55 protein-coding genes, 1 tRNA gene and 2 other annotated features (1 of these 58 running past the window's edge) are annotated in these 57,521 nt (G+C 51.6%); of the genes, 41 read left to right on the top strand and 15 right to left on the bottom strand.

All coding sequences use genetic code 11. From position 1 onward, the window contains the following. A protein-coding gene (locus tag BN3772_RS10940; protein WP_042199397.1) for a hypothetical protein crosses the window boundary here: on the top strand, positions 1–433 show its 3' end. 851 nt of this gene lie to the left of the window's left edge; the window shows 433 of its 1,284 coding nt (coding positions 852–1,284); its start codon lies off the left edge, out of view; its stop codon occupies positions 431–433. A gap of 24 nt (positions 434–457) precedes the next feature. Further along, a complete protein-coding gene (locus BN3772_RS10935) occupies positions 458–1,210 on the top strand; it encodes a hypothetical protein (RefSeq protein WP_042199395.1) in 753 nt (250 codons plus the stop codon). Between the two features lie 116 nt (positions 1,211–1,326). On the opposite strand, the gene BN3772_RS10930 is transcribed toward BN3772_RS10935, so the two are convergent. The 4 genes from BN3772_RS10930 to BN3772_RS10915 form a co-directional block, all read right to left on the bottom strand. After that, the gene (locus tag BN3772_RS10930) at positions 1,327–1,998 is read right to left on the bottom strand and encodes a DUF1796 family putative cysteine peptidase (protein ID WP_042199393.1); all 672 of its coding nucleotides are present in this window, start codon (positions 1,996–1,998) and stop codon (positions 1,327–1,329) included. A gap of 278 nt (positions 1,999–2,276) precedes the next feature. After that, complete coding sequence (locus BN3772_RS10925) at positions 2,277–2,507, bottom strand: YuzF family protein (RefSeq protein ID WP_244444719.1); 231 nt, start codon at positions 2,505–2,507, stop codon at positions 2,277–2,279. A 201-nt stretch (positions 2,508–2,708) separates the two neighbouring features. Then, positions 2,709–2,993, bottom strand: a complete 285-nt coding sequence (locus BN3772_RS10920; RefSeq protein WP_042199391.1) for a hypothetical protein — start codon at positions 2,991–2,993, stop codon at positions 2,709–2,711. A 254-nt stretch (positions 2,994–3,247) separates the two neighbouring features. Next, a tRNA-Val gene (locus tag BN3772_RS10915) sits at positions 3,248–3,319 on the bottom strand. Positions 3,320–3,628: 309 nt separating this feature from the next. On the opposite strand from BN3772_RS10915, the gene BN3772_RS10910 reads away from it, so the two are divergent. Further along, positions 3,629–4,063: an NUDIX hydrolase gene (locus BN3772_RS10910; RefSeq protein ID WP_042199390.1), complete on the top strand. Its 435-nt coding sequence runs from the start codon at positions 3,629–3,631 to the stop codon at positions 4,061–4,063. Positions 4,064–4,112: 49 nt separating this feature from the next. Here the strand turns inward: BN3772_RS10910 and metG are convergent, their stop codons facing one another. Further along, on the bottom strand, positions 4,113–5,774 hold the full coding sequence (metG, locus tag BN3772_RS10905; protein ID WP_042199388.1) for a methionine--tRNA ligase: 1,662 nt from the start codon (positions 5,772–5,774) through the stop codon (positions 4,113–4,115). A gap of 62 nt (positions 5,775–5,836) precedes the next feature. Further along, positions 5,837–6,101, bottom strand: a binding site (T-box leader). A gap of 117 nt (positions 6,102–6,218) precedes the next feature. Here metG and BN3772_RS10900 point away from each other — a divergent pair. The 7 genes from BN3772_RS10900 to BN3772_RS10870 all read left to right on the top strand — a co-directional run bounded on the left by BN3772_RS10900 (position 6,219) and on the right by BN3772_RS10870 (position 11,556). Beyond that, entirely contained in the window at positions 6,219–6,437 is a 219-nt protein-coding gene (locus BN3772_RS10900) for a hypothetical protein (RefSeq protein WP_042199387.1), read from the top strand. A gap of 107 nt (positions 6,438–6,544) precedes the next feature. Beyond that, complete coding sequence (locus tag BN3772_RS10895; protein ID WP_042199386.1) at positions 6,545–6,988, top strand: GNAT family N-acetyltransferase; 444 nt, start codon at positions 6,545–6,547, stop codon at positions 6,986–6,988. Positions 6,989–7,074: 86 nt separating this feature from the next. Further along, positions 7,075–7,311, top strand: a complete 237-nt coding sequence (locus BN3772_RS10890; RefSeq protein ID WP_042199384.1) for a DUF3892 domain-containing protein — start codon at positions 7,075–7,077, stop codon at positions 7,309–7,311. Between the two features lie 193 nt (positions 7,312–7,504). Beyond that, complete coding sequence (locus BN3772_RS10885; RefSeq protein ID WP_244444715.1) at positions 7,505–9,061, top strand: spore germination protein; 1,557 nt, start codon at positions 7,505–7,507, stop codon at positions 9,059–9,061. Positions 9,062–9,072: 11 nt separating this feature from the next. Continuing rightward, positions 9,073–10,209, top strand: coding sequence for a Ger(x)C family spore germination protein (locus BN3772_RS10880; RefSeq protein ID WP_157643577.1), 1,137 nt, complete (start codon positions 9,073–9,075; stop codon positions 10,207–10,209). A 29-nt stretch (positions 10,210–10,238) separates the two neighbouring features. Beyond that, complete coding sequence (locus BN3772_RS10875; protein WP_042199380.1) at positions 10,239–10,436, top strand: hypothetical protein; 198 nt, start codon at positions 10,239–10,241, stop codon at positions 10,434–10,436. Positions 10,437–10,455: 19 nt separating this feature from the next. Continuing rightward, positions 10,456–11,556: a GerAB/ArcD/ProY family transporter gene (locus BN3772_RS10870; RefSeq protein WP_042199379.1), complete on the top strand. Its 1,101-nt coding sequence runs from the start codon at positions 10,456–10,458 to the stop codon at positions 11,554–11,556. 3 nt (positions 11,557–11,559) lie between these two features. On the opposite strand, the gene BN3772_RS10865 is transcribed toward BN3772_RS10870, so the two are convergent. Then, positions 11,560–12,294: an MBL fold metallo-hydrolase gene (locus tag BN3772_RS10865; RefSeq protein WP_042199378.1), complete on the bottom strand. Its 735-nt coding sequence runs from the start codon at positions 12,292–12,294 to the stop codon at positions 11,560–11,562. 131 nt (positions 12,295–12,425) lie between these two features. Between BN3772_RS10865 and BN3772_RS10860 the strand changes: the two genes are divergently transcribed. After that, positions 12,426–12,980 (top strand): copper amine oxidase, encoded by a 555-nt coding sequence (locus BN3772_RS10860; RefSeq protein ID WP_042175808.1) that lies wholly within the window; start codon positions 12,426–12,428, stop codon positions 12,978–12,980. 83 nt (positions 12,981–13,063) lie between these two features. Continuing rightward, positions 13,064–13,387: a DUF1292 domain-containing protein gene (locus BN3772_RS10855; protein ID WP_039872519.1), complete on the top strand. Its 324-nt coding sequence runs from the start codon at positions 13,064–13,066 to the stop codon at positions 13,385–13,387. A gap of 113 nt (positions 13,388–13,500) precedes the next feature. On the opposite strand, the gene BN3772_RS10850 is transcribed toward BN3772_RS10855, so the two are convergent. Next, entirely contained in the window at positions 13,501–14,976 is a 1,476-nt protein-coding gene (locus tag BN3772_RS10850) for an aminotransferase class I/II-fold pyridoxal phosphate-dependent enzyme (RefSeq protein ID WP_042175810.1), read from the bottom strand. A gap of 92 nt (positions 14,977–15,068) precedes the next feature. On the opposite strand from BN3772_RS10850, the gene BN3772_RS10845 reads away from it, so the two are divergent. From BN3772_RS10845 to BN3772_RS10830, 4 genes are all read left to right on the top strand, one after another. After that, positions 15,069–16,355, top strand: a complete 1,287-nt coding sequence (locus BN3772_RS10845; protein WP_042199377.1) for an MFS transporter — start codon at positions 15,069–15,071, stop codon at positions 16,353–16,355. 206 nt (positions 16,356–16,561) lie between these two features. Further along, positions 16,562–17,158: a hypothetical protein gene (locus tag BN3772_RS10840; protein ID WP_042199376.1), complete on the top strand. Its 597-nt coding sequence runs from the start codon at positions 16,562–16,564 to the stop codon at positions 17,156–17,158. A 318-nt stretch (positions 17,159–17,476) separates the two neighbouring features. After that, entirely contained in the window at positions 17,477–18,889 is a 1,413-nt protein-coding gene (gndA, locus tag BN3772_RS10835; RefSeq protein ID WP_042199373.1) for an NADP-dependent phosphogluconate dehydrogenase, read from the top strand. A gap of 165 nt (positions 18,890–19,054) precedes the next feature. Then, entirely contained in the window at positions 19,055–19,600 is a 546-nt protein-coding gene (locus BN3772_RS10830) for a shikimate kinase (RefSeq protein WP_042199372.1), read from the top strand. Positions 19,601–19,627: 27 nt separating this feature from the next. Here the strand turns inward: BN3772_RS10830 and BN3772_RS10825 are convergent, their stop codons facing one another. Next, positions 19,628–19,936, bottom strand: coding sequence for a rhodanese-like domain-containing protein (locus tag BN3772_RS10825; RefSeq protein ID WP_042199371.1), 309 nt, complete (start codon positions 19,934–19,936; stop codon positions 19,628–19,630). A 115-nt stretch (positions 19,937–20,051) separates the two neighbouring features. On the opposite strand from BN3772_RS10825, the gene aroA reads away from it, so the two are divergent. The 8 genes from aroA (at position 20,052) to BN3772_RS10785 (ending at position 30,963) form a co-directional block, all read left to right on the top strand. Further along, positions 20,052–21,344 carry a 3-phosphoshikimate 1-carboxyvinyltransferase gene (aroA, locus tag BN3772_RS10820; RefSeq protein WP_042199370.1) on the top strand — a complete coding sequence of 431 codons (1,293 nt, stop codon included), beginning with the start codon at positions 20,052–20,054 and terminating at the stop codon, positions 21,342–21,344. A 115-nt stretch (positions 21,345–21,459) separates the two neighbouring features. After that, positions 21,460–21,897 (top strand): CoA-binding protein, encoded by a 438-nt coding sequence (locus BN3772_RS10815; protein ID WP_042199369.1) that lies wholly within the window; start codon positions 21,460–21,462, stop codon positions 21,895–21,897. Between the two features lie 140 nt (positions 21,898–22,037). Further along, on the top strand, positions 22,038–22,682 hold the full coding sequence (locus BN3772_RS10810) for a hypothetical protein (RefSeq protein WP_341872567.1): 645 nt from the start codon (positions 22,038–22,040) through the stop codon (positions 22,680–22,682). 415 nt (positions 22,683–23,097) lie between these two features. Continuing rightward, entirely contained in the window at positions 23,098–24,981 is a 1,884-nt protein-coding gene (locus BN3772_RS10805; protein WP_042175841.1) for a glucose PTS transporter subunit IIA, read from the top strand. Further along, on the top strand, positions 24,978–26,747 hold the full coding sequence (gene ptsP, locus BN3772_RS10800; RefSeq protein ID WP_042199368.1) for a phosphoenolpyruvate--protein phosphotransferase: 1,770 nt from the start codon (positions 24,978–24,980) through the stop codon (positions 26,745–26,747). The genes BN3772_RS10805 and ptsP overlap by 4 nt, the downstream gene beginning before the upstream one ends. A 130-nt stretch (positions 26,748–26,877) precedes the next feature. Continuing rightward, positions 26,878–28,848, top strand: a complete 1,971-nt coding sequence (locus tag BN3772_RS10795; RefSeq protein WP_086074510.1) for an RNA polymerase sigma factor — start codon at positions 26,878–26,880, stop codon at positions 28,846–28,848. A gap of 185 nt (positions 28,849–29,033) precedes the next feature. Then, the gene (locus tag BN3772_RS10790) at positions 29,034–29,570 is read left to right on the top strand and encodes a sigma-70 family RNA polymerase sigma factor (RefSeq protein WP_042199367.1); all 537 of its coding nucleotides are present in this window, start codon (positions 29,034–29,036) and stop codon (positions 29,568–29,570) included. Beyond that, positions 29,557–30,963 (top strand): DUF4179 domain-containing protein, encoded by a 1,407-nt coding sequence (locus BN3772_RS10785; protein ID WP_042199365.1) that lies wholly within the window; start codon positions 29,557–29,559, stop codon positions 30,961–30,963. Before BN3772_RS10790 ends, BN3772_RS10785 begins: the two co-directional genes overlap by 14 nt. A gap of 86 nt (positions 30,964–31,049) precedes the next feature. On the opposite strand, the gene BN3772_RS10780 is transcribed toward BN3772_RS10785, so the two are convergent. Further along, positions 31,050–31,574 (bottom strand): type 1 glutamine amidotransferase domain-containing protein, encoded by a 525-nt coding sequence (locus BN3772_RS10780; RefSeq protein WP_042175846.1) that lies wholly within the window; start codon positions 31,572–31,574, stop codon positions 31,050–31,052. A gap of 208 nt (positions 31,575–31,782) precedes the next feature. On the opposite strand from BN3772_RS10780, the gene BN3772_RS10775 reads away from it, so the two are divergent. The 3 genes from BN3772_RS10775 to BN3772_RS10765 all read left to right on the top strand — a co-directional run bounded on the left by BN3772_RS10775 (position 31,783) and on the right by BN3772_RS10765 (position 34,293). Then, positions 31,783–32,235 carry a hypothetical protein gene (locus BN3772_RS10775; RefSeq protein WP_042199363.1) on the top strand — a complete coding sequence of 151 codons (453 nt, stop codon included), beginning with the start codon at positions 31,783–31,785 and terminating at the stop codon, positions 32,233–32,235. Positions 32,236–32,511: 276 nt separating this feature from the next. Next, complete coding sequence (ccpA, locus tag BN3772_RS10770; protein WP_042175851.1) at positions 32,512–33,522, top strand: catabolite control protein A; 1,011 nt, start codon at positions 32,512–32,514, stop codon at positions 33,520–33,522. Positions 33,523–33,597: 75 nt separating this feature from the next. Further along, the gene (locus tag BN3772_RS10765; RefSeq protein WP_209443639.1) at positions 33,598–34,293 is read left to right on the top strand and encodes a 5'-methylthioadenosine/adenosylhomocysteine nucleosidase; all 696 of its coding nucleotides are present in this window, start codon (positions 33,598–33,600) and stop codon (positions 34,291–34,293) included. Positions 34,294–34,310: 17 nt separating this feature from the next. Here BN3772_RS10765 and BN3772_RS10760 read toward each other — a convergent pair whose 3' ends face one another. Next, the gene (locus BN3772_RS10760) at positions 34,311–34,943 is read right to left on the bottom strand and encodes a GNAT family N-acetyltransferase (RefSeq protein ID WP_042199359.1); all 633 of its coding nucleotides are present in this window, start codon (positions 34,941–34,943) and stop codon (positions 34,311–34,313) included. Between the two features lie 160 nt (positions 34,944–35,103). Between BN3772_RS10760 and acsA the strand changes: the two genes are divergently transcribed. After that, positions 35,104–36,828, top strand: coding sequence for an acetate--CoA ligase (gene acsA / locus BN3772_RS10755; RefSeq protein WP_042199357.1), 1,725 nt, complete (start codon positions 35,104–35,106; stop codon positions 36,826–36,828). 81 nt (positions 36,829–36,909) lie between these two features. On the opposite strand, the gene BN3772_RS10750 is transcribed toward acsA, so the two are convergent. Further along, positions 36,910–39,813: a transglycosylase domain-containing protein gene (locus tag BN3772_RS10750; protein WP_086074509.1), complete on the bottom strand. Its 2,904-nt coding sequence runs from the start codon at positions 39,811–39,813 to the stop codon at positions 36,910–36,912. A 137-nt stretch (positions 39,814–39,950) separates the two neighbouring features. Further along, positions 39,951–40,207 (top strand) — a binding site (T-box leader). A 60-nt stretch (positions 40,208–40,267) separates the two neighbouring features. On the opposite strand from BN3772_RS10750, the gene tyrS reads away from it, so the two are divergent. Continuing rightward, positions 40,268–41,521, top strand: a complete 1,254-nt coding sequence (gene tyrS / locus BN3772_RS10745; RefSeq protein ID WP_042199355.1) for a tyrosine--tRNA ligase — start codon at positions 40,268–40,270, stop codon at positions 41,519–41,521. Between the two features lie 78 nt (positions 41,522–41,599). On the opposite strand, the gene rpsD is transcribed toward tyrS, so the two are convergent. Then, a complete protein-coding gene (gene rpsD, locus BN3772_RS10740; protein WP_042199353.1) occupies positions 41,600–42,199 on the bottom strand; it encodes a 30S ribosomal protein S4 in 600 nt (199 codons plus the stop codon). A 395-nt stretch (positions 42,200–42,594) separates the two neighbouring features. Between rpsD and BN3772_RS10735 the strand changes: the two genes are divergently transcribed. From BN3772_RS10735 to BN3772_RS10715, 5 genes are all read left to right on the top strand, one after another. Then, positions 42,595–44,598, top strand: a complete 2,004-nt coding sequence (locus tag BN3772_RS10735) for a sensor domain-containing diguanylate cyclase (RefSeq protein WP_086074508.1) — start codon at positions 42,595–42,597, stop codon at positions 44,596–44,598. 115 nt (positions 44,599–44,713) lie between these two features. Continuing rightward, positions 44,714–45,553 (top strand): hypothetical protein, encoded by an 840-nt coding sequence (locus BN3772_RS10730; protein ID WP_042199352.1) that lies wholly within the window; start codon positions 44,714–44,716, stop codon positions 45,551–45,553. A gap of 102 nt (positions 45,554–45,655) precedes the next feature. After that, positions 45,656–46,771 (top strand): aminopeptidase, encoded by a 1,116-nt coding sequence (locus BN3772_RS10725; protein WP_042175868.1) that lies wholly within the window; start codon positions 45,656–45,658, stop codon positions 46,769–46,771. A 114-nt stretch (positions 46,772–46,885) separates the two neighbouring features. Next, entirely contained in the window at positions 46,886–47,131 is a 246-nt protein-coding gene (locus tag BN3772_RS10720) for an HPr family phosphocarrier protein (RefSeq protein WP_042175870.1), read from the top strand. A gap of 149 nt (positions 47,132–47,280) precedes the next feature. Beyond that, the gene (locus tag BN3772_RS10715) at positions 47,281–47,583 is read left to right on the top strand and encodes an Fpa/YlaN family protein (RefSeq protein WP_042199350.1); all 303 of its coding nucleotides are present in this window, start codon (positions 47,281–47,283) and stop codon (positions 47,581–47,583) included. Between the two features lie 93 nt (positions 47,584–47,676). Here the strand turns inward: BN3772_RS10715 and cax are convergent, their stop codons facing one another. Further along, complete coding sequence (gene cax, locus BN3772_RS10710; protein ID WP_042199348.1) at positions 47,677–48,747, bottom strand: calcium/proton exchanger; 1,071 nt, start codon at positions 48,745–48,747, stop codon at positions 47,677–47,679. A gap of 152 nt (positions 48,748–48,899) precedes the next feature. On the opposite strand from cax, the gene BN3772_RS10705 reads away from it, so the two are divergent. After that, entirely contained in the window at positions 48,900–49,265 is a 366-nt protein-coding gene (locus tag BN3772_RS10705) for an Asp23/Gls24 family envelope stress response protein (protein ID WP_019911482.1), read from the top strand. Positions 49,266–49,335: 70 nt separating this feature from the next. Here the strand turns inward: BN3772_RS10705 and ftsW are convergent, their stop codons facing one another. Next, positions 49,336–50,583, bottom strand: coding sequence for a putative lipid II flippase FtsW (gene ftsW / locus BN3772_RS10700; RefSeq protein WP_086074507.1), 1,248 nt, complete (start codon positions 50,581–50,583; stop codon positions 49,336–49,338). Further along, a complete protein-coding gene (locus BN3772_RS10695) occupies positions 50,580–50,927 on the bottom strand; it encodes a YugN family protein (protein WP_042175880.1) in 348 nt (115 codons plus the stop codon). Before BN3772_RS10695 ends, ftsW begins: the two co-directional genes overlap by 4 nt. Before the next feature lie 176 nt (positions 50,928–51,103). On the opposite strand from BN3772_RS10695, the gene BN3772_RS10690 reads away from it, so the two are divergent. From BN3772_RS10690 to BN3772_RS10665, 6 genes are all read left to right on the top strand, one after another. Next, complete coding sequence (locus BN3772_RS10690) at positions 51,104–52,273, top strand: amidohydrolase (RefSeq protein ID WP_042199346.1); 1,170 nt, start codon at positions 51,104–51,106, stop codon at positions 52,271–52,273. 76 nt (positions 52,274–52,349) lie between these two features. Beyond that, on the top strand, positions 52,350–52,781 hold the full coding sequence (locus tag BN3772_RS10685) for a CBS domain-containing protein (protein WP_042199345.1): 432 nt from the start codon (positions 52,350–52,352) through the stop codon (positions 52,779–52,781). A gap of 123 nt (positions 52,782–52,904) precedes the next feature. Continuing rightward, entirely contained in the window at positions 52,905–54,602 is a 1,698-nt protein-coding gene (locus tag BN3772_RS10680) for a DNA repair helicase XPB (protein ID WP_042199343.1), read from the top strand. Continuing rightward, positions 54,602–56,518, top strand: coding sequence for a helicase-associated domain-containing protein (locus tag BN3772_RS10675; protein ID WP_042199342.1), 1,917 nt, complete (start codon positions 54,602–54,604; stop codon positions 56,516–56,518). The genes BN3772_RS10680 and BN3772_RS10675 overlap by 1 nt, the downstream gene beginning before the upstream one ends. 73 nt (positions 56,519–56,591) lie before the next feature. Further along, positions 56,592–57,029, top strand: coding sequence for a YlbF/YmcA family competence regulator (locus tag BN3772_RS10670; RefSeq protein WP_042175891.1), 438 nt, complete (start codon positions 56,592–56,594; stop codon positions 57,027–57,029). Between the two features lie 42 nt (positions 57,030–57,071). Beyond that, on the top strand, positions 57,072–57,335 hold the full coding sequence (locus tag BN3772_RS10665) for a YlbG family protein (RefSeq protein ID WP_039872590.1): 264 nt from the start codon (positions 57,072–57,074) through the stop codon (positions 57,333–57,335). Positions 57,336–57,521 lie beyond the last annotated feature (186 nt).

Genomic DNA, 57,521 nt, shown 5'->3' with positions numbered 1-57,521 from the left:
GAACAGTATGTCTGCGATTTGGGGCACTACTTTTCCTGAATTCAAAGACGGGCTTAATTCATATTTAAGCAATTATAATCATAGTCCTTACTTAGCGTCGCAATTGAGAAGTGATAACACCAATCTCGGTACTCCTACAACGACTTCTAATACATTGGTATGGGAAAATATCAAAACAGGCATCAACGGGAATAAACCGGTTGCTGTCCTCGCCGGCAAAAAAACGTCCACAGGCAGCACCACCTATCCTGATACGGGAAGTACCTCCAGCATGGTGTTTCACTGGTTTACAGCATTAGGCTACATTCAGGACAGTAATGCTAATATGTACATGAAGATAAGCAGCTGGGGCAATATCTATTATGTCAGCTACAATGCTTTATGCTATTGGAGAGATACGCTGGGTTCGGTGTATATCTATGCCAGCTATTAGAATCAGCTAACGGGGAGGGTTAACGTGGGTGTAGTATTAGTGCTCGTAGCTTCTATACTGTATCCGGCTCTACTATACAGGATATTCCGGCTCATCCATGACAAAAGCCGTCTGCGGTTGTATTGGATAATTGTGCCTTTATGCCTCATTATCAGCTTGTCCGTCCCGTTTCTGTATTCCTATATTATTAAGGATTCATCCGTCTTATTGTCGCTGGAAACCATGGTTGATTATTCGCTAAAATCGGGACTGCTCACTTTTCTGGTCATCCCTTCCGTTACAGCGGGCTTAATCTGTACATTGTATGGTTACCTGAGAATCAGCAGAGTGTCCGCCGCCCTTATGTCTGCAGTATGTATTGCAGGTGTGGCAGGGGTCGCGTTGGGAGGGAGCATGGCGGACCGACTGCTTAATGAACCGGCTATCCGCTGGGAGCAGCTTGGGACGAATGAAGTTAGCGGGGCTGAATTTTGGATTTTTGGTGACGGGCAAAATACGGAGAACCGTTACATAAAGCTGAATGAACAGGAGACGGATCGGGTTAGAACGATGCTTAACGCGATTCCGGAGTCTGCGATTAGCGAAATTCCATATGCTGAACGCACATTGGCTGCGGAAATTGGACTCAGCCTGAAAAAGAATGATCAGCGATCGATCCGGATTCAATATGACAAACATGAAATGTACGCTGCAATAACGGATAAGCGGAGTCAAAAGTATTTCTCAGTCCAATCCGGCGAGCTAAATGCCTTCTTTGATCAAAAGCTGCTGGAGTAAGGGCAAGCAGACGTAGAAAAGCCACTGTCAGTTATTTGCGGCAGTGGCTTTTTTTGTCCGCCGAAAGATTTATAAGGGTAACAAGGCAAGCCGGCAATGGCTTAACGGAGTACCGTTTACCTCAGGCGTATCCCGCTCAATACATAATCCCAGTTCGCATAATCATTCATATCATTTGGAACCTCCAGCGCACAGACCTGCTCCAAGCCCCAGGGCAGTTCCCGGCTGACAGTCAGATGCTCCGCAGGGTTGAGGATCAGGATGGTGAAGCCTCTTCCGCCAAGCAGTGCAGATATAATAGCCCGCAGCTCATACACCTGCTCGTAGCTGGCAGACCACCTGATGAACAAAGAGCTGCTGCTGGCCATGAGACTTGACCAGAAGCGGGTAAGCCGCCGCTCAAGCTTTTGCCGGTAGGCCGGATAGAAGGCACGCCAATCTACATTCGGAATGACCGGGAAATCATGGGCGGAAATGATATTGTACATAGAATCCCTGATAAAATAGGACTGTGATAAGCTGCCCCGGGCAGGATCGTCATACACCGGATTCCCGTCATTGAGAAAAAAGTGGGTCTCCTCCAGCCTGCTAAGATTCTCAAGTTCCATAAAACGGTAGAAACGGCTGCTGAGCAGCCGGTTCACATCACCCAGTGAGGATGAAACCATCCAATCCAGGGGCATGGCGAACCTGCGCAGGCCGTATCGTCTCATATTAATGGCAGGTGAGCAGGAAGAGCCCAGGCTGATAATCAAATCGTATTCTTTTTGAATTTCCTGAAGGTTCATGTAATGCCTCACCTGCTTCTGTCCGGAATCATTCCATTAATAAAGTGTATACGCTGACAGATGGAATGGATTGGACTAAGCGGCGGATATTGGTAATTGCGGCAGTTTAGTTTCTCCTGAAATGGCGAGAGCTAAGGTTCTTGCAAGCACGTGCCGGAATTGTGCATTGGCTCCGGCCGGGCGCTGTTACTTGAGAGATACAAGGCAGCTGCGGGGCAGATGGAATTTAGCTTATAGGATAAATAAAAAGAGCTGCTTTCGCAGCTCATGGAACAAATCTATTCCGGCATGATCCAAACAATTTCACAGATGCGGACGAAGAATTTCCGGCCTCTTGTATCCAGTACAACGTGGTCTGGCTTAACGTCCATCACACAGCCACTAATTCCTCCGCGAGTGGTTTCAATGACCACCTGTTTGCCCTTTACAGACATTAAGGTTTCTACGACATACGGATCAATTGGATAGACCATGATTGCTTGCGGCATTTGGTGATGCATTGGATACATTTGATTGTTCAGCACTTTGTTACCTCCCAAATGGTTATGCAACATCCTATGCAGGTGCCTAATTATTGAGCTGGGCAGCAGCCCATTTAAGGTAGATGGTGAGTGTTATGACACAGATACGTCACATGAATAATTCTAGGGAGGGAACAGACATGAAGCACATCGTCTGCTACAGTGTCCTGCGGTTTTAAATTAATAAGATCAAATGAAAAATGGAAGCAAATACAAAGCTGTAATAGCCCCAAATGGTATTCGTCTAGGATAAAATCGGCGGCGTGGATAAAAGCCCGGATAATAACCAAATTGTCTGTACGTAGCTGCATTTGCAGGCATTCCGTTCATCATTTCGTTCGATGGAATTGCAAGCGTAACGTAATCCTGATCAACATGAGCAATAAACCCGTCATGAGTCTGACCGTCATTTGTAGTCATGCCAACATATTTATTCACATTGTTCCAGGCGAGCGATTGATAATTTGTTTCCATGATTAGCCTCCTCAAATAATATCTTGACAACAGTCTATGGACTACAACCTATATCAATCACGGCATATGCCCATAACTAAAAATTTTCATGATAAAAAATGGTTAGAGGGATGAAAAAAGCTGGTACCATCTTCGGCACCAGCTCTTACTTTTCTTGAGTAAAGGGCACCAAATAGGCACCAATTTTGTTTTTGGACGATGCATGAGTACCAGGTAAAAGAAAAGAAGCCTTATAAAATAAGGCTTCTTACGTATAGGACGGATGGGGTTCGAACCCATGACCCCTACCCTGTCAAGATAGTGCTCTCCCGCTGAGCTACCGTCCTGCAACGAAATTTATAATACCATAGGATGTGAGATAATAGCAACCATTATTTTTCCGTGAATACTTGGATAAGAATCAGACGGTATTTATTCAATGTAACCGCTATGAACTAAGTTGCAGATCAGGTAAAATATAGGAGTCTGTATAAATGAAAAGGAGTGAGCACATGGCAACCATTTTCAATATTGCAAACACTGCTTTTACGCAAAAACAGTCTCCTATACCCGAGTTCGCCTGGCATACCAGTGAGTGAAGATACCACCAGAGAGAAGTGGGAGCAATTATATAGTAGAGATAGAGGGGATAACCGGTGAAAGTAACTATACATACTGATGCTGTAGAAGAAGTAGTTTCATTAGAATATGTAGTCATTGCTGTCAGGCAGGATGATCAGTGGGTCTTGGCCAGGCACAAGGAGCGGAGTACATGGGAGTTCGCAGGAGGACATATTGATTCTGGTGAATCGGCAGATGCTGCTGCGGCCAGGGAGCTGTACGAAGAGACCGGTGCAGAGGAATTCTCGATAATGCCAGTCTGTATCTATTCAGTAGCCATTGGGGGGGTGCCCGAGAGTTACGGCAAATTCTATCTTGCAGATGTAATCAGGTTCGGGCAGATCCCCCAATATGAGATGGCTGAGATAAGGAGGTTTACGGATTTACCGGAGGAGCTGACCTATCCCCTGATTGTCCCGGTACTATGGGCAGAAGCTAAAGCTTTTATGCTGCAAGCCTGGCGGTCGTAGCGGCCAGAGTACTCTTCTTCATATAACAGGTATTCTCTGGCCTAGGAGCCTACCTTAAATTCGAATTCAGCCGCTCCGTCTCTTCCTCAATCTGCTTCAGGTCGATCCGCTCAAACAGCAGGGTCAGACCTTGAATAACCTGGCCTTCTGGTACGGAGATGCTGTGCCAGCCGGGCTGCCCGAGTGACAGGACGGAGCGTATCCGGTCACAGGAAAAAGGAATAAACGGGTTCAGCAGGTTAGCAAGGTTGGCAATAATCTGAACACAGTTATAAAGGGTGTTGGCGCAGGCAGCAGGGTTGTCCTTCAGCTCTATCCAGGGCTTTTGTTCGTCAAAATATTTGTTAGCCCGGCGGATGCCGGAAAAGATTAGCTCCAGCGTATCTTTAAACCGGCCTGCTTCAATCAGCTTTCCGGCATCCCCATACAAAATGTTAATATTATCGGCCCATAACGGATCGGTTTCTCCACCCGGAACCTTACCGCCGAATGCTTTATTGATAAAAGCCAGGCTGCGGTTGACGAAATTACCGAAGGCGCCAAGCAGCTCACCGTTATGGCTGTGGATAAATTCACGCCAGGAGAAATCTGTATCCCGCTTTTCAGGGCCGTTCGCTACCAGGAAATAGCGGACCGAGTCCGGCTGATAGCGGCTGAGAATATCCGGCACCCAAACGGCCCAGTTGCGGCTGGTGGAGAACTTCTGCCCCTCCAGCGTCATATATTCACAGGCGAGCAGCCGGTCCGGCAGGTGCAGCCCGCCGGCGCCTGTCAGGATGGCAGGCCAGATGAGGCTGTGGAAGGGCACATTGTCTTTGCCGTGCACATAATAAGCACAGATATCCGTCTGCTCCCCGGAGCTGTCTTCACGGCCCGCCAGCCAGAAGTCCTCCCAGCTTCCGCCGCTCTCCAGAGCCCATTGTTTACTCGCGGATAGATAACCGCTGACCGCCTCGATCCACACATAGATTTTTTTGCCGGTGAAGCCGCCGGCAGGTACATCCACACCCCAGTCAAGGTCCCGTGTTGCTGCGCGGTCCTGCAGCCCCTCCTGCAGATAACGCCGGGTTAGCCGCACGGCGTTATCCCTCCAGCCATGCTCCGCCTCCGCATAAGCGGTCAGCTCCTCCTGCAGCTTCGATAGCGCAAGGTAATAATGCTCCGTTGGCCGCAGTACAGGCGGGGTTCCGCAGATTTTACAGACCCGCTCCAGCAGGTCGGATGGATCAAGCAGCGCTGAGCAGTAATCGCACTGGTCACCTCTGGCCGGCTGTCCGCAATGAGGACAGATGCCCTCTACATAACGGTCCGGCAGAAAACGCTGATCCTGCTCGCAATAGCACTGTAAAGTTGACTTTTTGTACAGATAGCCGTGATTCAGCAGCTGCACAAAAAGCTCCTGAACTACCTTGTGATGCTGCGGCTGATCCGTGCGTGTGTACAGATCATAGGTGAAGCCCAGCCTCCTGAAGTATTCTGTGAATTCCTGATGGTACCTGCCGGCAAAAGCTCCCGGAGTTACACCCTCCTTGGCAGCCTGAACAGCCACCGGTGTCCCGTGACAGTCACTGCCCGATACATACAGCACCCGGTCGCCTTTGGCACGGTGGTAGCGGGCAAGAATGTCTCCCGGCAGAATGCTTGCCAGTCTGCCCAAATGCAGCGAGCCGTTGGCATAAGGCCAGGCTCCGCCGATAAAAATATTTGTCATTAATCATACGCCTCCCGTTGCTTCTATTGTCTGTCTGAACAACAAAAAAGACTCCTGTCCCCAAAAGGGACGGGAGCCTGTGCTCACGTGTTACCACCCAACTTCATCAATGCCTCGCAGCATTCATCTCTTCAGGTACGCCGCAGGTTAAGCGGTTATACCCTAGCATGTTAACGGATGCGGGTTCCGGCGCAGCCTACAGCCCGGTAAGGGATTCGGTGCACAGCTCAGAGACCATATTCCCTTGGGTTTTCCCTGCTCCTTTTCAGCGGACGGAGCTCTCTGTGAGAGAATTGCCAAAGTACTCTTTCTCTTCTTAGCTTTTGTTGTATCCTAATTACTGGATATCTTACGGCTGGATGCGGCTTAAGTCAAGTGGAAGTTTAAGTTTTGCCTAAGCCGTCAAAGCTGAAAGCAGCAGAAGAGATTAGGAGGAACTGTACCATGCGCAAGCTATGTGCTATTACAACTGCAGGCATTTTTCTTCTTCTGTCTGCAGGACTGACCGGCTGTACTGCGGAGTATAAGGCGCCCGAAGCAGTGGAAATCCGTCCGATGACAGAGCTGAACAGCAGACAGGACAGCATGTACGGTCCGGTCTCACCGGTAATGAAGGATGTATATGACCGATCCATATCCGCAGAAGTATATTCAACCGATTAAGCGATAAGCGCTCAGTCTCCTGCAGTATGCCTCCCTGTACAGAACATCAAAAATTCTGTATAATAATTCAACTATTGCTTTGAGATGAAGAGGAGTGGGCAGGAACCATGGCAGCGGAAATTGTACACGTAACGACAGCGGAGCAGCTTCAGATGGGGCTGGATATCCGCAAAAAAGTATTTGTGGAAGAGCAGCAGGTACCGGTTGAAGAGGAAATTGATGAATATGATGTGATCGGCGATCAGGTGCATCATTTGCTAGTTATGGATGACGGGCTGCCGGTAGCCGCCGGCAGGCTGATCTATTATAAGGCAGGCTCTGCCAAAATGCAGCGGATTGCGGTGCACAAGGAATACCGCAGCAAAGGCTATGGCCGTGTCCTGTTAATGGCGCTTGAAGAGCGGGCCAAGGAGCTGGGGCTTATATTCTCGGTGCTGGATGCACAGTGCCAGGCTGAAGACTTTTATGCCAAGCAAGGCTATGAGGTCATTTCAGATGAGCCTTTTTATGACGCCGGAATTCTGCATGTGAGAATGCAGAAGAAGCTCTAGGCTTGCAGGATACATACTTTTTCGCGGACCGGGGACTCTAGTAGTATGCCATAGGGCGAATCCATACGCGAAGGAGCGGAATCTGAATGATTAACAATGAGCGCGAACGATTTATAGCAGCACAGAGGAACGGGGACGGCGACCTGCTGATGTTCCAGACCTCTTCCGGCCGTATCCTTGATTACCAGCAGGCACTGCAGGAGGTACAGGCAGGAAGCATTGCCGGAGTGAATGTTTTTAAGGGAAAAGACGGTGAAATGTACATCCGCGGAGACGCCGACGGAGACCCGACGAATAATCTGGATCAGCTGCCGCAGTTTTAGCACCTTTCATTGCATAGCAAGACCGGACAAGCGTTATTTAACGCATATGTCCGGTCTTTTTTATGCTTGGGTGACTGCAGCATCCCTGAGTAACTACCGAAGCCAAAGCCCTTTAAGGGTTATTTTGCCGTATAGTTCAGTGGAAAATGGCGGATAATGTGGTTACCAAGATTAGACTGGCGGAGGGATGCAGATGTTCTCATTATTCCGTAAACCTAAAGCGAACATCGGCAAGGCCGCGAAAACTGCTGAAAGTACGGTACAGCCGGCTCCGGGAAAAGAGCTTGGGCAACGGCTCCAGTGGTTTCAGGAAAAGCTGGACAAATGCGTGGATGCGGTATTCCGGACCTTCACTGGCGCAGGCGGGCGGCAATATGCTCTTGTGTTCCTCGGCGGGATTGCCGATTTGGAGCTGCTGCAGGAGGATCTGATAAATCCGCTGACCAGTGAAGACTCCGGGGACAAGACGGCAGCCGGGCCTGCTGCAGACTTCAGCCGTCTGCTGATTACTTCATGCAATGTTAGTGTGGATTACGCAGAAGTGCTGCAGTATGTGCTCGAAGGTGCAGTGCTGCTGATTATAGACGGAGAAGACCGGATGATCTGTTACCCGTATGCCCGGTTTGAGAAACGCAGTATCGGTGAAGCGCAGAATGAGGTGGTTATCCGCGGCTCCCGTGAAGCCTTTGTGGAAGAGGTCCGGACAAATGTAACGATGCTGCGACGCCGGATCAAGAGCCCGGAGCTGAAAATTCAGAGCACCTATATCGGGAGACATACCCGGACTGAGGTGCTCGTCATTTACATGGAAGGGATCTGCCGCCCCGAGCTTATAGAGGAGGTGCATCACCGGCTATCCAAGATTGAGATTGACGGCGTTCTGGAGAGCAGCTATCTCGAAGAGTTCATTGAGGATCATCCGTACTCGCCATTTCCGCAGATTCAGAATACAGAACGGCCGGATACTGCGGCAGCTGCCCTTTTGGAAGGCCGGATCGTAATCTTTACCGACGGTACTCCAATTGCGCTGATCGCGCCGGTGACCTTTCCTGTCTTTTTTCAATCCCCGGAGGATTATTATCAGCGCTCCTATGCCTCGACCTGGATCCGCTGGATCAGAGTGCTTTTTATGTTCGTTTCCCTGCTGGCCCCCTCCTTTTATATTGCACTGACCACCTATCACCCTGAGATGATTCCGGCCAGCCTGCTCTTTAGTATTGCTGCTGCGCGTGAGCCTGTTCCATTCCCGGCTCTGTTTGAAGCGTTCATTATGGAGATTGTTTTTGAAGGTCTGCGGGAAGCCAGCATCCGCATACCGTCAGCAATCGGGCAGGCTGTCTCTATTCTGGGTACGCTGGTGATCGGCGAGGCGGCAGTCCGTGCAGGCATTGTCTCTTCACCGATGGTCATTATCGTATCGCTGACTGGCATTTCATCGTTTATTGTACCCAGCTACAGCCTGGGGCTGACCTTGCGGCTGATCCGTTTTCCGATTATGATCCTGTCGGGCAGCTTCGGGCTGCTGGGCCTGTCGATTGGAATCTACCTCGTGCTGCTTCATCTGGTCGTGCTTTCTTCCTTCGGTGTGCCTTATCTGGCCCCGATTGCACCGCTTAAATGGAAGGATATTAAAGATACTGTAATTCGCGTACCCTGGCGGCTGATGAAGAACAGACCTTCTGTCTATGGAATTGAACCTACAAGGCGGTTAAAAACCATACTTCACAATGATGGGGATGACCGGGATTGAGCGGATTGCCTATGCATAAAAGAATAGCTGTATTGATACTGCTCCTGGCTCTGCAGTCCATGGTGCTTACCGGCTGCTGGTCAAGAGTTGAGATTAATGACCGCCTGCTGGTGGTTGCCATGTTCCTGGATGAGCTGGAGGACGACAAAGTTCTGCTGACACTGGGCTATGCCAAGCCTAACCAGATTGCTTCGGGGGCAGGCGGCGAGTCATCGGGGGCATCGATGCCCTATGCTACTGTCCAAGGGGAAGGACGCAATATTTCAGAGGCTTACCGTAATATCCAGACCAACATTTCACGCGAGATTTTTTGGGGACAGGTAAAGATCATTGTCATGGGCGAGCAGTATGCCCGTACAGGAGTTCAACCGCTGCTTGATTTTGTCAACCGCAAGTCGGCGATCCCGCTGAAAACCTATATACTGGTGGCAAAAGAAGCCGCAGAGGCTATTTCCATGTTCCCCACCCAGATTGAAAAATTTCCAAGTGAAATATTCCGTGAGCTGGTTGCCCGCAAAAAGATCATCACCGGCAGTGTAAAGCATTTCATGATTGCCCAGGAGTACGGCAGAGGCATGATTTTATCTTACCTTAGTCCTAACCCTGACAAGTCGCAGGGAAATATGATCCGGGTGCTTGGTGCAGCGCTGTTTCAGGATAACCGGATGGTTGATACGATTGATATTTATAAGACGAGAGGGGCCATGTGGCTGCGCGGCAATATTAAGGATGCTATTATTACGTTTCCTTCACCCTCTGACGGAGAGTTAATCAGTCTGCTGATTATCAGTGCGAAATCCAAACTCAGCCTGAGCCGGAAGGACGAGAAGTTCGTCTACACCTTCAAGCTGGATATTGAGAGCATTGTGGACTCCTCCAATTCCACCCTTGAAATGTCTGATCCCGATACTATGAGGCATCTGGAGAAAATACTTGCCGGTGAGGTTGAGTCGAGGATTATGCAGGCCTTTGACGCTTCGCTTAAGGCGGGAAGTGATGCCTTTCAGCTCGGCTCCCACATCGCCTGGAACTATCCGGCAGAATGGAAGGCGGTTAAGGCGGATTGGAGCCATGTGTACAAGGAGCAGGTTAAGCTGGAAGTGGAGACAAAAGCAGTGATCCGGCTGCTGGGCACACAGAAAAAATAATCAATAGCATCCTGCGGGGAGATGTGACTATGGCTGTAGTATTTGTATTGTTCTTGCTCATTTTCCTGTTTGAATATTCCTATTTGAGATCTAATAAAAGGAAACTTCGCACACATCTCATCGTTTACGGGATCATGCTGCTGTCGCTGGCCTATAATCTGGCTGCAGCCTGGCTTCCGAAGCAGCTGAACCCTAATCTGATCATTGAAGCGGTTCTGCAAAAATAACCGGTAAGGAGAATGCTGTATGAAGCATATATCGGCCTCCCAGCTCGTTATGCTGCTGACAATCTATATCTATTCGGAGAATGCCGGTTTTCTGATCTCGCCGATCATCAAAACCGCTTCATATAACGCCGTGCTTGCCGTCATCCTCGGAGGCGTGTTGGGACTGCTGATTGTGCTGGCCGGCGCAGCTGTTGCCCGGATGAATGAACGCGAGTATTTTGCCGTGTTCGGTAAATATATTGTAGGCAAATGGGTGCATATCCCGCTGATTCTGCTGCTTGCCGGATATATGCTCCACCGGGCATCCATGAGTATGCGTAATGTTGAGGATTTTTTGATGGTCAACCATTTGCCGACTACGCCCGAGACGGTGATTGCCATTCTGCTGGGATTAACCGTTGCGCTGACGGTCCGGTCCGGGATACAGGCGATTGCCAGAATGGCTGAAGTGATTTTTTTTGTGAATCTGCTTCTGTTAATTATTTTGACACCGCTGCTGCTGGGGATTGAGCTTCAGACTCCGATGCTAAGGGCGTTCGTAACCAACTTTGATCTGAACCGTACAGCAGCCGGAACGCTGCAGGCAACCCCCTGGTTTGGAGACGCATTTGTGGTTCTCTTTATCTACCCCCACCTGAAGCAGCAGATCAAGATCAGGCGGGTGGCGGTCTGGGGAGCTGTTTTTTCCATGATTCTCATACTGTCCTATCTGGTTCCGAGCCTTCTGGCCTTTGGTCCGGAGCTGGCCGGCAAAATGACCTATCCGGTAATGGAATATGTCAGAAGCATGCGGATTGCCGATTTCATCGAGACGCTTGATCCGTTTCTGACGATCCTGTATATTCCTGCACTGATGCTGAAGATCAGCCTGCTGGTCTATGCCGCGGTAATCAGTCTGGCCAGGATACTGTCGCTGCATGATTATAAGCCTTTGGCCTTCTCCGTTTCAGCTGCCGTTGTGGGTTACTCTGTCCATTTTGCCGATAACACAGCAGAGCTGCTCTACTTCATGACAGCCTACTGGCCTTCGTACGCCCTCTGTATGCAGCTGATACCTATACTGTACTGGTTTGTAGCCAAAATCAGAGGGAAAGGCGCTGCACATCCTAAAGCTCCTTGATATTTACAGCGGATAAACCGTCTGCTGTTCGAGAAAGGTCATCTCGTCCGTTTTTCCTTCGTACATTGGCTTCTCGTCGCTGTAATGCATCAGGCTGATCATCTCACGGATATCCGCCGGCAGGGAGAGTAATTGATGGAGTGATGTATGGATTACACCCTTGCCCGTGAGCTGGCATTCGTGGAAGATTCTGCTGACCCCATGCTTACGGACGAGCTTCAGGAGCAGTTCGGGCTGAAAGATGATATCAGCGCTATAAAAAATATTGCTGTTCAGCAGAAGAGAGTAACTGTCTTTCCCGCGGATATGCGGCGTGCGGATAAGCTTGACCGTTATTTCAGCTGAAAGAACATACGCTATGTCCGGCTTCAGCAGCTTCACGTCGAAGGCTTCATCCAGGGAACGGGGGTAGCGGGTGTCATCCGGACGGTTTTTCAGAAAGCTCTCGCGGAGCGGTTCATCTAAAGCTTCAGCCGCCAAAAGGGTCATCCGGCTGCCTGTTTGGGTTAATTGCAGGCTTAACTCTGGCAATCCGCCGGCATGATCATCATGAAGATGGGTAACCAGAACAGCATCCACCGCTAAGAAGGAGCGGCCTGCCGCCTTTATTGCAGCCGGTGCCGTTGTGCCGCAGTCAATCAGCAGCGTATAGTCAGGACTGAGCACCAGCCCGTTATTATTATAGTAGTGTTTGGCATGGGCATCCCCTGTGCCGAGCATTTGCAGCTGTACAGCCATTGCTGAATTCCTCCAATGTAGTTATAGTATTATTTTAACCGGAATGATGAAATTTTTACCTGGACCTCCGCAACTTGTAGCCATACATGTAGTATACATTAACAGCATGAATTACTTGGAGGGTCTCGGTTATGAGATGGAAAAAAATCGCTCTCTGCGTGGCTGTGTTTTCCCTGTTGGGAGGCTCAATGTTATTCGCGGATTCTGTAAATCAAAAGATTAGAGTATGGAGCAACGGAAAGGAAATCGCTGATGGCGGTTATCTGATCGACGGCAAAACGTACATTCCGGCGAGGGAAGCAGGAGGTGTCGTCAGCTGGGACGGTTCGGGTAAAGTGACGATTCTGAAACCGAATGTTCACATCGTCCTGTTCAAAGGGGATACTGTATTCGGTAATACGTATACAGGAAAGCTGAAGATGAAGGTTCTGGCCCAGGTGGACAGTCTAAAGGATAGTGTGTCGGCTGTAAAAGTAGCGATTACGGATCCATCCGGGAATGTGAAGGATATATTGGAGGATGCTGGCGGCTCAAAGAATGAGGATTTCTGGTTCTCAACGCCGGAATTCACCTATGATTTCAAGGATTCGGGCAAATACAGCGTGGGCTTCTATATCAAGGCGTCCAAAAATGCAGATTACGTTCTTGTGTCAGAAAAGGTAGTTACAGCTACAACGAAGAATTAAACGCCCTCTGCAAATTGACCTGAACTCAGCATACGTGTTACGATACGTAAGGCAGGATAATTCAATTAAAGTGAGGTATTTCAATGAGCGATCACAAACATGAGCATGGCCATGAACATGGTGAAGCATGCGGTTGCGGACATGATCACGACCATGAGCACGAGGAGTTTGTGCTGACCTTGACGAACGAGCAGGGCGAAGATGTAGAGATGGTGCTGGTTGAAACGTTCGATGTAGGCGAGAAGCTGTACGCACTGCTGCTGGAACGCGAAAACCCTGAAGCAGACGGCATCATTCTGCGTATGGAAGAAGAGAACGAGGAAATGGTTCTTTACAACATTGAAGACGAAGCTGAATGGAAAGCTGTTGAAGAAGCATACAACGAGCTGCTTGCCCAGCAAGAATAGATTTCAATGCAGCTGAGAGCGTGACTGCCGGACAGGCAGCAGCGCTCCATGCACAAAACCCCGATACTGGTTCAGTATCGGGGTTTTGTTTAGGTTACAGAGGCTGCTGCCGATCAGGAGATCGGGTCAGCCTCTACAATGACTTTGACGAAGTTGATGCTGCGGTCTTCCGGTCCTTTGACCGGGAGGCCGATTTCGACGTGGTCGATGATATAGTCGATGTTATCTTGGGTAATAACTTCACCAGGCAGTAAAATTGGAATTCCCGGCGGATAGACATAGATAAATTCAGCAATAATGTATCCGGCAGATTCACGGAACGGAACCAGCTGCGTATCAGCGTAGAAGGCATCCCGCGGAATCAGGGCAAGCTGCGGAATTTCCGGCACCTGCACCTTAAGCTCGTAGATTTCACCCTTGCTGTAGTGAACAGCTGACAGCACCCGCAGAGCGGATATCAGCTTGTCCACAGATTCACGGGTATCTCCCGGGGTAATCAGGCAAAGAATATTATACATGTCGCTAAGCTCAACTTCGATATTGTACTTCTGGCGCAGCCAGTTCTCGGTCTCATAGCCGGTGATGCCCAGATGGCGGACATGGATGTTCAGCTTGGTCGGATCGAGATTAAAGGTAGCTTCTGTGCCGAGAATTTCTTTCCCGAAGCTGTACAAGCCGTCAATGCTGTTAATAGCCTCACGGGCGTAATTGGACAGGGCAATCGTCCGCTCAGCCATATCATGGCCGTTCAGTGCCAGATTGCGTCTGGAGGTATCCAAAGAGGCCAGTAATATATAAGAAGTAGATGTTGTTGTAAGCATGCTGATGATCGTCTGAACCCGCTGCGGGTTAACCAGGCCGGTCTTCGCATTGAGATTCAGCACCGAGCTCTGCGTCATGGAGCCGCCCAGCTTGTGTACGCTGGTTGCTGCCATATCCGCACCGGCCTGCATAGCCGACACCGGCAGATCTTCATGAAAATGAATCAATACTCCATGCGCCTCGTCCACCAGTACGGGAACCCCATAGCTGTGAGCAAGGTCTACAATCGAACGAAGGTCGGCCACTACACCGAAATACGTCGGATTGATGACCAGAACGCCTTTGGCATCCGGATGGCGCTTTAATGCCTTTTCCAGCGAACTGGTAGTAATACCGTGGTCTATCCCAAGATTCTCATCCTGAACAGGTGAGATAAATACAGGCTTGGCTCCAGAGAAAATAATGGCCGACATCACGGATTTGTGAATGTTGCGGGGCACAATTATTTTGTCTCCTTCCGAGCAGACAGAGAGGATCATAGTCATGATGGCATTGCTCGTGCCTTGTACGCTAAAATACGTATAATCGGCGCCGAAGGCCTGCGCAGCCAGCTTCTGAGCTTCTAAAATCACGCCGGTAGGCTGATGAAGGTCATCAAGCGGTGCGATGTTGATCAAATCTATGGATAGCGCGTTATCGCCGATAAACTCACGGAATTCGGCATCGGTTCCTAGCCCCTTCTTATGCCCGGGAATATGAAATTGCACAGGGTTTCCGGCGGCATGCTTTTTAAGAGCGGTGAAGAGGGGAGTATCGTGTTGATTCATTTAATGCTGTCACAACCTTTCGCCAAGATTTATTATTTTACGGCAAGCATCAGTATAACAAATCAATCACCATAATACTAGGATGTGATAAAATGACTGGCAAAGCTGCAGGACGTATGCATATTAATCTGGCCTCACCGTTTATTGTGGAGATGTGGGTGATCATCTTTCTGGTCGAGTTTGTAAAAGGCTCCTTACTGGTTGCGCTGCTGCCGGTGTACATGGAGAATATCCTCGGATTGTCTGTTACTGTAGTAGGCTTCTCCTTTGCCCTGCAGTATTTAGGCGATAATCTCTTCCGGAGTCCGTTCGGCTGGGTGATGGAGCGGATCGGATACCGCTGGACAATGACAGGGGCGCTGGTATTGATTGTACTGGCTGTCGGGATGATTATTTATGCCAAGGATGCGGCTACACTGTCGGTTGCCTGCCTGATCCTGGGCATCGGGACCTCTCCTCTTTGGCCTTGCACCATGACCGGGATTACCGAGCTGGCCGGCTCTACAGAAAGCGGCAGCAGCGGGGCGGCTATGGGGGCTGTAGAGATGGCCTCACTGGCCGGTACAGGCATCGGGCCCATCGTCGTCAATTTTATGATGGACCACGGCGGACAGAGCTACCGGACGGTATTCCTTGTGCTTATGGGCTGCGCCGCGGCGGTATCTGCTGTAGCGCTCTTCCTCCCGTCACGGATTACGGGGCATGCGCCGCGTGTTGCACAGGACATGCATAGTGATGCCCAGGCTGACAAGCACAGGCCATTTCAGCCGTTGCAAAGCCTGAAGCGGACCTTCCGGCAAGTGAGAACTTCGCTGAAGGTCAGCAGGCTGCTGTTCCCGGCGCTGTTCCTGCAGGCCTTTGCCATTGGGCTGATGACACCAGTAGTCACCTTGTTTGCACGTTCCGAGCTGCATGTCACACCGAACCAGTTCAGTCTGCTGCTGATTGCCGGAGGCGGGATTACGGTGCTTACGCTCATTCCGGCCGGTAAGCTGGTTGACCGGATCGGAACGACGGTCTTCCTGAACATCGGCTTTCTGCTGGCAGCTGGTTCGCTGGCCTTTTTTTCACAGGTGCGGCGGCTGCCGCTGGCATTCATGGCTGTGGCGCTTGTCGGCATCAGCTATGCGCTTATTCTGCCGGCCTGGAATGCGTTCGTAGCCAAGCAGGTGCCAAAAGGAGAGCGGGGAACCGTCTGGGGCTTGTTCCTGACGCTTCAGGGCTCGGGCATGGTTGCCGGTCCCGTACTGTCGGGGCGGTTATGGGATTCGGTCAGCCACAGCGCGCCGTTTCTGGCAAGTGCCGTTGTAATGGTACTGCTGGCCGGACTGCATCTGCTGATCGTGCACCGTACTAAGCTCAAGCATTTTAACAGCTGAAACAGCTCTCTATCACAGTGGGCGTTTGGGAATGGCGTGAAGCGGGTAAAAATAGTCAATAAACCAAGTTACCGCTACATAAGATGAAGTATAAAATATCAGTAAGACGAACGAATAGAGATTGACATCAGGTGGAGGTCCGGCAGTCCGTTTTATTCTATGGTTCAGATCAAGCTGCTTTAACAAAGCTGTTAGGAGGGAGTGCCGTGAATAAAAACGACGAGGTGGAGTACTGCAACCTGGAGCTGCGCTTTGACAGGCAGCATATCCAGAACCTGATCAAGGATCTGATCAAGGAAGGCTATTCCCTGTACTGGAGTGAGAATGAAAATGTATTCCTGATCTCGGTACGTACCGGCCGTAAGCTGGTTAAGCTGCGTTTTCAGCAGATAAAGGGCGGATATAAGCTGGTTGGCGATTATATGATCCGGGACGCACGCCTGTCAGAATGGATGGAGAAGCTGATCGGTGATATGCGCGGGCATGCGGTCGTCAAGCGTTTCCGCGACCGCCAGATTATTATTGAGAACATTATGTTCGGCGAAGTGATCCGGCTGGTGGAAATTTCCGGGTACCAGCAGCGGGTGCTGTTCCAGAAAGGGCCGCTGCTTACCGACCAGGAGCTGAGCAAGCTTTTCTATTCGGTGGAAGGCGAGGAACGGATCCGGCAGCGCAGAGTGGAAGTAGATGAGGAGCTTGACCGGTTAAACGAAGCGCTGCGCAGCAAGGATGATTCGCTTATTACAGCATGCAGATCGAAGCTGGCCTTGTTATCCCGTGAGCTTGATCTGCTGGAATGGTGAATGCTGTACAGTTGTTCAGGGCATCCCGTTGTACGGGATGTCCTGATTTTGTATACGGGAGCTGTTTGTATTGAACGGGCTAATGCCTGCAGAGTTGTATACCGCCTTCCGATATCACTTGCGGACGGGGGTTCACTTATGCTTCTAAAAACGTTAAAATAGTCATTGTGAGCAATTTCCTGATAAGCTGTGGCTTTGTCAATGAAATTGATCTCTAATTCGCAGGCGGAACTTTGCTGTATCTGACAAAGGGTGGTATTCTTATACTGCGAGAAATGGATTTCACAAAAATATAGGGTGCAAAGGGTGGAGAACCAGATGGCAAAACAACAAATCGGCGTTATTGGCTTGGCAGTAATGGGTAAAAATTTGGCTCTTAACATCGAGAGCAGAGGCTTTTCCGTATCGGTATTTAACCGTTCCCCGGAGAAGACCAATGACCTGATTGCCGAAGCTGAAGGTAAAAACTTGGTAGGTACTTTCTCTGTTGAAGAGTTTGTTCAATCCCTTGAAGTACCGCGCAAGATCCTAATCATGGTACAGGCCGGTAAAGCAACGGATGCTACTATTGAGCAGCTGCTGCCGTATCTGGACCAGGGCGATATCATCATTGACGGAGGTAACGCATACTTCCCTGATACTGTTCGCCGCAGTAAAGAGCTTGAAGACAAAGGCTTCCGCTTCATCGGTACCGGTGTATCCGGCGGCGAAGAGGGTGCACTTAAAGGACCTTCCATCATGCCTGGCGGACAGGAAAGCGCCTATAAGCTGGTTGAACCGATTCTTACGGCAATCTCGGCCAAAGTGGACGGAGAGCCTTGCTGTACATATATTGGACCTGACGGTGCCGGACACTATGTTAAAATGGTGCATAACGGTATCGAGTACGGCGACATGCAGCTGATCTGTGAAGCCTACCAGCTCCTGAAGGATGTTCTTGGCCTGGATGCCAAGGAACTGCACAGCATCTTCAAGGAGTGGAACAGCGGAGAGCTGGACAGCTATCTGATCGAGATCACTACAGATATCTTTGCACAGTATGATGAAGAAACCGGCAAACCGATGGTTGACGTGATCCTCGATTCCGCCGGCCAAAAGGGAACAGGCAAATGGACAAGCCAGAGCTCGCTCGACCTGGGTGTACCGCTGTCCATGATCACTGAGTCTGTATTCTCCCGCTTCCTGTCTGCCATGAAGGATGAGCGTGTAGAAGCCAGCAAAGTTCTGAGCGGGCCGGAAGTGGAGCCGTTCCAGGGTGACAAGGCTGAGTTCATCGAGAATGTGCGCAAAGCACTGTTTGCCAGCAAAATCGTTTCCTACGCACAAGGCTTCGCACAGCTTCGCGTAGCTTCCGACGAATATAACTGGGATTTGAAGTACGGCAGCCTGGCTAAAATCTGGCGCGGCGGCTGCATTATCCGTTCCCGCTTCCTGCAGAACATCACCGATGCCTACGAGACTAATCCGGAGCTGAAGAATCTGCTGCTTGATCCGTTCTTCAAGGACATCATGAGCTCTTACCAGGCTGCATGGCGTAAAGTGGTATCCGCAGCTGTTGCCCAGGGAGTGCCTGTGCCAGGCTTCTCCAGCGCGCTTGCCTACTACGACAGCTACCGTACAGAGCGTCTGCCTGCGAACCTGCTTCAGGCGCAGCGGGACTACTTCGGCGCCCACACCTTCCAGCGTGTGGACAAAGAAGGCGTCTTCCACCATAACTGGATTAACGAATAGGTTTTACAGTACATCTGTAGAACTGATGGTCCGATGGTTTCCCGGCTGAGGGAAGCCTTCGGGCTTTTTTTATCATGTGAGATAGTGACGGCAGCCAGGAAGTGGATTGTGCAACCTTTTGGCCTTGTGTTATGATATGACAAATGTCGCGGTTGGAGGGTAGTTATGTCGGGGGATATTGCAGGGCAAAGTGCTGCTGAAACAGAGCGGCGCAGGAACATAATTCTGGTCGGGATGATGGGTACAGGCAAATCAACGGTAGGTGCGCTACTGGCAGAGGAGCTTGGCTATGAGCTCATTGATCTGGATCATATTATAGTAGAGAATGAAGGACGGAGCATCGCGGATATTTTTGCCGAGGACGGTGAAGCGTACTTCCGGAAAGCGGAGTCTGCTGCACTGGCGCAGGTGCTTGAAGGAGAAGCCAGAATCATATCAACCGGAGGCGGAGCTGTGCTTGCACCGGGGAATCCGCAAATTATGCTGGATAAAGGGCTTGTAGTAGCTTTAACAGCAACAGAAGAGGCTATTATTGCGCGTGTAAGCGGGGATTTGAACCGTCCGCTGCTCGCCGGCAACGCACAGGATAAGGTCCGCGCCATTATGAAGCAGCGGCGTGAGGCTTACCGGTTTGCGCATTGCACGGTCGATACATCGGAGCTGAATGCGGCAGAAGTGTCGCAGTATATTTTAATGCATTACCGCGTTTGAGCTTTTAAGTGTATTGGCGTAAGCTGATTAGCTTTCCGCAGTTTCGTTCCATTCAATCATTCCGCCGCTCAGGTTGGACGATTGGATGCCGAACTGCTGCAGATATTCGCAGACACGCTGGCTGCGTGCGCCGGACCGGCAAATGAAGATAATGCCGGAATCAGCCGGTAAGTCTCCGCTGCGCTGAGGAATTTGTCCCATAGGAATGTGCTGCGCCCCGGGAATCATACCGGCTGCCACCTCATCATCCTCACGGACATCAATCAGAAGCAGGTCTTCGCCTGCCGCAAGGCGCTGCCGCAGCTCGTCCGGTGTAACTTGTGGAATATCGTTCATGAGTAAGTAAGACCCCTTTCAACTGCAGAATAATGTTATGATACCTAGCTTTGGACAGGCATGTCAAACAGGGCACTGCCTATACACATTACATAATATAAGGAGCGTATAAATAATGGACGTTATCGTTAGGCCGACACCAACCCTGCAAGGAGAATTTGGAGCGTTGTCCTCCAAAAATTACACGACCCGCTATCTGCTGGTTGCGGCGCTGTCTGAAGGTGTGAGCACTATCTATCATCCGGCCCACAGTGAAGACAGTGATGCTATCCGCAGATGTATCGCCGATCTTGGCGCTGTCCTGACCGAGGATGACGAGAAGATCGTAGTGCAGGGCTTCGGCCGGAATCCGCGTGATGTGAAGGAGCTGAATGTCGGCAATGCCGGGGCGGTGCTGCGGTTCCTTATGGCTGTGGCTGCGCTGAGCCCTGAAGTGACCTTTGTGAATACCTATCCCGATTCGCTCGGTAAGCGTCCGCATGATGATCTGATTACAGCGCTTGGGCAGCTGGGTGTGGAAGTTGAGCATAATCACGGAAGATTGCCGATTACGATCCGCGGCGGCAAGCCGGCTGGCGGACGGATTACAGTCTCCGGTGCTGTAAGCTCACAGTTTCTAAGCGCACTGCTGTTCCTGACACCGCTGCTGGAGGAAGACAGTGAGATTATCGTGCTGGACGATCTGAAATCTAAGGTTGTGGTCGGCCAGACTCTTGAGGTGCTTGAGCAGGCGGGAATCGTTGTCCACGCTGCAGATGATTATATGTCCTTCAAGGTGCCGGGCCGCCAGGCTTACGCTGCCAAGTCTTATACTGTGCAGGGGGACTATCCGGGTTCTGCGGCTGTGCTTGCGGCAGCGGCTGTAACCAGGTCAGATGTTAAGATTCACCGTCTGGCTGAGAGAAGCAAGCAGGGAGAACGTGCTATTGTGGATGTGCTGCGGATGATGGAAGTTCCCCTGACCCATGAGAACGGTACGGTGCATGTGCAGGGCAACGGCATACTCAAGGCTGTAGAATTTGACGGTGATGCAGCTACAGATGCTGTACTGGCAATGGTGGCGGCGGCTGTCTTCGCAGAAGGGACTTCGCGCTTCTATAATGTAGAGAATCTGCGTTATAAGGAATGCGACCGGATCACAGATTATTTGGCAGAGCTGACGCGTGCAGGTGCCAAGGTAGAGGAACGGCGTGACGAGATTATCGTACATGGATCGCCGGAAGGGGTTGAAGGCGGCGTTACGATCAACGCGCATTATGATCACCGGGTTATTATGGCGCTGACCGTAGTCGGACTGCGCGCCCGCCAGCCGCTGCTGATTAAGGACGCCCATCATGTCGCCAAATCGTACCCGCAGTACTTTGACCACCTCCGCGAGCTTGGTGCTGATGTAGAGTGGGTAAAATAGGGTAAGGCATGTGCCGTATGACGCAGATGGCTGCTGATTCTTTATGATATTCTTAGGGCATTCTTAGAGATAAGAATGCGTTCAGACGAAGATCATTGACAGGAGGAACATTGCGATGAGTTTTGAGAACCCTAGCCGTGAACAGATTGGTGATATTCTCGCAGCAGCAGGTAATATTGCTGTTGTGGGCCTGTCCGACAAATCGGACCGCACCTCCTACATGGTGGCTTATGCCATGCAGAGCCGGGGATACCGGATCATACCGGTGAATCCTACGGTAGACGGCGACATTCTCGGAGAGAAGTGTTATCACACACTGGCTGAAATTCCGGAGCCGGTTGATATTGTCAATGTGTTCCGGCGCAGTGAATACTGTGCTGAGGTGGCACAGGAGGCTGCTGACATCGGCGCCAAGGTACTGTGGCTGCAGCAGGGTATTATCAGCCGGGAGGCGGCAGATATTGCTGCTGAGCATGGCATGACCGCGATTATGGACCGCTGCATCAAGGTCGAGGAAGCCATCACGATGCACGGGCGCACCCGTGGCCAGTAATTAGGCTGGAATTAAACGAAGTGCATTGCTATACTGGCTTTAGACGAAGAACGTCCATTACCCGTTAGGTTACTTCCGGGCTGTGGGCGTTTTTTTTTTATTTTTCCGGAGGGGGCTATTTATGGATTTCGAAGAAGCACATGGATTGTGGATTGGCAGTCATTCGTCTGAGCGGTGAGCGCAGAGGCAGGCTTTTGCGGGGGTATAACTTTGCGGAGAAGCTGTTCGTGCAGAATGTATGGTGGCCGCTGTTTGGATCGCTGGCGCATTTGCATCCCGAATACGAGGTGTACGACTGGAACCGTAAATCACAGTTTCTGGATTTTGCCTTTTTGCCGGAGAGCGGCCCGCAGATTGGGATTGAATGCGACGGGTTTCAGACACATATTAAGGATATGGACCGGGAGAAATTCAGCTACGCGCTGAACCGGGATAATGTCCTCACCGGTATGGGCTGGCGGATGCTGCATTTTTCGTTCGATGACATCCAGCAGCGTCCTGAAGTATGCAGAATGCTGCTGCAGCTGGCGCTGGCTCCCTATTTAACAAGAACCGCCAGTGCCACGGGCCTGCTGTCCGCAGAAAAAGAGGTGCTGCGTTTAGCCTGGCGTCTTGCCAGACCGGTGCGTCCGAAGGATGTTGTGAACCATTTTAAGGTTAATTTCCGTACGGCGCAGAAGTTGCTGATTTCTTTGAGCGATAAGGGCCTATTAAAGCCAGTGTGTTCCAACGAACGGGTGCGGTACTACGAGGTGAAGAGCCTACAGCCCGGTCAATTGTGGTGATGTAGTCGCTGGTGAGTGGAGAGTGTCACTAAAATCCAGAGGAAGCGTTGAATAACTGCATTCCGTACAACTAAAGTAGCCATTTTCGGGCATCTTTTGGGAATAACTGCATTCTGTGCACCTAAAATCCGCGAAATTGCTGATAAAGCCAAAAAACGCGAGGAATAGATGCACAAAGTGCAGTTAAAATTAATTTTTGGGCTGAAGTAGTATTTATAGATGTACAAAGTACACTTATTCAGGCTGGTGGCTGGTGGCTGGTGGCTGGTGGCTGGTGGCTGGTGGCTGGTGGCTGGTGGCCAGAATAAACTTCCCATCCTGCTGCCGTACGTGGTATTCTAGGAGTTGCGTATTCTTTTGACAAAAAATGCTGGAGCACTTACCATTTAGGATAGAATGAAAGGAGAGGGTCACCTTGAATTGGCTCGGATCACTGCAGCAGTTGGGCAGAGCCATTATGCTTCCTACCATGGTGTTGCCGGCTGCAGCTATTCTGCTGAGTCTGGGCAGCTTGCCGTGGTCTGCATGGGGACTTTCTTCGGTATCTGAAGTGACTACATACGCGGGGCAGGGAATATTTTATTTCATGCCTTATTTGTTTGCTGTCGGAGTAGCCTGGGGGCTGTCCAATCAGGCCGGACCGGCCGGACTTGCAGCATTAGCGGGAATGTTCACCTATGACCGGATTGTTTCCAATATGGGCGACGGAACGGTTCAGCCTGCCACACTCATCGGAATTATACTCGGAATTGTCGCCGGTGTGGCGCATAATAAATTTAAAAATATCAAGCTGCCGGAGGCGATCCAGTTTTTTGGCGGGTCGCGTTTCGTGCTTCTGTTCATGGGACTGTTCTCGGCATTGTTTGCCTGGGTAATGCTGGGCGTTTCGCCGCTGCTCCAGAATGTACTGGATCACTTATTCCGGGATATCCAATCGGCCGGAGGCTACGGTGTCTTCGTGTACGGGGTGCTATACAGGGTGCTTACCGCCTTCGGGCTCCATCATATTCTGAACAATGTATTCTGGTTCCAGCTTGGCAGCTTTACCTCTCCTGACGGCAGTGCGGTTGTACAGGGGGATTTGCCGCGGTTTTTCGCCGGAGACCCTACTGCCGGTATCTTTATGGCCGGATTGTTCCCGATAATGATGTTTGCCCTGCCGGCGATTGCACTGGCTATTATCCAGGAGGCGCGCGAGGATCTGAAGCCAAAGATCAAGAAGACCTTTTTACGGGCTGCGCTGGTCTGCTTTTTGACCGGGGTGTCGGAGCAGATTGAGTTTGCTTTTCTGTTCGCGTCCCCGTATCTGTTTGCGGTGCATGTGGTAATGTCTGGCCTGGCGATGGTGATAACCTATTTGCTGGGCATTCATCACGGGTTCTCGTATTCGGCGGGAGCGATTGACTTTTTCCTGAATATGCATCTTTCACAGCGTGCCTGGCTGCTGATTCCGATCGGCATCGGCTATGCTGTCGTTTATTATAATCTGTTCCGCTGGGCAATCCGCCGTTTCCAGATTCCGACACCGGGCCGTGAGGAAGGCTCGGAGCTCGGCGACTGGGCGGGGAATATCCCTTATCAGGCTCCGCTGATTCTGGAGGCGCTGGGCGGCAAAGAAAACATCGTCCAGGTTCAGGCCTGCATCACAAGGCTAAGATTAACGGTGCATAATGACCGATATATAGATACAGCGGCACTTAAGGGCCTTGGCTCTGCGGGTATCATTAAGCTTGGCGGGGGCAATGTGCAGGTTGTATTCGGTACATACTCCGAGCTGATCCGCGAGGAAATCGACAAGCTGATGCTGCGCGATCTGCCGCAGGTACTGTTCTGTGCCCCGATTCAGGGCAAGATGATGCCGATTGAGGAAGTGCCGGATCATATTTTTGCTGCGAAGCTGGTTGGCGACGGGGTTGCTTTTTTTCCGGAAAAAGGAGAGCTGGTTTCACCTGTCTTCGGCAAGGTTATGCACGTGTACCCTACAATGCATGCTGTAGGCATTTCTACGCCTGAAGGGCTGGAGGTGCTGATGCATATCGGGATTGACACCTCTCAGCTTAAGGGACCGTTTGAGGCGCTTGTACAGGAAGGTGACAGTGTGGAGCCGGGGCAGCTGCTGGTCCGGTTTGATCTGGCTTACCTGCAGGAGCATGCCGCTTCACTAGCAACACCAATGGTCATCACCAATCCTGACCGTGTCAAATCCTGGAGCTATGCTCCATTCAAAAATGTTAAAAAGGGGCAATCCTCAGTAATGTCCGTGGTATTACATGAAAGTGTTGGAGGGGTGGAAGCATGATTCAAGGCATAGGCGCTGCAGCAGGTGTAGCTATCGGGAAGGCCTTTGTCCTGCCGAGCTGGGAATGGAGCCTGCCGGATACGCAAGTGAATCCTGTAGACCTGGCTCAGGAGTTTGAGCGGTTATATGAAGGAATCCGCACCTCCAAAGATGAGATTGAATTCATTAAAAAAGAGTTCCGTGAGGTCGTAGGGCCTGAAGAGTCCAGCATCTTTGACGCACATCTGGCAATCCTCGATGATCCGGTGTTCATGAGTGAGATCCGCGGTATTATTGAACGCCAATATAAGGCGGCTGAGGTTGCCGTAAAGGAAGCTATAGATCATTTTGTAGCGATGTTCGACCTGCTGGACGATGAATATATGAAGGAACGGGCCGTTGATATCAAGGATGTCGGCAACCGGCTGCTCAAGCATCTGCTGGGCGCACCGGAGGTGACGCTGCCGTCCGATACCCAGCCATATATCCTGGTGGCAAAAGAGCTGTCTCCATCCCAGCTGGCCCACCTCAACCCGGTCTACGTACTGGGGATTGTCACCATGATGGGCGGCAAGACCTCGCATTCCTCAATCATGGCCCGGGCGCTCGGCATTCCGCTGGTCGCCGGACTTGAGAACAAAATCGCCAATCCGATCCAGACCGGTGACATGCTGGCAATGGACGGGGATACCGGAATTGTCCAGCTTCATCCGGATGAGGCGGCAATTCAGTTATATGCCTCAAGACGCGAAAAGCAGCAGCGCAAAAAAGAGCAGCTTGAGCTGCTTGCTACGGTGGAGGCAGTCACAAAGGACGGGGTGAATCTGCACCTGGCCGGCAATATCAGCTCAGTCAAGGAGCTGGATATGGCCCTGAAATACGGTGCAGAGGGTGTAGGGTTGTTCCGTACAGAGTTTCTGTATATGGACCGGCATTCTTTCCCGACAGAAGACGAGCAGTTTGAAGTATACAAGCTGGTCGCCGAGAAGGTGGGCGGCAGCACTGTAGTTATCCGTACGCTGGATATCGGGGGCGACAAGCACCTCGACTACTTCCAGCTTCCGGAAGAGCAGAACCCGTTCCTGGGCTACCGAGCAATCCGCATCAGTCTGGACCGTAAGGATCTGTTCAAAACCCAGCTGAGTGCCATCCTGCGGGCCAGCCATTACGGTAATGTCAAAATAATGTTCCCGATGATCTCTTCTGTAGAAGAGGTTCAGGCGGCCAACGCTGTATTAAATGAAGTGAAGCAGGAGCTGGATGAGCGGGACATCCCTTATAACCGCAGCATCCCGGTCGGCATCATGATTGAAGTTCCAGCCGCTGTAATGATTGCTGACCTGCTGGCTGAGGAGGTTGACTTCTTCAGCATCGGCACCAATGATCTGGTCCAGTATGTGCTGGCAGTAGACCGGATGAATGAGCAGATTGCCCATATGTACCATCCGTATCATCCTGCGGTGCTGCGCATGATCCGGATGACCGTACAGGCGGCCCGCAGTGCAGGCATCGATGTCAGCGTCTGCGGTGAGCTGGCGGCGGATGAACGCTCCCTGCCGCTTTGGCTGGAGCTTGGCATCAGCAACCTCAGCATGTCGCCTCAGGCGCTGCTGCGGGTGAAGCACCGGACGCTGAATACCCTGGCTTCCGATGCCAGGGAGACTGCAAAGGCCTGCTTCCGCTACAAGACAAGCCTGGAGACAGAAGAGGTGCTTGGCGCCTTTGCCGGGTTAAACAGTGCGGCGAAGACAGCGCCGACGGAGCAGCTCCCGTATTCTGCAAAATGATATGCCAAAAGGTCCGGCTGCTGCCGGGCCTTTTCAAATGGAATAAGCAAAAAAGTAAAACCTTTTGGCGTTCAGCGAAGTATTTATAAAGTAAGACGTTTTTTTAGCGGACAGGGGTGGGAATAGACAAGTGGTAGAGAATAGTAGGGATGAAGCGAAAGAGGAAGAGGATGAGAGAGAGCAATTGTATAGTCAGGTATCCCGGGAGAAGCATAAGCTGTACGGGATTGCCTTCAGCTATTGTCGTAATGAAGCTGGTGCCCTGAAGGTGCTGCAGGAAACGGCCTGCCGGGCTTGGATGAAGCGTGAAAGCCTGAAGGATACCGGAGAATTCCCGTCCTGGCTGATACGGACCCTGATGGATTGCTGCAATGACGAGCTGAAGAAAGGGAAGCCTGGACTGCAGCCGGACTATTCCGAAGAGAGAATGACAGTGATGAAAAGCGGCTTCAGACTGGACCTGGAGCAGGCGCTGGACAGTGTGAAGGACAACTGCCGCCAGGTGCTTGTGCTTAAATATTATCAGGAGCTTAGCTTTTCAGAGATTGCCGGAGTACTGGATAAACCGGAGAGTACCATCAAAGACTGGCTGGACAACGGCCTGAAGCAGCTCGGGGATAAAATGCGGAGGAAAGCGGAACCGCATAGTAATATCGCAGAGTCTGAAGATAAGCTGCTGAGAGATTATTTTCAGGAGATGGCCGGGATAACGGCGGATGTGCCTGAAATAAAGCTGGATACGGCTATACATAACGGAATTGCAGAGGGCAGGCACCGCATTCCAGTACGCCGCAGAAGATACAATAGAGTGATCGTGGCGGTATTAGCAGTTGTCCTGTTAGCAAGTCTGGCTTGGATCTACGGGCAGATAATACAGGAACCCGAAGCGCTGCCTCCCCAAAGCTGGGGTGAGCTTGAGGATTACCGTGAGGCGATTGGTGACAATTTGACGGTTACCTCTGCGCTGGATGCCGGATATGTGCAGCATGTGAATATTGTGTCTCCCGAGGTGGGCGGATTTCAATTTAGCATTGATGGTGTCATCGCCGACAGACGGGGAGTAATCCTTCTATATAGGGTAGAGAATAGTACAAATCAGCAATATTTAAATATGAAATTCAATTTTAAAGCAGATGAGCATTCGTCAGCCAATTTGACTGCAGAGAGCACTTGTTTTTATAGCGGTTATAATAATTATAAACCTGGAATGTATACTGGAATTGTCCGTGATGTAATGATCATTCCCTGGAATAATCTGCAGACTGCGTTGCCGGATCGTGTGTTTGCCACACTGACGCTGCTGCCGATGGACGAAGATCAATATATTTATCAGGATGCTAACGGTGAAGTCATCATGCATAAGCTGGGTGCGGTTATAGACTTAGACGAAACAGCAGAATATTCAGCGGGGGATGAGGTTGTTTTAGAGGAGGGCTTTAATATTGCCGGCTACACCTATAATATAAAGGACCTCTATCTCGGACCAACGGGCATCTACTTGAATCCCGGGTATGAAGGAAAGGATCTGGATGTATACGGTGAGTATGGCTTCGGCATAGTCATGGGTACCGGGAATCATGAGAAAGAGCTGTCCAAGGCCGGGGAGTTTTCATCGGACAGTGAAAGCTATTACCTTTTTCATAATGATAGTCTACGCCCCAAGGACCCGGTCCGGATGGATATCGAAGGCTTGTACGCAATTGACAAAGCGAGGCTTAATCTGATCATCAACAGTGATACCCGGGAAATCATACAAGCTCCTGACGAACGTCTGACCTTATCAGATCAGATGGTCAATGCGGAGCCAGGTGAACTGATATTGGAGATGACAATGCAAGTGCCGGAGGAAGAGGAGTATGCCAATATCAGGGGCTTTTCTCTCGATTCCACTTTCATGGATGGTGAAGGAAACTGGCATTGGCTGGTTAACCCGGAGGTTCAGAACGCTACACTAGACTGGGATCAAAGAACTGAAGGCACGAACGCAATTACTACAGCCCGCTTCAGACTTGGTACAGAGAGGCTGCCGCAGCCGCTGACCTTTAAGTTATCTGCCTATCCGGGTATGATTATCGGGGATGACCGTATTAGAATCAGATAGTTCTTATTGTCTAACACAGCATCAAAGGGTCTGGCGGGTACGCCGGCCTTTTTGCATTACCTGCCCACTTTTGAGTTGACGTGAAAATAACTAAAACCGTTTCCGGGCTCCGGTAGTCAGTATAGATAGAAGTACAAAAAGATGCTTTTAGTAATAGAGCATGAAGGAGGGGGAACAGGCAGAGAATGGAAAGTTTAATGGAAGTTGAACGGGTCCAACTGGCTAAAGAGGAAGCGCAGACCTTTATCAGTCTCGTATCCGCACAGCGGAAAATACTTTACGGTATTGCCTACAGCTATTTCAGGAGTGAGACGGATGCGCTCGAAATGCTGCAGGAAGCTACATACAGGGCCTGGAGCAAGCGTACAAGCCTGAAGGACCCGCAACGGTTCGCACCTTGGATAACTCGCATTTTGATTAACTGCTGCAACGATGAAATGAAGCGGAGGAAGCGTCTTCTTTCCGTAAAGACTGCTGATGTCCCCAGCGGTGATGTGATGGTTATGACCAGCGACCGCAAGCTGGATATGGAGCAGGCGCTCGACGGCGTCAAACTGAAATACCGCCAGGTGATTGTGCTTAAATATTACCGTGATATGACGCTGGCAGAAATTGCTGAAGTATTGGGCAAGCCGGAGGGGACAGTCAAGACCTGGCTTAACAAAGGCCTTAAGCAGCTCCGGAACAAGATGAAAGGGGGATCGGCGCATGGCTGGGAATGAGGATAAGCTGTTAAAAGAGTATTTTGCCGGAATCGCGGGACAGACAGGTGAGGTCTCGGAGATTAAATTGAATACAGCAATCCGCAGCGGAGTTTCCGGCCGGGGCCGTTACCGTTTACCGGCAGGCAGGCAGTATTTGCTGGGGGTAGCGGTTGTGGCAGCTGCCTTGCTGCTGTTTGCATTCCCCTGGATCGGCAATCAGATAGAGCCGCATAATGCCCGGGGGTCAGCTGCAGCACCTCAGGCCAATGCTAAGTTTACACCCTATTTGGAAAAAGCCAACAATACTGTAGCTTCGGCCATTGAAGCGGGGCTGGTACAGCCTGTCAGCGGTGTTACGGCAGAGCAGAATGGTTTTGAACTGACGGTAGACGCAATTGCCGCAGACCGTAAAGGGATTATTCTATTGTTCTCACTTCAAAATAATACCGGCCAGAAAGCGCAAATAAATGTGCTGCAGCTTGCAGGGAAAGGCTATTCACCGGTGAACTATCCGTATGGCTTGTCTTTAAACACCGGGGAAGTTCCAGCCGGCACAACGTATAGTTATGAAATATTGCAATGGGCCGGAGGCTTTGGCTCGCTCCCGGACAATATCACGTTTGAGCTTAACATTGGTGAGCTTGAACGGCATCCTTCAGCTCCAGTAGTTGTAGATAAGCCGTTGGCAAAGCTGTCCGTTCCCATCACGCTGGATAAGAAAAAGATGGCCCAAGCGGGTGAAATCATGAGTATGAATAAAACCCTCACCGTAGACGGGCAAGAAATTCATATTGATGAAGTGTATGCTGCTGCCAGCGGTATCTATCTGCAGTATACCTACAGCCAGCAGAACAGCAAACAAATCTTTTCTATGATTAATCCGCGGTTTCATTTAGGCGGTAACGATCAGTATTCAAGCTTCAGCCCCGTTCGCACCTTGATGGTTGAGGGCAAGGAAATTCTGGCGTTCGGCAATGACAGCCGGTCCGGGCAGCCGCTCAAAATGCAGCTTGACGGTATTCTGGCGCTGGATAAGGATGAACTAAATATAGTTATTGATACGGAAAAGCAGCAGGTCCTCAAGGCGCCTGATGATAATTTAACCGTGTCCATGTACACAACAGATAGTGGTACAACGATGGTTATGAAGCATAATACGGAGCCGGGAAAGAAAAAATTTTATAACTCCTTAATACTAAAAAGTGAGTTTACCGATGCAAAAGGTCAGGTTCATTCGTTCCCGGGCCTGTATGCTATTCCGCCGACTCAGGCAGCTAAGGACCTGAAATCCGTGCCTGTGATGAATTACCTGGGAATAGGCAGCAATAAGTACGCCCAGCCGCTGACCTTTACTATATACAGCTATCCGGCTCCTATTAATGAGAAGGTATCCCTTGATATTCGTAAATAGCTTCTGTACAGAACGAGAACAAGCCCTTAACCTCAACACAGAAGATGAGGAAGGGCTTGTTTGTCCTTTGAAAATATACCTGCAGCCTATTCTCCGGCCAGCGCATCGCAGAATGCTTTGCCGTATGGCGGGAGATCCGGCGGGCGGCGGGCGGAGATAATATGTCCGTCTGTCACGACAGCCTCGTCCTTCCAGATGGCTCCGGCATTCTCCATATCATCGCGGATGCCCGGTGTGGAGGTTACAGTAACGCCGTCGAGAATTTTGGCGGAGATGAGCACCCAGCCGGCATGGCAGATCTGGCCGATCGGCTTCTTGGCTGCGTTGAAATCCTGAACGAGCTTCAGAACAGCGCTGTAACGGCGGATTTTATCGGGGGCCCAGCCGCCCGGTACTAGAATGCCGTCATAATCGGCAGCATTCAGGTCGTCCCAGGAATATTCGGCTGTAGCCGGCACACCGTATTTGCCGGTGTAGGTTTTGCCTTTCTCCAGACCGGCGAGATGGACCTCGGCACCCTCTTCCCGGACACGGTATACCGGATACCATAACTCCAGATCCTCGAACTCCTCATCAACCAGCGCAATCACCTTTTTACCGGATAATCTCATTGTCAGCAGCTCCCTTCAGATCACAATATTCTATCCATTCTAACAAATTTGAAATATGAAGTCATCTTTGAGTAAGTAATAATTTGCTGTATTGCCAAATAAAACATTTTATGCAAATGGGAAGGAGTTTAGGCGAATGAAGTCGAATATAACATATTGAAAAGGCGGGTTTCTGTGTTTTTCAATATTTCAGCCTGAGGTGCAGGAGATGTTAAAAGATAACCTATTCAAAAAGTCATGCGGCTGCGGCGGCACCATGACCATACATATGCACACGCTGGTCTATAGCGCCAAGACCAAAATCACTCATGTTCCGGTATATACCTGCGGAGTCTGCTCCCGTTATGAACCGTTGCCGTCCATTAAGAAGGAATTGGGCAAGCTGATCGGTGAGCTGGAGCCTACGATATCACGGCGGCGGCTGTCTTTTGCCGAACGCAATGAGTGGGCAAGTGTGCTAAAGGAGGTTTTCAGCGCTGGCGTATTTCCCGGCGGGTTCACTGAACTGGAAGAAAATATGGGCAAGGCTGTCCAGGCCCGGATTGATGTACTGCTTGATGTGTACAGGCTGGCTGTAGAGCTTGCTGATCTGCAATGGATGGAAGAAACAGGCTCCAGACTGTCGCAATTGGCAATTCAATCGGCAGAAAACGCGAAATGAAAAGATTTTTCTGCAAAATCAATGAAAAATTTTCACGAATGTTGGATTTTTCACGGACTTTTTGTTACGATAGAAACAGGTTCATTATTTGTGCAGGGATGAACGGGCTGAAAAGCCGATTATAGACAATGATCATCATAATCTTCAGCGGCTTTTTTTACCTTTGAAAGAAATTTGAAAGGAAAATGAAGCGTTATCATTGCACAATTGTACAAAGTATCGTATCATAATTTTAATTAGTCGAACGATAAAATTTATCGCAATGGAGAGAGTAATTTGACGGTAACCATTTACGATGTAGCTCGCGAAGCAGGCGTATCTATGGCTACGGTATCACGGGTTGTGAATAATAACCCTAACGTGAAGCCGCAGACCCGGAAGAAGGTATTTGAAGCAATTGAACGTTTGGGCTATCGCCCTAACGCCGTAGCGAGAGGTCTTGCCAGCAAGAAAACAACAACTGTCGGTGTAGTCATCCCCGATATCTCCAACTCGATTTTTGCAGAAATTGCCCGCGGGATTGAGGATATCGCGAACATGTATCATTACAACATTATTTTGTGTAATGCGGACAAACGCAAAGAAAAGGAAATCCGTGTAATTAACACGCTTCTGGAGAAGCAGGTCGACGGGCTGCTCTTCATGGGCGGAACGGTAACAGATGAGCATATCCAGGCTTTCCAGACCTCTGCGGTTCCGATTGTGCTCTGCGCAACACGCGATGAGAAGGGAACGTATCCTTCAGTTGATATCGACCATGAGACTGCCGCTTTTGATGCTGTGAATACGCTTATCCGCCACGGACACCGTGAGATCGCAATGATCAGCGGAACTCTGCAGGACCCTGCCAACGGCTACGCCCGGTTCCACGGCTACAAGAAAGCATTGGAAGCGGCAGGCATTGAGTACCAGGAGGATCTGGTTCGAATCGGCAACTACCGTTACGAATCCGGTGTCGAAGCGATGAAGTATTTCCTCGGGCTCAAGAAGAAGCCGACAGCAATCTTTGCTGCAACGGATGAAATGGCGATCGGTGCCATCCACAGCATTCAGGATGAGGGTCTGAAGGTACCGGATGATTTCTCAATCATCAGCGTAGACAACATCCGCATGGCTTCCATGGTTCGTCCTCTGCTGACAACTGTAGCTCAGCCGATGTACGATCTGGGTGCGGTGGCAATGAGACTTTTGACCAAGCTGATGAAGAAGGAGACCGTTGAGAACCCGCGGGTTATTTTGCCGCATGAGACGATTCTCCGCCTGTCTGTCAATCACGTCAACAAATAAGATTGTTTATAGTGGTATATGGAAAGCTCCTTCGGGAGCTTTTTATGTTGCCTAAGCATAATGGAGGGATACATAGTGAATGAGATTATCGGATTAATCGGTGCGATGGATGAGGAGATTGAGCTGCTGCTTAGCAGCATGGAGAACAAGCAGACTACGGTCAAGGCGGGAGTAAGCTACTATACGGGTGATATTTTCGGAAAAAGGGCGGTTCTCTGCAAATCGGGTGTCGGCAAGGTGAATGCGGCAGTAACCACACAAATTCTAATCGGTCAGTTCGGAGTGTCGAAGGTACTGTTCACAGGAGTTGCGGGAGCGGTTCATCCCGGTCTGAATATCGGTGATATTGTAATCTCCCAGGAATGTATCCAGCATGATATGGATGCAACTGCACTGGGTTACGCAAGAGGTGTTATTCCGTATCAGGAGGTATCTGTCTTTAAGGCGGATTCGGTGCTGGTGAAGCTTGCAGAAAAAGCATGTATTGAGTTAGAACAGCATTTTGTTACGGGAACTGTACTTTCCGGAGATCAGTTCATTGCCAGCAGCAGCGTGGTAGAAAGCTTATATAAAGAGCTGAACGGCGCCTGTGCGGAGATGGAAGGGGCGGCTGTTGCCCAGGTGTGCTACATGAACGCTATACCGTTCGTCATTATCCGTTCAATGTCCGATAAGGCCGACGGGTCGGCCCATGTGAACTACCGTGAATTTACAGTAACAGCCTCCCGGCGTTCCCATGCCATTCTTGAATATATGCTACAGGCGCTCTAGATTCATACCCTGAAGCCTTAATACATAAAGCGCTGCCTGAACCGGACTCTGTCAAAGGTCTCCTGTGAAGACAAAGGGACTTCCCGTCCGATCCTGACCATCAGGCAGTTGGCCGGATGTGAGCAGATCTCCGGATCATCGGTGGCATACCAGACCATACCAGCCGGTTTCATTAGCTTCTCCATCATACTCCGGTATGCCCACACATCCAGTCCGCTGCCTTTTAGATCCCAGTGCCAGTAGTATTCAGTAGTGAACACAATGCAGTTCTCCAGCTGTCCTTCTTCAAAAGCGGCGGCAAGCATCTGTTTGCCGAGACCGCCTCCCCTATAGGCATCAGCTACTTCTATCGCCCCGAGCTCAATCAGATCCTCCATATTCCCCTGCGACCAGAGCTCCATTTCATCCGGATAATGAAAAGTGATGTAACCAACCAGCAGACTATTATAGACCGCGGCAATAACTCTGCCTTCGGGCAATGCTGCGATTTCTATCAGCGCTTCCAGCTGTTCATGCGGTCTGCGGAAGGCATCGAGATCGGGATGAATCGCAAGATCCTGTAAGAAAGCGGAAGTTACCGGGCCGCAGACGCTGATGTTAGCATTGTTATGTACAATCCGTTGTGAAACAGGGATTTTGCGGTGCTCCATGAATAGGCTCCTCCCCTTCAACTAAATTATGGAATGTAACCGTTTGCTGTGCTATACTGATTCCGACACAAAATATTCGTAATTGTTACGTTGACAGTCATGGCGAACTTGAAATCCCGCCCTTAAAGCTTAAATCAATCCAGCAGGGGAGGCAAGAGTAATGGGGCAAGTCCATAATGAAATTTTGCCGGGCCGTGTGCAGCAGGCGAATATGAATGATTATTCCCTGGCTGTCGAACAATTCCGGTGGGAGGATGTAGAGCAGACCTTTTCCTGGCATCATACGGGAAAAGTCAATATGGCTCACGAGGCGGTAGACCGCCATGTAGCGGAAGGGCGGGGGGGTGTCACTGCTCTGATCTATAGTGATTCTTCCCGGGAGGAGCGGTATACCTTTGCCGGCTTGCAGGAGCAATCGGGCAAGTTCGGAAATATTCTGCGCAAATACGGCATCGGCAAAGGTGACCGGGTGTTTATCTTTATGCCGCGTTGCCCGGAATTGTATTTCAGTCTGCTCGGAATTCTAAAAGTTGGAGCGGTTGCGGGACCGCTGTTCGAGGCATTCATGGAAACTGCCGTCAAAGACCGGCTGGAGGACAGCGGGGCAGTTGCGCTTGTCACCACACCAGAGCTGCTGCAGCGTGTGCGCCGCGATGAACTGCCTGAGCTGAAGCATATTATCGTTGTAGGCCGGAATAGTGCGGCCGATAAGGGGGTAATCAGCTATGAGGAAGAGATGGCTGTATCCTCGGCTGAGCTGGAGCCGGAATGGCTGACGCTTGAGGATGGCCTGATCATGCATTATACATCAGGGTCAACCGGGAAGCCCAAAGGGGTCTATCACTTGCAGAGGGCAATGATCCAGCATTATTACACGGGTAAAATCGTGCTCGATCTGCGTCCTGAGGATGTCTATTGGTGTACTGCAGATCCCGGATGGGTTACAGGAACCTCATACGGCATATTCGCGCCTTGGCTGAACGGTGTTACCAACATAGTCCGGGGCGGGCGCTTCAGCCCCGGGGACTGGTATAGGACGATTGAACGGTTTGCTGTCACAGTCTGGTACAGTGCACCTACGGCTTTCCGTATGCTGATGGGGGCAGGTGAGAACAGCCTGCAGGGGGCCGATCTGGGCAGCCTCAGACATGTGCTGTCGGTTGGGGAACCGCTGAATCCGGAGGTGGTCCGCTGGGGGGATAAGGTGTACGGCCAGCGTATCCACGATACGTGGTGGATGACGGAGACCGGTGCCCAGCTCATCTGCAACTACCCGGGGATGGATATTAAACCGGGGTCGATGGGACGCCCGCTGCCTGGTATTGAGGCAGCCATTCTCGATGACAGGGGCAATGTGCTGCCGCCATATTCAATGGGCAATCTGGCGATCCGTACACCCTGGCCGTCCATGATGGGAATGATATGGAACAATAAAGCTAAATTTGATGAATATTTTCGCATTCCGGGCTGGTATATCTCCGGAGATTCCGCTTATGTGGACAATGAGGGATATTTCTGGTTTCAGGGAAGAATTGATGATGTAATTAACTCCTCCGGGGAGCGGATCGGCCCGTTTGAGGTTGAGAGCAAGCTTGTAGAGCATCCCGCGGTTGCAGAGGCAGGGGTTATTGGCAAACCAGATGTGCTGCGCGGAGAGATCATTAAGGCTTTTATTTCGCTGAGAGAAGGGTATAGGGCTACACCTGAGCTGAAGGAGGAAATTGCTGCCTTTGTCAAAGCAGGGCTGTCTGCACATGCGGCGCCCCGTGAAATTGAGTTCAGGGAGAAGCTGCCCAAGACCCGCTCCGGCAAAATTATGCGCCGGGTGCTGAAGGCCTGGGAGCTGGAGCTACCTGCCGGCGATTTATCCACGATTGAAGACTGATAACCAGAGCCACGACCATTAATCAGTAAAAACACCGGTACCCTTTATTGCGGGGTACCGGTGTTTCATATGTTCTATAGATTAAGGCGTATTGCTGCTGCCGGCATTATTGGCACCGCCAGCCGGCACTTCTTCACTGCCCGGCGGCTGCACGATAATCATTCCCGGATCCTCTTCCGTCCCGCCAGGCAGAATTCCGCCCTCCGGCGTTGCTTCTGCTCCAGGCAGTTCTTCCGGTGTAGGGGTTGGCTCCGGTGTAGGGACCGTGCCGCCGGCAATACTGCCTGAAGCTGTCTCATGCCCGGCGACATCTACAGCGGTCACATAGAAGGTGGCATTGACACTCTGCGGAGTACCCGGGGTAAAGACCGTGTTCTCTCCGGCAGAGATCACCGACTGCTTCTGGAATGCACCGCCGTTCAGGGAACGGTAGAGGCGGTAGCCCACTACATCAGAAGAGCTGCTTGGAGCAAAGCTGATAACCGCTTTGCCTGTACTGTACGACACACTGAGGCTACCCGGCGCTGCCGGAGCATTTCCGTCGTCTACACGCGGATCTACCTCAGTCGGGAAGTCGGTTTTGGCATCAGCCGGCATATAGTAGGCCAGAGATTCATGCTCCTTCATCCCGTCGAATGCGGCCAGCAGCTCCTTGATAAGATCCTGAATCGGCTTCTCCCGCTTGACGACAATCTTTTCTTTGAGGAAATCGTCCGGCGTGCCTTCCAGAGGCAGATAATTCACACCGCTGTAAGTAATATATTTGGCTTTGGAGATACCGTCATCACTGTCGGTAGGCACATATTTAGCATTGAACAGATCAGTGGTGAACTTGTCAGTCAGCTTCGTCGGCAGCTTGCCGCTGTAGGCAGAGACAGTCTTCTTGACAATCCCTTCAGGCTGGGCAAACTCCTTGGTCACAAACAGCTCCGGCTGCTTTTCAATTACGGCATTCAAAACCTTTGTCCAGAGCGTCTGCGCCTGGCGTTTCTGGGTATCGCCCTGAAGCGTATTAATCTGCTCCTTGTAGCCGACCCACATGCCAAGCGTCACGTCCGGCGTATAGCCCATGAACCAGACGTCCCCGTAATTCTGGGTAGAGCCTGTTTTACCGACGATCGGCACGTCCTTGAAGTGCTCGTAATTGTTTTTTACAGTGCTGGCTGTACCTTCTGTGATAACTGTACGCAGCATATCTGTCATCAGATAGGCGGTCTGCTCAGAGAATACCTGCTCCGGATTCACTTTATGCTGGTAAATGATTTTACCTTGGTAGTCCACGATCTTCTCGATCATATAGGCATCATTAAATGCACCATTATTGCCGATGGAAGCATAGGCATTGGTTAGTTCCTCGACGGACACACCATAACGCAAGCCGCCGATAACTCCGGTCTGTGCGCTGTAATCATTATCCTGAATTGTCGTGATTCCCAGCTTCTTGGTAAAAGCCCAGGATTCCTCGATGCCGACCTTATCGTTGAACAGCTTCAGTGCCGGCAGGTTAAGCGATTTGTTAAGCGCATAACGTGCCGTAACCAGTCCCTGATAGCGGTTATTGGCATTCTTGGGAATATGGAAGCCTTTGGAGCCGTCTTTCAGGATGATAGGCGCATCGTCCAGGATGCTGGCAGGCTGAATCAGTCCGCTGTCGAGCGCAGGCAGATAGGCGGCAATCGGCTTCATGGTAGACCCCGGCTGGCGTACCATTTGTGTAGCATAGTTCATCTGCTCGATATTGAAGTCGCGGCCTTCGATCATACCGAGAATTGCTCCGGTCTTGTTGTCGATCAGCATGCCGGCCGTCTGCTCTTTGCCTCTTGATTCACTGTCCTTCGTGAAATTGTCACTGTTCTCTGAAACGCTGTGCATGGCGCTGTACACTTTTTTGTCAATTGTTGTGTAGACGCGGTAGCCGCCTGTCATCAGCTGCTGGCGTGCTTCCTCTAGCAGCACAGTATCATTTCCGGAGACCGCGGTGCTCTCCGTGCCCTCGGTACCGTTCTTGCCCTCGTTGAGTGACAATAGGATAGCTGCAGCCTTGCGTTCCGTTTCCATCATCAGATATGGGAAGGTAGCATAGGCTTTCTTCGTATACGGAGCCAGTGAGGCCTTGATGTCAAACTGCAGGGCTTCATTGTACTGTGTGGTAGTAATCTTATTCTCTTCAAGCATCCGGCGCAGCACCAGCTTCTGGCGCTCCATAGCCCGGCCGAAGGCGGTTTCGTTAAACTCGCCGATACCACTAAAGGCGGAATACTTGGAGGGAAGCTGAGGGAGCCCGGCCAGATAAGCGGCTTGGGCGATATTAAGCTTATCAAGATCATCCAGCCCGAATATGCCTTTGGCTGCCGCCTTGATGCCAAATACATTGTAGCCGTTGGAGCCGTTACCAAACGGCACCTTGTTGAGATAGGCCGTTAGAATTTCGTTTTTGGACAAAAAACGCTCCAGCCGCAGCGACAGCAGAATTTCCTTGACCTTACGGTCCTCTGTACGGTCCAGGCTGAGGAACACGCGTCTGGCCAGCTGCTGGGTCAGTGTACTGCCTCCTGTCTGGACAGACTCGTTAAGCAGCTTCTGCTTGACGGCACGCAGGGTACCGCTGAAATCTATTCCTACATGGTCGTAGAAACTATTGTCCTCAATGGCGAGGACGGCATCAATTACCAGCTGCGGGATATCGTTAAATTCAATAAGCCGGCGGTCTTCCTCGGTGCGGAGCTGACCGATCGGCTGGCCGTCACGGAAATAAGCAAAGCCGGTGATGGCGTTCAGGCTGACTTGCTGCTGAATCAATTCTTCGGAGCGTACAGGATCTTCCTTCACTATGGAAGTGACGTAGCCTGCCACTGCGCCGCCGGCAAACAGAAGGCCCAGGATGCCAAGTATGAACATCCACTTTACGACTGAACCGAACCTGCGGAGCCAGGATCTGCGCGGGGGACGCTGTTTTGCGGTCTTCTTCTTTTTCTCCTCAACCATCGACGATAATCCTCCTTTTAACGGAACTATTATAGCACAATTTGCCGGTTTTGAATGCGCTTCTGGCGGAAAGTCGGTTTACGGCACGATTGACTTTCCAAAACCAGACGTGGTATAAAATAACTTAATTGGATATCAGAAAAGCATTGAAGGACATCAGTAGAAGGCAAGCCATGTGTTTCAGAGAGCCGGTGGGTGGTGCGAACCGGCAGCAGGCCCCTTTGAATTACAGTCCGGAGCTGTACGGAGGAACATCAGGTGTGTAAGCAGAGCCTGTCAGTAGTCCGGAACCGGGGCATCCCCGTTATAACAATGAAGTGAAGAATCTGTCGCCGTATACACTGCAGAGATTCTTAATTAGGGTGGTACCGCGAGTCTTTTGCTCGTCCCTTTAGGGATGAGTGAAAGGCTCTTTTTGCGTTGTGTACAAAAGTATTTATAAGGAGGATACGGGATGGAATGGGCAGAATTGACCCCTGCGCAGCAGCAGGAGGTGGAGCGCCAGCTGGAAACGGCAGTACGGGGGGCGGCAGAAATCATACCAGCGGAAGAATTGAGAAGGAAGCTGATGAAGTCAGTGACGGCAGGAGTACCATTGAATATCAAGCTTGGACTGGACCCGTCGGCGCCGGATATTCACATAGGACATACGGTTGTGCTGCACAAGCTGCGGCAGTTCCAGGAGTCCGGGCATCAGGTGCAGCTGATTATCGGGGACTTTACGGGCCGGATCGGCGACCCGACGGGTAAATCGGAGACACGCAGACAGCTTAGTGAGGAGGATGTCCAGCGTAATGCCGCAACCTACAGCAAGCAGATTTTCAAGATTCTGGACCCGCTCAAAACAAAGCTTCTCTACAATTCAGAATGGCTCAGCCCCATGGATTTTGCGGAGGTGGTCAATCTGGCAGCGAAAGTCACGGTAGCGCGGATGATGGAGCGTGATGACTTCACCAGACGCTTTCAGAGCGGGCAGGCCATCAGTGTCCATGAGTTCTTCTATCCGCTGATGCAGGGGATGGATTCTGTTGCGAACGGAACGGATATTGAAATTGGCGGAACAGACCAGAAGTTCAATATTCTGATGGGCCGTACACTGCAGAAAGAGTATGGTGCTGAGCCGCAGGCCGTTGTGCTGATGCCGCTGCTTGAAGGACTGGACGGAGTCAAGAAGATGAGTAAAAGCCTTGGTAATTACATAGGCATTGATGAAGCGCCAAACGATATATACGGAAAAACGATGTCCGTGCCCGATGAGCTGATGCTCAAATACTATGAAATGGCGACGGACCTCAGCAACGATGAGCTGGCTTCACTCAGGCAGGCCGTGGATGCAGGGACTTCCCACCCGCGGGATGTAAAAATGCGTCTTGCTCATACTCTAGTACGGCTGTACCACGGTGCAGAAGCCGCGGATGCCGCACAGCTGCATTTTATAACAGTCTTTCAGCAGCGTGCCCTGCCGGAGGATATCGCAACCTGCAGGGTTGCTGCCGAAGAGCTGGAGGACGGAGGGCTCAAGCTGGTCCGGCTGCTGGCAGTGACTGGTTTTGCTGAATCGAATAGCGGGGCCCGGCGTCTGATCGAGCAGGGGGCTGTTAAGCTTAACGGGGTGAAGCTGACGGATATAGGCGGATCGGTACAGCTGCAGGAGGGGGATATAATCCAGGTTGGCAAAAGAAAGCTCGCCAGGCTGAGTCTTGGTTAGGACAGTCCGCCTGCAAATTATATATTCCAGATGACGCAAAAAAGCCTCCGGGGAACCGGAGGCTTTGATGTATGAATCTTAACGGTTGTAGAACTCGACGATTTGCTTCTCGTCAACTTCTTGGGTCAGCTCAGCGCGTTCTGGCAAACGAACATATTTGCCTTCGAATGCTGCATCAGCATATTCCAGGTAAGCTGGAAGGTGATTGCGGTTTTCCAGAGCTTCCTTGATGGATTTCATGGAACGGCTTCTTTCACGAAGACCGATTACATCGCCTACGCTTACACGGTAAGAAGCGATATCGACTTTCTTGCCGTTTACGGTTACGTGGCCGTGGGATACCAGCTGACGTGCGCCTGCACGGGAGTTAGCAAATCCAAGACGGTAAACCAGGTTGTCCAGACGGCTTTCGAGCAGGAACATGAAGTTTTCGCCCGCAATACCCTGGATCTTCTGTGCTTTGGAGAACAATGTGCGGAATTGCTTCTCGCCCAGGCCGTACATGTGACGGAGTTTTTGTTTTTCCAAAAGCTGCATTCCGTAGTTACTTACTTTTCTGCGTTGGTTAGCGCCGTGCTGTCCTGGAGGGAAAGGGCGTTTCAGGTCTTTGCCTGTACCGCTAAGGGAAATGCCCAGACGGCGGCTGAGTTTGAATTTAGGTCCGGTGTAACGTGCCATGTTATAGTAGACTCCTTTATAATTGAAATTTCATGGTAGGGCCTATTTGTGCCGCAACCGTATTCGTGAAAGCGTGTATTTGGTTTCACTCTGTCAGGGAAGTTCAGCCGCTGCCCTGACAGTAACGGGATGCGTGAGGGTGACACAACGTTACGCCCAAGTAAGACTTATTATCAGTCTTGTTCAACAATAAATATTATATGAAAAGAACAGGTAAAGTCAAGCTCTTATTTAATAAGATTTTGTCTATCTTTGTCGTTAGTTCTTTGGTCCTAAAAAAAATCCCGGGTTTTAGGAAAATATAATGCATTACAGCCAGAAAGAGAGTAAAATATAGCTAATTAGATGTTATCGGATATTATTATTTTTAATTTGATGTAAAGGGGATCCAAGTTATGCCGGAACAGGAAGCATACGGTCAGAGAGACACACGTATGCTGTTGCAGGACACTATGCAAGCAAGCGGAGAGCCAGGTGATCCCGCCGCATGGCTAAGGGAGACGGATATTGTATCCTATGATTTCCCTTACGCAGGCCAGTTGCTTGCAGAGAGCTTCAGGGAATGGTGCGGGCTGGCTGTACTGCCGTTTGCCCGCTCTTGGCAATGGTGCGTACTGAATTCTAATGGTAAATGGGTCGACCCCACAGACACAGCTGGTGAACAGGGCAGCCAATGGACGAAAGAGTGGGAAGCGGCTGCTGCCGCAAGTCTGCGCACACGGGAAATCTCCGTGCTCAAGGCGGAGAACCCGGAGGGGAATTCCGGTCTCATACTGCTGATGATTCCTGTCTTCACCAGAAGCAAAGGTGAAATATTCGCCCTGCTGGGCTGTGTAATGCCGGAAGAACAATATATACAAGGCGGGCGGCATACCGCAGAAGCAATGGCGCTGCATTACCAGACCTGCTTTTACCGCAGGTTTGAATATGTGTTTGTGTCCGATCTGGCAGGGGTCCATCAGCATGCCGAGCGCGAAAGTAACCGGAGGTCGCTGCTGTTCCAGATTGTCCAGCGGATGCACGATAATATCGATGTCAATGCCGTACTGACAGAGGTCATTGACAGTATTTCGGCAATGTATCCGGGTGCGCGGCTGGAGCTGTTCATGTCGCAGGACCACCGCAGCACCCACCCGCAGGTGAAGCCGCTGCCGCTGTACTCGGATGCGGATAATGTCTGCGCCAAGGCCTTTAAGGACGGGCGTGTGGCGCTCCATGCCGGACGGGATACAAACTCTGTGGAAATCGGCTTGCCGCTTGGCGGGAAGCAGGGTGTGTACGGTGTGTTTCACATGATACTGGACAAGCCTGCTTTTCCCGATGTCGATCTGCGCTTCCTCACGATGGTGGCGGATACTGCAGGGACGGCCTTTGAGAACGCCAAGCTGTACGAGCGCTCCAATCAGCTGATCCGTGAACTGCGGATGATGAGTGAGCTGACCCAGCGGCTGAATCAGAGCCTGCGCCTGGGGGATATCTTTCAGTATGCCAATGAAGAGCTGCTGGAGATGTTTGATGCTGATTACTGCTGTATTCTGCACTTGAATGAAGAAAAAGGGGGGCTTGAAGCCATTGCCTGCAACTACCCTCCGCTGTGCGGGGAGATTATTGATACGGGCAAGGGATTGGGCGGGAAAGTGTATGGTACAGGGGAACCGCTTATTTTATCGGAGTACAGCAGTGCGGAAGGCTTCCATTCAAGGCTAATGTCAGCAACGCAGTCGCAATCGGCGATTGCAACACCGCTTAATGTGGGCGGCGAGATACGGGGAGCCATCATGCTGACCCACCGGGAGCCGCATTTCTTCTCTTATGACAGCTTCCGTCTGCTGCAGGCTATGGCCGGCCATATCGGGCTGGCTGTCGGCAATGCACGCCTGCATGCAGAGGTGCGTTATCTGGCGAACCGCGACAGTCTGACCGGTCTGTATGCCCGCCATTATCTCGACGAGGAGATTAAAGAGCGGCAGACCAAGGACTTCTGCGGATCGCTTGTTGTGGTCGATATCGACCAGTTCAAGATGGTTAACGACACCTACGGCCACCAGAAGGGCGACAAAATTCTAAAGCAGGTCAGTGAGATCGTGAAGTCTTCCATCCGCCAGGGTGATATTGCGGCAAGATGGGGCGGAGAGGAGCTGGCAGTCTATCTTCCGCAGCTTGGCGTCCAGCAGGCTCTATACGTGGCAGAACGGATCCGCAAACGGGTTATGGGTGAGACGGAGCCGCGTGTAACGGTATCCTGCGGGATTGCTGAATGGAGCTGGACAGATGACCGGGTGAGCGTCGAATCCCTTTTTTACAGGGCTGATATGGCACTGTACGAAGCAAAGAACAACGGCCGTAACCAGGTTATCATTGACAGTAAAAATACGGATATCAATGTAAAGAATCCTTAGGCGCAGGCTGAGAGGATTCTTTTTTTTGATTGCATGAAACATATGTATAAGCGCACGGGTAAAGGAGAACCTATACAGATTGAAATTGAAAATAACAAAAGGATGTCTTTCATATATGAAGATGATTAAAGCGGTTGTGTTAACAGCTATCTTGCTGCTCGGCGGCTGCAGTCATGGAGACGGCAGGCCGGCAGCGGAGGATCTCGATCTGGCTCTGGCCGGTATGGACGGCAGGGATGCTGTATCCTTTGAAGGTTCCGCTGCACTTCTCATTGCCGGCAAGCCGGTGGAGGAATCCGCGTTATATTACGGAGGCAAGCTGCAGGATCATAACCGGGTCAGTCTGTATTCCCTGCTGCCAGACGGGAAGGGAGGGCCGGAGGCTGCAGCAGAACAGAGGCTGCAGCAGCTTGAACAGAGCGCGGCGGCAGGCTCCGCCTATTATACCAGTCTGGTGAAAAAGGACGGAGAATGGAAGCCGCATCAGCCGGCCGTTCTGCAGGAAGGTGCGGGAACGCTCGCGGCGCTAAATCCTCTTCGCCAGCTGGAAGAGCTGCAGGAAAAGGATAAGGAGGTAACCGAGGAGGCGGGCTCCGCCGGAGGCAGCAGGGTTCTGCGGGTCAGGCTCAGCTCTGCAGCCGCCAAACAGCAGCTGGTGCAGCAGCTGGAGCGGGAAATGCAAGCCGTCCGCCCCGGGACTTCGGATGAGGGTTATGCCGCACAGCCGGCTGAGGTCAGGTCAGCGATGAATGATTTATGGCTGCGGAAGAGCGGGGAGCTTAAGCAGAAGCTGGACAAGGCTGAAGTGACGTCTGTCTATTTTTTGAAGGTGGACACAAGACGGAATTTGCCCAAGCGTTTAACCTGGACGCGTACTGTCCGTTATCCGGGAGCGTCCGGTGTTTCTGCCGAGGAGGCCTTTGTGACCAAGGTGGATTTTTACGGCTATCAATAAAAGGGTGAAGAATGACCTGACATAAAGCCTTGCGCTGGATAGAGGGCGTGCTACAATAGAACGGTATGCCAATTTTTATGTAAGAGGAAGGAAGAGAGCAGGATGAAGGATCCAAGAATTCAAAAGCTGGCGGCAAACCTGGTGGGTTATTCCGTAGACGTGCAGCCGGGCGAAAATGTGCTGGTCGAAATGATCGGCAGCGAAAGAGATTTGATCAAGGCGGTTGTGGAGGAGGTCGGTAAAGCCGGAGGCAACGCTTTTGTCCAGCTGACAGACCGTACCGTCCTGCGCAGTATGCTTAAATATGCAACCCCGGAAGGGATTAAGACCTGGGCTGAGATTGACCTGAACCGGATGAAGCAGATGGATTGCTATATCGGCATCCGTGCCGGCGAGAATGTCAACGATCTGGCTGATGTGCCGGAAGAAAATATGAAGCTCTACAACTCCCTGTATTCACATCCGGTACATAGCGAGCAGCGGGTTAAGCACACCAAGTGGGTAGTTCTCCGTTATCCTAACGCGAGCATGGCTCAGCTGGCCAACACCACTACCGAAGCTTTTGAAGATTTCTACTTTGAGGTATGTAACCTGGATTACGCCAAAATGGACAAAGCCCAGGATGCGCTTGCCGGTCTTATGCGGAAAACAGACAAGGTGCGGATCACAGGTCCCGGAACAGAGCTTTCCTTCTCCATCAAGGGAATCGGTGCAGAGAAATGCTCAGGCCAGAAAAATATTCCCGACGGCGAAGTTTACAGCGCTCCTGTCCGTGATTCCGTCAATGGTACAATCAGCTATAATGCAGCCACCCTGTATAACGGCATCACTTTTGAGAATGTGAAATTCCGCTTCGAAAACGGCAAAATTGTCGAGGCAACCAGCAATGATACCGCACGTCTTAACGAAATTCTTGACTCTGATGATGGTGCGCGCCATATCGGAGAATTTGCTATTGGCTTCAACCCGTATATTCTGCATCCGATGAAGGACATCCTGTTCGATGAAAAAATTGCAGGCAGCCTGCATTTCACACCGGGTCAGGCGTACGATGTGACCGATAACGGCAACCGTTCTTCAATTCACTGGGACCTCGTGCTGATTCAGCGTCCGGAATACGGCGGCGGCGAGATTTATTTTGACGATGTGCTGATCCGCAAGGACGGTATTTTTGTGATTCCGGAACTTACAGGTCTGAACCCGGAAAATCTGAAATAAAATGTAATCAAAAGAAAACATCTTGCGTGAGTAAGCGGATTCAAGGTATCATGGAATTGGTTACAAATGAACAAGCGTACTAAGTTTTTCTAATCAAGTTGCGGAGGGATTCCTATGTCCAGTACCAATGCGGCAATCGTGGATATTGCCCAAACGGCAAGCCAGTTCAACTCATCTATCGTCCTTCAGGCGGACAACAAGTACATTGACGTTAAGAGCATCCTCGGGTTGTTTACAACTCTGGTTTCCAGCCAAAGCTACGAACTTCATGTACACGGCACCGATGCCGAAGAAGCAAAAAAAGCGATGAGCGAAGTATTTTCCAAACATGGTCTGAATTTTACTGTTGTTGCTGAGTAATCGGGCAACCTCAAAGACGTCCTGCCGGGAACGGCGGGGCGTTTTTTTGTTTGCTGCAAACTGAATTCTTGTATTGGCTCTCAATTTCGACTAATATTAAATTAAATAGCATTAATAGCTGTAACTTTTGGACATGGGGGGGATAATGCATGACTTCATCGGATTTGCAGGAACAGCTTAATCTCAAAGCAATTACTCTTCTACACGAAGATGCCGATAAAATTCAGAAGCTCATCGAAGTGCAGATGGAGAATCTGGCGACTCGTTACTGCCCTCTCTATGAGGAAGTGCTGGATACCCAGATGTACGGCTTTTCAAGAGAGGTCGATTTTGCGGTCAGAGCAGGGCTTGTGCCTGAGTTCACGGGCAAGCAGGTACTGAGTGAGCTGGAACGCAATTTGGCTGTGCTGTACGAGGCGCTGAATAAGAAGGCGAGCGAACGCGAGAACTAAGCGGCCGCCTGTACTGATCATAAAAACGCACATGAGGGACTAAAGACCGCTCATGTGCGTTTTTTGTTGCGGTGAGAGAGTGGACAAATAAGTCTATACTAGATAGAAGGACACGCCCAGTATTAGATACACCGCCAGCAGCAGTAAGCCTTCATACCAGTTGGTTGCACCATCCTGGATAATAGACTTGGCTATAAACACAGAGACGGCGATCGCAACAATTTCTATGGTTGTAAAGACAATATCCATTGTATTACCCATGAAATAGCTGGCGAAGATCAGGACAGGCGCCACGAACAAGGCAATCTGCAGACTGCTGCCGACGGCGATCTCGACCGCTGCCCCCATCTTGTTCTTCATCGCCAGCATGATCGCCGCGCTGTGCTCGGCTGCATTACCGATGATCGCGACAAGGAAGGCGCCGACGAACAGCTCGCTGAAGCCGAAGCGCTCCGTCAGGGTCTCAAGGGTGCCTACGAGCCACTCGCTGACAAAAGCGACCATGACCGTTGCCAGAATCAGATAAAAGATGGACTTGCCCTTGGACCAGACAGGTGCATGCTCGTTAGGCAGTTCCTCAGCGGAGTCATCCGTTACATCAGCCAGATATTTTTTGTGTGTAATCATAGAGAAGACCAGCCAGGCCATATAAGCGGCAATCAGCAGTCCGGCCACAACGAGGCTGAGCACATCGGTGTCCCGCTCGGTGATGGAATGGGTGTTGAAGAACATGGCCGGCACAAACAGGGCGATGACCGCCACGATCATCAGTGAGCCGTTGAGCCCTGCGAGGGTAACATTGAAATTCTGGACTTTGAACTTCATTCCGCCTGCAAAAATGCTTAGGCCCAGTACCAGCAGCAGGTTGCCGATAATGGATCCGGTCAGGCTTGCCTTGACCATGTCGAACAGTCCTTCCTTTACGAGGAAAAAGGCGATGATCAGTTCAGCGGCATTTCCGAAGGTGGCATTAAGAAAGCCCCCCAGCCGCTGTCCGGCATAGTGGGCCACGCTTTCGGTTGCCCTGCCGAGAAAACCGGCCACAAAAACAACCGCAATCGCGGATAATACGAACTGCAGTGTGTGGTCCCAGTTCGCGTAGTGTCCGATCGCGCTTAAGATAAAGGTGATTATCAGCAGCGCCGGAGAAATCCATTTTTTCAAGGTAAACGCACCCCGGTTTCTGTATGTAGGTTAAATTCATATTCAATATACCCAACTTGATCCGGTGTGTAAACGGGTGATGCAGAAGTCATTTGCTTTTTAGCCTGTTTTCGAATTACAATAATTGATAATGAGTGTAGGGGGGATATGGCATGGCGGAACAGCTTCAACTTGAAATGGGAAACATACGGATATCGAATGACGTCGTCTCTAAAATTGCCGGTTTGGCAGCATTGGAGACTCCGGGCATAGCAGCCATGTCGGGCGGCTTGTCTGAAGGCTGGGCGAAACGCCTAAGCGGCAAGAATGTGCAGAAGGGTGTTACCGTTGAAGTCGGGCAGCTTGAAGCCGCAGTGGATCTGCGCATTATCGTACTGTACGAGACGCCGATCCATGAGGTCTGCCGGATGCTTCAGCAGAATGTACGCGAGGCTGTGGAGAGTATGACCGGTCTTCATATTGTGGAAGTGAATGTTAAGGTTGAAGGCGTTGCCTTCAAAAACGACGAAATTTCATAAGCGTAATCAAAAAGGCAGTCCGGAATTATTTCCGGACTGCCTTTTTATAGCTGGTGCGTACATCTGCCCGTTAGCGGCTGGCGCGTACCTGCCGTACGGTAGTGACTGATTTGGTGACCTCTTCTTTGACCGGGCGGTTCGTTTCGCGGGAGATGCTGAGCATAATGCCCATACAGAACATCGTAACGACCAGCGAGGAGCCGCCGTAACTGATAAAGGGCAGTGTAACCCCTGTAAGCGGGATCGTCTTGGTAACCCCGCCAATGTTGACAAAGGCCTGTATGGCAATCAGGCCCATGACCCCGACGCCGACGAGTGTACCAAAAGGATCGGTGCACCTGAGGGCTATCATGATTCCCCTCCAGATAAAGTACAGATAGACCAGCAGGAAGATGGCTGTGCCGATAAAGCCGAGCTCCTCGCCGATAACGGCGAAGATAAAGTCCGTATAAGGATAGGGCAGGTAATGAAGTTTTTGAATACTCTGTCCGAAGCCTGCCCCGCTGGTCCCGCCTTCTCCCAATGCCATCAGCGACTGGATCATGTTATAGCCTCCGTCCTGGGCATCCTGGAACGGGTCGAGAAAAGCTGAAATGCGGTCCATTTTGTAATTATTATCGGCAGCCACAGTAGCTGTCTGCGGTGACAGGGAGTCGATAGCAGTCTTGGCACCCATGACAATACCCACGCCGAGCACGAGCAGTGCGATCGAGGCGATAATATGCTTCATGCTGGCGCCGCCAGCATAAATGACAAGTCCGCTTGTTGCTACAAGGATAAGGCAGGAGCCCAAGTCCGGCTGCATCATGATAAGACCGGCGACAATACCTACGATTATCATTACCGGGATATAGCCTGTGCGTAAATCCCGCAGCCGCTCGCCCTTTTTGGTAATCAGTGCAGACAGATAGAGAATGATCGAGATTTTGGCCAGCTCCGTAGGCTGGATGCCGAGCCCGCCGATATTGAACCAGCTCTTAGCGCCGTTAGTGCGCTCAGCGAAGGCGACGAGAAGCAGCAGTACGAGCGTAAGTAAAAAGATCGGTGCATACCATTTCTTGAATTTGCTGTAGTGAATGTTCATCACAGTGAACATGACGACACTGCCCACCACTACCCATTGAATCTGTTTTTTAATGAAGTATAAAGGATCATTGCCGAATAATGAACTGGCCAGTGTCAGGCTGGAGCTGGAGCTGAACACCATGACGAGCCCGAATCCGACCAGGACCAGAGTCAGAATGAGCAGCTGGAAATCGGGTGTTCCTCTTTTAGGCAGACTGGCTTTTTGTTTGGGTTTTCCTTTTACGGTATTCAAGCTTCAAGCAGTCCTTTCAGCTCAAGGATGCGCTGTGCTGCGGTGTCGAGTACAGGCTGGGGGACCGGGGAGTCATACTCCAGGCCATGGGGAAAGGTGGCCTTGCCCAGGTAGACGGCTTCAATAGCCAGCACGGCATCGGGCTTCTCCAGCTTGCCTTCGACAGCGCGTGTGTTGACCCGCAGGAAGTATTCGCCGCCGCTCTGCCGGTCCTCGATCTTGCAGTCGTAAGTGGCGCGGGAGTACTCCCACTGCCAGCGGATAAACCCGGCCTTGGCCGCACTTTCATCCAGATACTGAAGATCGCTTTGCAGTCCTACGAGGCCAGTGTTCTCAAATATCATAGCGCACATATCCCCCTTATGAAGTATAATGATCATTTCGCTAGTGTCATTATAGATGTTCTACCTCATGATAGTATGTTTCCGGGGGTTGCGCAAGGTAAGCGGGGCTTAGCCGTACACAGTTTTTTGCGTTTCTGCTACAATGTAAAAATACGCGAGAAGGGAATGGAACCGTAATGGACAAAAGAGAGATTGACCGGCTGCTTCCGGAGATGGTGGAATGGCGCCGCCATTTGCACCGCCACCCGGAGCCGTCCTATCAGGAGAAGGAAACCTCGGCATTTGTAGCCGCGAAGCTGGAGTCCTTCGGTATCGAAGTGAAGCGCAGCAAGGCCGGCTACGGGCTGACCGGTGTTATAAAAGGCAGCCGGCCGGGGAAGACGGTAGTGCTGCGTGCGGATATGGATGCACTGCATATCACCGAGGAGAGCGGCAGCGAATATGCTTCGCAGAATCCGGGAATCATGCATGCCTGCGGGCATGACGGGCATACGGCGATGCTGCTTGGAGCTGCGGCCTATTACAGTGCCCGCCGGGAAGGGCTGCAGGGTGAGCTGCGCTTTCTGTTCCAGCCGGCGGAGGAGATCTGTCCGGGCGGAGCGAAGGATATGATTGCAGAAGGCGTGCTGGAAGGCGCCGATGCCGTCTACGGCCTGCATCTGTGGACACCGCTGCCGGTGGGTACCGTTGGGAGTGCACCGGGGCCGCTTATGGCCTCGGCGGACGAGTTCTTCATTGATATTACCGGCAAGGGCGGGCACGGCGGGATGCCGCACCGTACGGTGGACAGCATTGTTGCCGCAGCCGCGCTGGTTACGCAGCTGCAGACCATTGTCAGCCGGAGCGTTGATCCGCTGCAGCCTGCTGTTCTGAGCATCGGAACGATTCAGGGCGGGACAGCACAGAATATTATCGCGGAGCGCTGCCGGATAACGGGGACTGTGCGGGCTTTTGATGAGGAGACGCGTTATGCAATCCGCAGAAGAATCGAAGAGATGGCGGCAGCGGTAGCTGCGGTCTACGGGGCGGAAGCGCAGGTGGATTACCTGATGGGCTATCCGCCGCTGGTTAATGATGAGGCGGAATTCCGCCGGTTTTTCCGGGTTGCTCCCGAAGCGCTTGGAGATACGGCGCAGGTCATTCAGATGGAGAAGATTATGCCCGCTGAAGACTTTGCTTATTACGTCAAGGAGATTCCCGGCTGCTTTATCTTTGTAGGCGCCGGAAATGCGGACAAGAATGCCGTGTATCCGCATCATCACAGCAAGTTTGATTTTGACGAGGATGCCATGCTGCACGGTGCCACGCTGCTGGTGGCGCTCGCCGACTCCTGTTTGAATGAATAATTGCACTTAAGATGCATAATTAGCCAGGATTGGGGGAACCTACTTCCGTATATTACGGTGGACAGGAGGTTCCGACTTGAAGACAGTAAGAGAAGTGATGACAGAGCAGCCTGCAGCGGTTACGCTGCTGGATAATGTCTATGAGGTTGCCGTCAAAATGAGAGACTATGACACCGGGTTCATTCCGGTGATTGATTCAGAGCAAGGCAACAGGCTCATCGGTGTAATTACGGACCGGGACCTTGTGCTGAGAGGGTATGCGCAGAAGCATCCGGGCTCCACCGCTGTGGAGACTGTGATGAGCAAGCAGGTTGTTTCCGTTCTGCAGTCTGCGACTGTGGATGAAGCAGCTGAGCTTATGGCTTCCCGGCAGATCCGCCGCCTGCCGGTAACCCGCAACGGGCAGCTGATTGGCGTTGTGTCGCTGGGCGATCTGGCAGCAAAGGATCTTTTTGCGGACGAAGCCGGAGAGGCGCTGAGTGAGATATCCCAGCACCGGCTGCATTGAAAAAGTTACAGGAGGAGCTCATAGCCGCTGAATTGCGGGCATGGGCTTTTTCCTGTTGGGCCTGGGCCTGCAATCAGGCGCAACAGGCAGCTGATCCGTTATAAACAGACAGGAGGAGAGCAAATGAACGGAACAGGGGCATGTATAGCCCGTAAAGACAAGACTGTGCTGCTGGAATGCGGACACCCGGGATTCGGGGCTGCGGGAATGGAGCTTGCAGATTACGCCGAGCTTGTAAAAAGCCTCCCGGCCTATCACACCTACCGGATCACTCCGCTGTCATTGTGGAATGCCGCTGCCGGAGGGATGACGGCTCAAGAGATCATCACCAGTCTGCAGCGCCTGGCACGCTGGGGGGTTCCAGCCGGGCTGGAAGAAGAAATCCGCAAGCTGGTCATGCGGTACGGAAGACTTACGCTGCATGCTCACACAGCTGACAGCCGGCTGGTGGTGCTGCGCGCCGACAGTCCGGCGCTGCTTGATGAGCTGGAGGGTCTTTCCGGGCTGGACAGGCTGAAACTGAGCAGACCCGGAGCGCTGGAATTCGCTTGTCCGGCAGTCTCCCGAGGGCTATTGAAACAGGAGCTGACCCGGCTCGGTTACCCGGTGCTTGATTACGCTGGCTACCGTGAGGGTCAGGGACTGAGTCTTGCATGGATGAACGGGGAGCCGGAGGGTGACGGCGGAAATGCTGCCCCCTTCGGGCTGCGGGCATACCAGCAGGAAGCGGTCCGTTTATTTTACGGGACGGGCGGCAGCGGCGTTGTTGTTCTTCCTTGCGGGGCAGGCAAGACAGTGGTAGGGCTCGCTGCAATGGAGAAGCTGCAGTGTGAAACGCTGATCCTTACCTCCAATACAACCTCTGTGGGGCAATGGCGGGAGGAGCTGCTGCAGCGGACCACCCTGCAGAACGGGCAAATCGGGGAATACACGGGTGAACGCCAGGAGGTCCGGCCTGTTACGCTGACAACCTATCAAATGCTGACACACCGGCGGTCAAAGGAAGATGAGTTTATCCACATGGATTTGTTCAATGAGCGGAACTGGGGGCTGATTATCTATGACGAGGTTCATCTGCTCCCGGCACCGGTCTTCCGGGCTACCGCCGATATCCAGGCGACGCGGCGCCTGGGGCTGACTGCAACGCTAATCCGTGAGGACGGCCGTGAGGGGGATGTCTTCTCGCTGATCGGGCCGCGCTGCTATGAGCTGCCCTGGAGATCGCTGGAAAGGCAGGGCTGGCTCGCCGCTGTGGAATGCGTGGAGCTGGTCGTGCCGATGGATAACACACTGCGCAGCAAATATCTGTATGCCGGGGGCAAAGAGCAGTTCCGGCTGGCTGCCGGTAATCCTTCCAAGGCAGAGGCGGCGGCAAAGATTATTCAGGAGCACAACGGGGCAAAGGTGCTGGTAATCGGCCAATACCTGGATCAGTTGGAGGCGCTGGCTGGCTGCCTGAATGCACCGCTAATCACCGGAAAAACACCGCAGCGTGAGCGTAATGCGCTCTATGAAGCCTTCAATGAGGGGGAGCTAAAGGTGCTGGTGGTATCCAAGGTGGCCAACTTTGCCGTCAATCTGCCGGATGCTTCCGTTGCCATTGAAGTATCGGGCGCATACGGCTCCCGGCAGGAGGAGGCGCAGCGGCTGGGGCGGATTCTCCGGCCCAAGCTGGGGGAGAACAGGGCGTATTTCTATACGCTTGTCACCGGAGACAGCCGTGAACAGGAGTTTGCCCTGCGCCGGCGCCTGTTCCTGACGGAGCAGGGCTATGAATATGCGGTCAGGACAGCCGGTCCGCCGGAGGAGGCTTGGCAGTGATGAACAAGCTTAGTCCTTATTCCATTGAGGTGCTGCGGCGTATCTGCGCGGCATATGCGGACAGGGCGTTTCCCGTCGAGAAGGCGGAACAGCTGCGGCCCAAAGCGCTTTGCCGTGCAGAGCTTCAACTGGTTGTACAGGAGCTGCGCCGGGCCGGGCTGCTGGAGCTGCGCCAGAGAATCTGGGGCGAGCAGCTGTACCAGATTCCCCCGCAGCAGCTGGCAGCTATACAGCGGGAATGCTTCAGCTTCCGGCCAGAACCGCTATTTGGCAGCAGCGTAGCGGTAACAGGGCCGGCTGAGGCCGGACTGGCTGCACAACTGTTTCGCGCGCTGGTATTTATGCGGGAGGAAGGGCTTCCGTTAACAGCCAAAGGAGGCATTCACAAAAAGCATGCGGGCAGACTGGCAGGCCTAATGCCGGTGCAGGATAAGCATCTGTACTGCCTCGTCCCGAAAGCATCTGCAGATGAGACGGGTTCGATTAAGGTTACTGTGCTGCTGGATATAATGCTTGCGCTGGGTCTGGCAGAACGCGGGGAGACGGCTTACCGGCTGGCAGAAGAAAGGGTGAAGAGCTGGCTAGACCATAGCGAACTGCAGATGACAGGAATTCTGTACAATATGATTCTCGGCCGTTACGCTGCTGCTGAGCCGGCGCAGCAGCATTTCCGGTATCTGTTCACTTCCGGTGCTCTCATGCGGGGCAACTGGTATGTTCTGGGTGATATACTGGAATTATTGCAGCAGTCGGGCCTGTCCGCAGGTAAGAATGCCGAATCAATGAAGCCGGGCTGTCTGGCCTGGCTTCATTGCATGGCCGGCTTCGGCTGGTGTGAAACGGGAACGGCTGATAGCGGAGAAGACTGCTTCCGCTGGATGATGGACAAGCCGGTGCTGCCGGCCTGGCAGCAGGACACGGATGCAAGTCACAGTGCCGCCGCAGATTTGCCCGAAGACGGGTGTGACACCGGCAGAGCCGGGGGCGGCTTTATTGTGCAGCCGGATTTGGAGGTGCTGGTTCCGCCGGATGTCTCCTACAGGCTGCGCTGGGGGCTCGCAGGCTGCGCTGAGCTGCTGAGCACCGATGACGGGCTGTGGAGCTTCCGGCTAAGCCGCGGGAAGCTGGAGGCGGCGGCTGAACGGGGCTTGCCGCCGGAAGCAGTGACATGCTGGCTTGCCGGCCATGCCGCAGGCGGGCTGCCTGATCAGGCCAGGCAGTCTCTTGTCCAGTGGTCACGCACCATTGGCCGGACCTCTTGGTCAGAGGTTCTGCTGTTAACCTGCCGGAGTGATAGAGATGCTGAAGACATTGCCGCACATCCGCGGCTGGGGGACAGCCTGACCCGGATCGGGCCGCTGCATTTCATTGTGCAGCAAGGCAGCGCGGATCTGGTGCGCAGGGAGCTGGCTGCAGCGGGGCTGGCGCCGCCCAGGCTGTCCGGCGGAAGCATGCCGGGAGTTGCACCGCAGCCGTTTGAGCTTCCGGATGATGACGTGCAGGCTCAGAGTAAGGCCTACGAGCTTCCAGCACTGGAAATGACGCCAGGCCTGCTTGGCAACACCGCTGTGCTAAGGACCGTGCCCCTAGCAGCTGCTGAAGCAGTTGAAGCGCTGCTCCCCGGGGCAGACGGTGTACCGCAGATGTGGCTGCGGGAATTGAGGGAATACCATATCACTACGGCGCAAAAGGTAATGGAGCAGGCTTACCGCTGGGGTATTAAGGTCCGCTTATCAGTAGAGGGGCAAAACTGTGATTTCATCCCGGAGCAGCTGCGCGGTAATCCGTGGAGGGCAGCCGGCTGGCTGATGCCTGCCGGAACTAACCAGTATGAGGCAGCGGAGCTGGCACCGGGCGACTGGAAGGAAATGAAGCTGCTTCTTCCGGAACAGCACAGAAATTCCTCTTCTGCTTAGGTCACCGGTTATGTTATGATAGGGAAGTCTACATTTTGCTGTAGAATATTAGTATAGAAGAGAGTTGAAGTTCATGAGCGTAGCGGAATTAAATACGGTTGATATGGCCGAAGTGCTGACATACGCCTATGAATTAGGCGACATGATTAATCAATCCGCCGAAGTGTCGGATTATTTATACTGGAAGGGGCGCGTCAGCGCCAATCCGGAAATTCAGATTATAGTCAGACGGCTGCAGAGCAAGAAGGAGCTGTTCGAAGAGACACAGCGGTTCGGGCATTTTCATCCTAACTACCATATGGCCAAGGATGAAGTAACAGCAGTAGAGATGGAGCTTGAGCAGTTCGAGGAGGTCGCCCGCTTCAAGCAGGCGGAGGCGACGCTGGACGATATTTTGCATTCCATGTCTGAAGCGATTGCATTCTCGGTATCGGAGAGCATCAAGGTTCCGAGTAATGACCCGTCGCCAAAGGGCGGCTGCGGCAGCGGCGGCAAATGCTCCTGCGGATAAGGTGCCGCTTGCAGGGGAGAGAACGAAAGGGCGGATGAGCTTATGTTTGCAGAACGGACAGGATATATCGTATGGGTCAGCGATGTCAAAGCGGCACGCAACCTGGAGAAATACGGAACACTGCATTATGTATCGCGCAGGATGCATTATGCGGTAATGTACGTCAATGCGGAACGTGCCGAAGAAGTAATGAAGAACGTCCGCAGGCTCTCCTATGTGCGTAAGATTGAAAGATCCTACCGCAATGAGCTAAAGACGGAATATACCAGTAACGGGCAGGACAAGTCCCGTTATTACGGATTGTAGAATCAATAGCAGAATTGAAGCAGGCGCTCAGGCGCCTGTTTTTTTTGTTATAAAGGAAATTATACAATGAAAAAAATGTGAATAACTCCGATGAAAAATAAAGGAGAGGTGGACGTGAAGAATCAGGAGACAGGGAAGAAACGACCTGATATCAACCCCCACATTGTATTCGTTTTTTCGCATACA

Origin of the sequence: Paenibacillus camerounensis (genome assembly GCF_000723885.1) — a bacterium.
GTDB lineage: Bacteria > Bacillota > Bacilli > Paenibacillales > Paenibacillaceae > Paenibacillus_AQ > Paenibacillus_AQ camerounensis.
Note: the sequence above shows the minus strand (reverse complement) of the source record. Positions and strands in the feature narration are given on the sequence as shown.

What these genes read in the sequence shown, in the direction of transcription:
- gndA (WP_042199373.1), top strand. Translation starts at nt 17,477, where the DNA reads ATGGCAAAACAACAAATCGGCGTTATTGGCTTGGCAGTAATGGGTAAA.
- BN3772_RS10895 (WP_042199386.1), top strand. Translation starts at nt 6,545, where the DNA reads ATGGCAGCGGAAATTGTACACGTAACGACAGCGGAGCAGCTTCAGATG.
- BN3772_RS10925 (WP_244444719.1), bottom strand. Translation starts at nt 2,507, where the DNA reads ATGTATCCAATGCATCACCAAATGCCGCAAGCAATCATGGTCTATCCA.
- BN3772_RS10715 (WP_042199350.1), top strand. Translation starts at nt 47,281, where the DNA reads ATGACTTCATCGGATTTGCAGGAACAGCTTAATCTCAAAGCAATTACT.
- BN3772_RS10720 (WP_042175870.1), top strand. Translation starts at nt 46,886, where the DNA reads ATGTCCAGTACCAATGCGGCAATCGTGGATATTGCCCAAACGGCAAGC.
- metG (WP_042199388.1), bottom strand. Translation starts at nt 5,774, where the DNA reads ATGACAAATATTTTTATCGGCGGAGCCTGGCCTTATGCCAACGGCTCG.
- aroA (WP_042199370.1), top strand. Translation starts at nt 20,052, where the DNA reads ATGGACGTTATCGTTAGGCCGACACCAACCCTGCAAGGAGAATTTGGA.
- BN3772_RS10680 (WP_042199343.1), top strand. Translation starts at nt 52,905, where the DNA reads ATGAACGGAACAGGGGCATGTATAGCCCGTAAAGACAAGACTGTGCTG.
- BN3772_RS10735 (WP_086074508.1), top strand. Translation starts at nt 42,595, where the DNA reads ATGCCGGAACAGGAAGCATACGGTCAGAGAGACACACGTATGCTGTTG.
- BN3772_RS10725 (WP_042175868.1), top strand. Translation starts at nt 45,656, where the DNA reads ATGAAGGATCCAAGAATTCAAAAGCTGGCGGCAAACCTGGTGGGTTAT.
- BN3772_RS10875 (WP_042199380.1), top strand. Translation starts at nt 10,239, where the DNA reads ATGGCTGTAGTATTTGTATTGTTCTTGCTCATTTTCCTGTTTGAATAT.
- BN3772_RS10870 (WP_042199379.1), top strand. Translation starts at nt 10,456, where the DNA reads ATGAAGCATATATCGGCCTCCCAGCTCGTTATGCTGCTGACAATCTAT.
- BN3772_RS10850 (WP_042175810.1), bottom strand. Translation starts at nt 14,976, where the DNA reads ATGAATCAACACGATACTCCCCTCTTCACCGCTCTTAAAAAGCATGCC.
- BN3772_RS10825 (WP_042199371.1), bottom strand. Translation starts at nt 19,936, where the DNA reads ATGAACGATATTCCACAAGTTACACCGGACGAGCTGCGGCAGCGCCTT.
- BN3772_RS10760 (WP_042199359.1), bottom strand. Translation starts at nt 34,943, where the DNA reads ATGGAGCACCGCAAAATCCCTGTTTCACAACGGATTGTACATAACAAT.
- BN3772_RS10890 (WP_042199384.1), top strand. Translation starts at nt 7,075, where the DNA reads ATGATTAACAATGAGCGCGAACGATTTATAGCAGCACAGAGGAACGGG.
- BN3772_RS10730 (WP_042199352.1), top strand. Translation starts at nt 44,714, where the DNA reads ATGAAGATGATTAAAGCGGTTGTGTTAACAGCTATCTTGCTGCTCGGC.
- BN3772_RS10855 (WP_039872519.1), top strand. Translation starts at nt 13,064, where the DNA reads ATGAGCGATCACAAACATGAGCATGGCCATGAACATGGTGAAGCATGC.
- BN3772_RS10705 (WP_019911482.1), top strand. Translation starts at nt 48,900, where the DNA reads ATGGCGGAACAGCTTCAACTTGAAATGGGAAACATACGGATATCGAAT.
- BN3772_RS10670 (WP_042175891.1), top strand. Translation starts at nt 56,592, where the DNA reads ATGAGCGTAGCGGAATTAAATACGGTTGATATGGCCGAAGTGCTGACA.
- tyrS (WP_042199355.1), top strand. Translation starts at nt 40,268, where the DNA reads ATGGAATGGGCAGAATTGACCCCTGCGCAGCAGCAGGAGGTGGAGCGC.
- BN3772_RS10775 (WP_042199363.1), top strand. Translation starts at nt 31,783, where the DNA reads ATGTTAAAAGATAACCTATTCAAAAAGTCATGCGGCTGCGGCGGCACC.
- BN3772_RS10790 (WP_042199367.1), top strand. Translation starts at nt 29,034, where the DNA reads ATGGAAAGTTTAATGGAAGTTGAACGGGTCCAACTGGCTAAAGAGGAA.
- BN3772_RS10695 (WP_042175880.1), bottom strand. Translation starts at nt 50,927, where the DNA reads ATGATATTTGAGAACACTGGCCTCGTAGGACTGCAAAGCGATCTTCAG.
- BN3772_RS10810 (WP_341872567.1), top strand. Translation starts at nt 22,038, where the DNA reads ATGGATTGTGGATTGGCAGTCATTCGTCTGAGCGGTGAGCGCAGAGGC.
- BN3772_RS10860 (WP_042175808.1), top strand. Translation starts at nt 12,426, where the DNA reads ATGAGATGGAAAAAAATCGCTCTCTGCGTGGCTGTGTTTTCCCTGTTG.
- BN3772_RS10750 (WP_086074509.1), bottom strand. Translation starts at nt 39,813, where the DNA reads ATGGTTGAGGAGAAAAAGAAGAAGACCGCAAAACAGCGTCCCCCGCGC.
- BN3772_RS10675 (WP_042199342.1), top strand. Translation starts at nt 54,602, where the DNA reads ATGAACAAGCTTAGTCCTTATTCCATTGAGGTGCTGCGGCGTATCTGC.
- BN3772_RS10880 (WP_157643577.1), top strand. Translation starts at nt 9,073, where the DNA reads ATGCATAAAAGAATAGCTGTATTGATACTGCTCCTGGCTCTGCAGTCC.
- BN3772_RS10830 (WP_042199372.1), top strand. Translation starts at nt 19,055, where the DNA reads ATGTCGGGGGATATTGCAGGGCAAAGTGCTGCTGAAACAGAGCGGCGC.
- ptsP (WP_042199368.1), top strand. Translation starts at nt 24,978, where the DNA reads ATGATTCAAGGCATAGGCGCTGCAGCAGGTGTAGCTATCGGGAAGGCC.
- BN3772_RS10865 (WP_042199378.1), bottom strand. Translation starts at nt 12,294, where the DNA reads ATGGCTGTACAGCTGCAAATGCTCGGCACAGGGGATGCCCATGCCAAA.
- BN3772_RS10845 (WP_042199377.1), top strand. Translation starts at nt 15,069, where the DNA reads ATGACTGGCAAAGCTGCAGGACGTATGCATATTAATCTGGCCTCACCG.
- BN3772_RS10780 (WP_042175846.1), bottom strand. Translation starts at nt 31,574, where the DNA reads ATGAGATTATCCGGTAAAAAGGTGATTGCGCTGGTTGATGAGGAGTTC.
- BN3772_RS10690 (WP_042199346.1), top strand. Translation starts at nt 51,104, where the DNA reads ATGGACAAAAGAGAGATTGACCGGCTGCTTCCGGAGATGGTGGAATGG.
- acsA (WP_042199357.1), top strand. Translation starts at nt 35,104, where the DNA reads ATGGGGCAAGTCCATAATGAAATTTTGCCGGGCCGTGTGCAGCAGGCG.
- BN3772_RS10930 (WP_042199393.1), bottom strand. Translation starts at nt 1,998, where the DNA reads ATGAACCTTCAGGAAATTCAAAAAGAATACGATTTGATTATCAGCCTG.
- BN3772_RS10920 (WP_042199391.1), bottom strand. Translation starts at nt 2,993, where the DNA reads ATGGAAACAAATTATCAATCGCTCGCCTGGAACAATGTGAATAAATAT.
- BN3772_RS10665 (WP_039872590.1), top strand. Translation starts at nt 57,072, where the DNA reads ATGTTTGCAGAACGGACAGGATATATCGTATGGGTCAGCGATGTCAAA.
- BN3772_RS10815 (WP_042199369.1), top strand. Translation starts at nt 21,460, where the DNA reads ATGAGTTTTGAGAACCCTAGCCGTGAACAGATTGGTGATATTCTCGCA.
- BN3772_RS10885 (WP_244444715.1), top strand. Translation starts at nt 7,505, where the DNA reads ATGTTCTCATTATTCCGTAAACCTAAAGCGAACATCGGCAAGGCCGCG.
- rpsD (WP_042199353.1), bottom strand. Translation starts at nt 42,199, where the DNA reads ATGGCACGTTACACCGGACCTAAATTCAAACTCAGCCGCCGTCTGGGC.
- BN3772_RS10785 (WP_042199365.1), top strand. Translation starts at nt 29,557, where the DNA reads ATGGCTGGGAATGAGGATAAGCTGTTAAAAGAGTATTTTGCCGGAATC.
- BN3772_RS10900 (WP_042199387.1), top strand. Translation starts at nt 6,219, where the DNA reads ATGCGCAAGCTATGTGCTATTACAACTGCAGGCATTTTTCTTCTTCTG.